Raw genomic sequence first — 57,671 nt, 5'->3', positions numbered from 1 at the left:
CGGCTCACGGCACCAACCCGGCCTCTGCGCAGATGGCCGGAATGGATGTGGTGGTCGTTGCCTGCGATCGTCAGGGGAATATCGATCTGCACGACCTGCGCCTTAAGGCGGAACAGGCGGGTGAAGCGCTCTCCTGCATTATGGTCACCTACCCGTCAACCCACGGCGTGTATGAAGAAACCATTCGTGAAGTCTGCCAGATCGTTCATCAGTTTGGCGGCCAGGTTTATCTGGACGGTGCCAATATGAACGCGCAGGTGGGCATCACCACGCCTGGCTACATCGGCGCTGATGTTTCCCACCTCAACCTGCATAAAACCTTCTGCATCCCACACGGCGGCGGCGGCCCGGGCATGGGTCCGATTGGCGTAAAAGCGCACCTGGCACCGTTTGTTCCTGGCCACAGCGTGGTGCAGATTGAAGGGATGCTGACCGAGCAGGGTGCGGTATCCGCGGCACCGTTCGGCAGCGCCTCTATCCTGCCGATCAGCTGGATGTATATCCGCATGATGGGCGCTGAGGGGCTGAAGCAGGCCAGTTCGGTAGCTATCCTCAATGCCAACTACATTGCCACCCGTCTGAAATCGGCCTATCCGATCCTGTATACCGGTCGCGATGGTCATGTTGCCCACGAATGTATTCTGGATATTCGCCCGCTCAAAGAGCAGACCGGCATCAGCGAACTGGATATCGCTAAGCGCCTGATCGATTACGGCTTCCACGCGCCGACCATGTCATTCCCGGTGGCGGGCACGCTGATGGTGGAGCCAACCGAATCAGAGAGCAAAGTTGAGCTCGACCGCTTTATCGATGCGATGCTCTCTATCCGCACCGAGATCGATCGCGTGGCGGCCGGTGAGTGGCCGGCTGAGGATAACCCACTGGTGAATGCGCCGCACACCCAGATGGAAATCGTTGGTGACTGGGCGCATCCTTACAGCCGCGAGCTGGCGGTATTCCCGGCGGGCAGCGCCAATAAGTACTGGCCAACGGTGAAACGTCTGGACGATGTTTACGGCGATCGCAACCTGTTCTGCTCCTGTGTGCCGATGAGCGAATACGAATAAGGCCGATGGTCTGATGTGATAGCCTTGGGGGACGACGTTAAGTCGTCCCTTTTGCTTTCTGGAGGTTCAATGAATATCGCTCTGGTTACCGGCGGCAGCCGTGGTATTGGTCGCTCGACCTCTTTGCTGCTGGCCACGCTGGGTTGGACAGTCGCGGTTAATTACGCCCGGCGGGCAGATGCCGCCGAAGAGGTGGTGGAACAGATTACTTGCCAGGGCGGCAGCGCGTTTGCTATTCAGGCGGATGTGTCCGATGAAGCGCAGGTGATGGCGATGTATGCGGAAATCGATCGTCATCCAGGGCAGCTCACCGCGCTTATCAACAATGCGGGGATCCTGTTTCAGCAGGCCACGCTGGAACAGCTGACGGCAGAGCGTATCAATCGGGTCTTCGCCACCAACGTGACCGGCAGCTTTATCTGCTGCCGCGAGGCCGTGAAGCGTATGGGCTTCCATCATGGTGGGCAGGGCGGTGGGATTGTTAATGTCTCTTCCGCCGCGGCACGCACGGGCTCGCCGGGCGAATATGTTGATTACGCGGCCTCAAAAGGGGCGATGGATACGCTGACCAAAGGGTTATCTCTTGAGGTGGCGGCGCAGGGAATTCGGGTAAACGGCGTGCGGCCGGGCTTTATCTACACCGAAATGCACGCCGACGGCGGCGAGCCGGGGCGCGTAGACCGCGTAGCGCCGGGCATTCCGATGCAGCGCGGCGGGCAGCCGGAAGAGATCGCCCGCATTATCGCCTGGCTGCTGAGCAACGATGCGTCCTATGTGACCGGGACGATTATCGATGCCGCAGGGGGCAGATAAACACGGGCAATCCTGGCAGAATGCTTACAGCAGCCAGCCTCGGGCGTGGGCGTTATCCAGGTGCTGCTGCAGATAGCCCCACAGTTCCGGCCACTGCTCGGCGAGCTTCACATTACGCGCTTTGACCTGCTCCAGACGGATGCCGTTCTCTTTCCAGCTCTGCCCTTCGTTGTGCAGATTGAGCATAATCGGCAGCGCGCGGTCGAGCATATTAGCAAAACGCGATTCGGCGGTGTCACCGTCTTCATACTCGTTCCACAGCGCGCGGAACTGCTGGCTCTGCGCGGCAGGCAGCAGGCCGAAAATACGCTCGGCGGCGGCCATTTCCTGTTCCTGAACGGCTTCACGCGCGGCCAGGTCATACACCAGCACGTCTCCGGCATCGATTTCTACCACATCATGCACCAGCGCCAACTGTACCGCGTGCGGCACGTTAATCGCTTCCGTGGCGAAAGGGGCCAGGCTCATGGCGGCCATCGCCAGATGCCAGCTGTGCTCGGCGGAGTTTTCCTGCCGAGCATTATCAAGCAACCGGGTGCGGCGCTCGACGCTTTTAAGCTTGTCCAATTCCATTAAAAACTGCACGACTTCGGTCATCGCACCGAAATCTAAGGCTGCTACCCTGTCAGACATAACGACTCGCTTATTCTCTGATAAAAGTTCTCGGATAGTTTAAGGGAAACGTTTGCCTGGTACACGGGAGAATATGTGTTACAAGGTTTCACAGATTTTTTCTAGCTTACATGTGTACTCTGAAATTGTTCTCAGTTAGGCTGGTGATGCTTTATCGACCACGGCATTTGCTGGCCGCATGATGACTAATAGAGAGAGAACGAACGTATATGGCTCATCAGAAAATACTGACGCGCGGCTACTCGCTGGCGGAAGAAATTGCCAACAGCATCAGCCACGGCGTGGGCTGTCTGTTCGGGATTATCGGTCTGGTTTTACTCCTGACTCAGGCGATTGAAAGCCGCGCCGGCGCGCTGGCGATCACCAGCTACAGCCTTTACGGTGGCAGCATGATCCTGCTGTTTCTGGCCTCTACCCTCTACCATGCAATTCCGCACCAGCGGGCAAAATACTGGCTGAAAAAACTCGACCACTCGGCGATTTACCTGCTGATTGCCGGTACCTATACGCCATTCCTGCTGGTGGGGCTGAAGTCGCCGCTGGCTCACGGCCTGATGGCGGTGATCTGGAGCCTGGCGCTGGTGGGCATCGTCTTTAAGCTGGCCTTTGCCCATCGTTTCGAGGCTTTGTCGCTCACGACCTATCTGCTGATGGGATGGCTGTCGCTGATCGTTATCTATCAGATGGTAACGAAGTTGCCTGCGGGCAGCGTATGGCTTTTAGCGGCGGGAGGGGTGATTTATTCGCTGGGCGTCATTTTCTACGTGGCGAAGCGCATACCCTACAATCATGCCATCTGGCACGGATTTGTGCTGGGCGGCAGCCTGTGCCACTTCTTCGCGATCTACCTCTACGTGATGTAATCACAGGCTGACCGGCGTGCCGGTCAGCCTGAAAATCAGCCGGCGGTAATTTCGTAAGGCAGCGGCTGAATGGTCAGTTTGCCGCCTTCATCACCCTGCACGCGCAGAATCGTATCGGCTTCGAGATCGTTGTTCAGTACCGCCTGTACCCAGACCTCACCCGTTTCCAACTGGCAGGCCGCCAGAATCGTACCGGTACGACGCCAGTTTTCGCCCATCTGCATTTCCAGCGCGCTGTCTGCGGCGGGAACGCTACCGGCCTGGCCCGCCAGCCAGTAAAGCGCGCGCTTATTGGCACCGCGGAACTTGGCGCGTGCCACCATTTCCTGGCCGGTATAGCAGCCTTTCTTAAAACTGATGCCGTTAAGCGCCTGAACGTTGGTCGCCTGCGGGATCAGCTGCGCGCTGATGGCCGCATCAATAATCGGGAAACCGGCCTCGATATCCAGCGCCAGCCACTGATTGCTGCCGTTCAGCACGGCTTTATCGGCCAGCGTTTGTTGGATCTCTGTGACCTTCGCTTCACTGGTAATCAGCAGAAAGCGTTCGGCGGGTAGATCAAACCACAGTATCGTACTTTCATCCTGCTGAACGACCGGCGCATCGGCATCCGGCAGCACCGGGAAAATACCCGCCAGCGCTTCGCGCGCTTGCGCACCCGCCACACCCAGCAGCACCGATTCATCGTCGGCGGCCAGGGTAACTTTGGCGAATACGGCATATTTCTTCAATTCAGTCAGCTGGTTATCACGCAGGCTGCGGCGTTCAATATAGGCCAGGCCTTCCCCGCGATGGAACAGGCGCAGCGTACTCCACATTTTACCTTTCGCATCGCAGTGCGCAGCAGTCAGATGGCGGTCGGCACCCAGCGCCGCCACATCCAGCGTCACCTGTCCCTGCAGATAGCTCACGCGGTCCTGGCCCGTGGCGGTCACCAGCGCCCACTCTTCCAGTGAAATCAGCGTCAGAGGAAGCTGCGCGGATGCCTGTGGCTGGCGAGGTGGAAAAGCAATAATTGGCATGATTCTGTCCTGAATTGAAAAAAATTAACAATACTTCTCATGTTAAGAGAGACGCATTGCTTTGCAACCAGTTTCCGGCAAAAGCGGCACAAAAGGCGTGATAACCCTGCAAGCTTTGCGTGATGTCTCGCAAGCTATAAATTGCTGCATCAACAGCGGGGAAAAAAAGGGTTACACTGGATCCCTGTTTGATTAACTGACGCTGAGTAACATGGATATTACCAATAAATCACGCATTCACTGGGCATGCCGTCGCGGCATGCGGGAACTCGACATCTCGATCATGCCGTTTTTTGAATACGAGTTTGATTCACTGAGCGACGGTGACAAAAAGGTGTTCGTTCGTCTGCTGGAGAGCGACGATCCTGACCTGTTTAACTGGCTGATGAACCATGGAGCGCCGGCCGATCCTGAGCTTCGGCGAATGGTGGCACTGATTCAGGAGAGAAATCAGCAACGTGGTCCTGTGGCGATGTGAACTGAGAGTTTCCTGGGCGGCACAGTGGCAGTCCCTGCTGATACACGGCGCGATTATTCTGCTGCTATTATTGATCCCCTGGCCTGGTAGCTATACCCTGGTTTGGATAGTGCTGTTGACGCTGGTGCTTATGGAAAGTATTCGCAGTCAGCGGCGGATACTGTCACGCATCGGACCCATTGAGCTGCTTTCCTCAAGACAGTTTCACTGGCGGCGGCAACGGTGGTCTCTCGTTGCAAAACCGTGGATAGGGCGCTGGGCGATTTTGCTATCGTTACGTTCTGCGGAAGGGAAGCGCGAGTGGCTGTGGCTCGGTATCGATAGCATGGAGAATGCTGAATGGCGCCTGCTAAGGCAGCAGTTGCTGATGCTGAAGGAACCGGGTAATGAGTAGTGCCACTGTATGGCTGGCTGAAGATGAAGCTGCAATTGCGGATACCTTGCTCTATGTACTTCAGCAGGAAGGTTTTACCCCGCGCTGGTTTTCCCGTGGATTGCCGCTGCTGGAGGCGCTGCAACAGCAGCCTCCTGACCTGGTGATCCTGGATGTTGGTCTGCCAGATATTAATGGCTTTGAGCTTTGCCGCCAGTTGCTGGCCAGGCAGCCTGATCTTCCGGTGTTGTTTCTGACCGCCAGGATCGAAGAGACCGACAGACTGCTGGGGTTAGAAATCGGTGCGGACGATTACGTGGCCAAGCCGTTTTCTCCGCGTGAAGTCTGCGCCAGGGTCCGCACGCTGCTTAAGCGCTTGCAAAAGCAGCAGCGTATTGCCCAGTCCGGGCAGCGCACCGTTGGGCATTTTATGCTTGATGAACCAGCGGCCCGCATTACCTGGCACCAGTGTCCGCTGGTGCTTACGCGCTATGAATTTCTGCTGTTGAAAACGCTGCTGACCGCACCCGGTCGGGTTTTTTCACGCCAGCAGTTGATGGATCGGGTGTGGCTGGGGGCAGAGGAGAGCATGGAACGCACCGTCGATACCCACATTAAAACGCTGCGAGCCAAACTGCGCGACATCAACCCAAATGAAGCGGTTTTAATGACCCATCGTGGCCTGGGCTACAGCCTGGTGGCTGGCTGATGAAAATCGGTATGCGCCTGCTGCTGGGTTACTTTCTGATTGTGGCAATTGCGGCCTGGTTTGTGCTGAATATTTTTCTGCAGGAAGTTAAACCCGGCGTTCGGCGGGCAACCGAAGGCATGCTGGTGGATACCGCCACGCTGCTGGCCCAGTTCGCCCGTACCGATATTTTGAGCGGGGATCCGCAGCATGGTCAACTGGCGCAGGCTTTTTCGCAGTTGGCGAACTATCGGGTGGCGGCCAACATCAGCGGAATCAGCAAAAACCGCAATGAGTATCGCGTTTATCTGACCGATGCGAAAGGAAGGGTGGTGTTTGATTCCGCCGGTGTGGCTCTCGGGCAGGACTACTCGCAATGGAATGATGTCTGGCTGACCCTTCGCGGGCGCTATGGTGCTCGCAGCAGCCAAAGCGACCCTGAAAATGAAAACAGTACGGTGATGTATGTCGCTGCGCCGGTAAGGGAAGGCGAGCGGTTGATTGGCGTGCTCAGCGTGGGCAAAGCCAACAGTACGATGGAACCGGTGATACACCGCAGCGAACACCGCATTCTGTGGGCGGGGGCCGCACTGTTAGGCATTGCCCTGTTGATTGGTCTGGCTTTTGTTCTGTGGATTAACCGCTCGGTGGGCAGGCTGGTACGCTATGCCGATTCCGTCACCGCTGGCGAACAGCCGCCGCTGCCCGCGATGAACAGCAGCGAGCTGCGTAAGCTGGCACAGGCACTGGAGAGTATGCGGCTGAAGCTGGAAGGCAAGCGCTATATTGAGCATTACGCCCATGCCTTAACCCACGAGTTGAAAAGCCCGCTGGCGGCCATTCGGGGGGCAGCGGAAATCATTCAGGAGCTGCCACCGCCTGAGGTTACCCGGCAATTTTCCGCCAATATTCTTCAGCAAAATGCGCGCATGCAGCGGCTGATTGATAATCTTCTGCGCCAGGCCCGGCTGGAAAACCGCCCTGAGATTTCACGCCAGCCCATCGATCTGCTGCCGTTAATGAACGCATTGCGTGACAGCCGAGTCGTGCAGTCACAGGGTAAAAATGTGCATCTTGAAACCGAAAGCCTGAATGGTATGCAGGTTTTCGCCGACCGGCTGCTGCTGGAGCAGGCGCTGGCAAATCTGCTGGATAATGCCCTGGATTTCACGCCGCCGGGGGGCACGGTGGTGCTGCGGGCGGAGAGCCGGGACAGTACGGTGACGATGCAGATTATTGACAGCGGCAGTGGCATCCCGGCGTACGCGGAGCCGTATATCTTCGATCGCTTTTATTCTCTGCCGCGCAGCAACGGTGAGAAAAGCAGCGGGCTGGGACTGGCGTTTGTTCTTGAGGTGGCCCGTCTGCACCAGGGCAGCGTAACGCTGCTGAATTTAGCCGGAGGCGGCGTTTGTGCCAGCCTGACGCTAAAAAAACAGCGCTGACTTCACCTTCCCTTCACACAACTTCATTCTCTCCCCATACGACAGGCCTATCTTCTGCGTCATTCACTCAGGAGAAAATACCATGTTGAAATCTGCTTTATTCTGGAAGGTCATCACGCTGATCGGCTGCCTGCTGCTGTTACTGGTGCCGCTCAGCATGCTTAACTCACTTATTTCTGAGCGCGCCAGCTGGCGGGACAGCGTGGCGCAAACGCTCAGCCAAAGCACCAGCGGCCCGCAGCGCGTGCTGGGTCCGCTGATAGTCGTACCGTGGACGGAAACGCATAAGGTGATGAATGGCGATAAGGAAGTGCTGGTTGAGGAGAAGCATCACCGCTTTTATTTGCCGGAGCAGCTAAAGATTGGTGCGCAGCAGGTGGTGGAGTCGCGCAGCGTTGGTATCTATCAGGGGCAGCTGTGGCGCTCAGGGATTGCCGTCAGTGCCAGTTTCGACGGCGAACGCATTCGCGATCTGCTGAACAAACCGGGGATTGTAGTGGGCCAGCCCTGGCTGACCGTTGTGCTCGGCGATTCACGCGGAATAGCCAGCGTAACGCCGCTGCAAATTGAAGGTCAGGAGCTCGACTTCCAGCCCGGCAGTCAGTTTGGCCAGGACAGAGAGGGGCTGCATGCCGTGCTGCCGCAGTCGCTGCTGCAGAAGAAAAGCCTGGCGCTGAGTTTTTCAATGAAGCTGATGGGGACGAGGGAGCTGGAAGTGGTGCCGATCGGCAAAAACAGTGCCTTTGAACTGCAAAGTAACTGGCCGCATCCGGGGTTCACCGGCAGCTTCCTGCCGGAGAAACGCCATATTACATCGCAGGGTTTCACTGCCAGTTGGCAGAGTTCCTGGTTCGCAAATAATCTCAATTCCCTTTTTTCTGATGATGCTGAAGTCCGCAGCGCTACGCTGCCAGCTTTTAGTTCGATGGTGATTAACCCGGTCGACCAGTATCAGCAAACCGAACGGGCAGTGAAATATGCCATCCTGCTGATTGGTCTGACTTTTATGGCATTCTTCCTTTTCGAGACACTGACCGCACTGCGCGTACACCCGATGCAGTATCTGTTGGTTGGCCTGTCGCTGGTGATGTTCTTTCTGGTGCTGCTGGCGCTCTCTGAGCATATCGGCTTCAACCTTGCCTGGCTCAGTGCCAGCCTGACCTGCGCGGCGATAAACGGTTTCTATTTACAGGCGGTACTGCAAGGCTGGCGGCGTAGTCTGAGTTTTGTTGCCGGGCTGCTGGCTCTGGACGCGGTGTTGTGGCAGCTGCTGCAATCTGAGGATAGCGCGTTGTTGCTGGGGACCGGGGTGCTGACGATCGCGCTGGCGGCGGTAATGGTTCTGACCCGACATATTGACTGGTACGGGCTGTCGATGCCGACCGCGAAGAAAGCGGCGAAGCCCGCAGAGAAAGATGATAAAAAACCGGAAGACCGTTTCGGTCTGTGGAAGTAGCACGATAGCGGGCTGACCGGCACGGTGATTGGCCCGCAGATAAGCGTTAAAGCAGTTCGGCCATCTCCGTCAGGATTTGCTCGCACCACTGCGCAATACGGTCGTCTGTTTGGTCAAACTGATTCACATCATCCAGCGCCAGGCCAACAAACTGTTGGCCGTCGGCGGTCAGCGGTTTGTTGCTGGTAAACTCATAGCCTTCAATCGGCCAGCGACCAACAAACTGGACGCCGATTGGGGCCAGCACTTCATGGAGCATGCCGAGCGCATCAAGGAACCATTCGCTGTACTCACCCTGATCGCCCATGCCATATAGTGCGACGATTTTGCCGCGTAAATTCAGGTTCGGAAGATCGGTCCAGATCGCTTCCCAGTCTTCCTGCAGTTCACCGAAATCCCAGGTCGGGATCCCCAGGATGAGCAAATCATACTGCTCCATCAGGAGCGGCGAATCATCTTTCAGGTTATGCAACGTCACCAAATCTTCGCCGATAAAATCGCGAATTTTCTCGGCCGCCATTTCGGTGTAACAGGTGCTGGAGCCGTAAAACAGACCAATGTTCATGGAAGTAAAACTCATTTTTCTTCAGGCATGGCAGCGATAATACCAGATATGGGTAACAATGAGGCATAATCGCCGTAAACCCTGACCTGGAGGAAATAGCGTGCAGGACAGCGATCTGATTGAACAGTTTCTTGATGCCTTATGGATCGAGCGCAATCTGGCGAAAAATACCGTCATCTCCTATCGACTCGATCTGCGATCGATGACCGACTGGCTTGCCCATCAACAGCTGACGCTGCTGGATGCGGATGCCGTTAACCTGCAAAGCTTCCTCGCCGAAAGGCTGGAAGGAGGCTACAAGGCCAGCAGCTCGGCACGTCTGCTGAGCGCCATGCGCAGGCTATTCCAGTATCTTTATCGTGAAAAACTGCGCGCGGACGACCCGAGCGCGCTGTTGTCATCCCCTAAGCTGCCGCAGCGATTGCCGAAAGATCTCTCAGAGGCGCAGGTTGAGCGACTGCTGCAGGCTCCCGGTGAAGAACAGCCGATCGAACTGCGTGATAAAGCCATGCTGGAGCTGCTGTATGCCACCGGGCTGCGTGTCAGTGAGCTGGTTGGCCTGACGCTAAGCGACGTCAGCCTGCGGCAGGGCGTGGTGCGGGTGATTGGTAAAGGTAACAAGGAGCGGCTGGTGCCGATGGGCGAAGAGGCGATATACTGGATAGAGCGGTTTATTGAATATGGGCGTCCGTGGCTGCTGAACGGCCAGGCGCTGGATGTGCTTTTCCCCAGCAACCGCGCGCAGCATATGACCCGACAAACTTTCTGGCATCGCATCAAACATTACGCCACACTGGCGGATATCGACAGTGAAAAGCTGTCGCCGCACGTGCTGCGTCATGCTTTTGCGACCCACCTTCTGAACCACGGCGCGGATTTACGTGTCGTACAGATGTTACTGGGACACAGCGATCTTTCGACGACCCAGATTTATACGCACGTGGCGACAGAACGCCTGCGCCAGCTGCATCAGCAGCATCACCCGCGTGCTTAAGTGATTGAAAATATGGCCCTGTCAGGAGCCTATAAGGATATTAAATGAAGACCCGCCTGTTACTTTCTTTTCTGTTCGCGTCGATCGCTGGGCTGGCCCACGCTGACGATGCGGCAATCCAGCAGTCGCTGAATCGTCTTGGCCTGCAGCAAACCGAAATCCAGCCTTCTCCACTGCCGGGCTTTAAAACCGTTCTGTCGGAAAGCGGCGTGCTGTACGTCACCGAAGACGGTAAGCATTTTATGCAGGGTCCTCTGTATGACGTCAGCGGCGCGCAGCCGGTCAACGTCACCAATCAGCTGCTGGAAAAGAAAGTTGAAGCGCTGAGCCAGGACATGATTGTCTACAAGGCTCCGAAAGAGCAGCACGTTGTGACCGTATTTACCGATATCACCTGCGGCTATTGCCGCAAGCTGCACGAGCAGATGGCCGACTACAACGCGCTGGGCATTACCGTGCGCTATCTGGCTTTCCCGCGTGAAGGGATGAACGGCCAGGTGGCGAAAGAGATGAAATCCATCTGGTGTACCGCCGATCGTCGTAAATCGTTTGATGCCGCGATGAAGGGGGAAGAAGTTCAGCCAGCGGATTGCAAAGTGGATATCGGCCAGCAGTACAAGCTCGGCATCCTGTTCGGCATTCAGGGCACACCGGCCATTCTGTTGCAGAATGGCGCGATGATCCCAGGCTATCAGGGCCCGCAGGACATGAAGAAATTCCTCGACAGCCAGAAAAACGGTGGCTGATTTTGCACAAAGCTAAAACCGAACTCCGTCGCCGTCAGGCGGCGGATGCTGCTGCACTTCCTGCCGATTTAAACCCGTTACTGCGCCGTCTTTATGCCCAGCGCGGCGTAACAGACGCTGCCGCGCTGGAGCGCGGTGCTAAAAATCTGCATTCATTCCATTCGCTTAGCGGCATCGAGCGTGCTGTTGATATTTTACAACAGGCGTTGGCCGACGATCTGTGCATTATGATCGTCGGTGATTTTGATGCCGATGGCGCCACCAGCACTGCGCTGACGGTGCTGGCGCTGCGTGCCATGGGCGGGCGCAATATCAAATATCTGGTGCCGAACCGTTTTGATGATGGTTACGGCCTCAGCCCGGAAGTGGTCGAGCAGGCCGCCGCACGCGGTGCGCAGCTGATCGTTACCGTGGATAACGGTATTTCCTCCCACGCGGGCGTGGAGCTGGCGCATCAGAAGGGCATTCCGGTGGTCGTCACCGATCACCACCTGCCGGGCGAATCGCTGCCTGCGGCAGATGCCATCGTTAACCCCAATCTTAGCGACTGCGAGTTCCCTTCGCGGGCGCTGGCGGGCGTGGGTGTGGCTTTCTACCTGATGCTGGCACTGCGTGCGCGGCTACGCGACAGCGGCGTGACAGCGCTGCCGAATCTGGCCGAGTGGCTGGACCTGGTGGCACTGGGCACGGTTGCCGACGTGGTGCCGCTGGATGCTAATAACCGTATCCTGGTCTGGCAGGGGCTGAGCCGCATTCGCGCCGGTAAATGCCGCCCCGGTATCCGTGCGCTGCTGGAGATCGCCAATCGCGATGCGAGCAAGCTGGCGGCCAGCGACTTAGGTTTTGCGCTGGGACCACGGCTGAATGCTGCCGGGCGCCTTGATGATATGTCGGTCGGCGTTGCGCTGCTGCTAAGCGAAGATCTCGGCCAGGCGCGGATGCTGGCCGGAGAACTGGACGCACTGAATCAGACGCGAAAAGAGATCGAGCAGGGCATGCAGGCCGAAGCGCTGACGCTGTGCAACAGTCTGGAGCAGAACAGTGAAGAGCTGCCGCTGGGCATTGCCATGTATCACCCCGAATGGCATCAGGGCGTGGTCGGGATCCTCGCCTCGCGTCTGAAAGAGCGCTTCCATCGCCCGGTGATTGCCTTTGCCCCGGCGGGTGACGGCACGTTAAAAGGCTCCGGGCGTTCGATTACCGGGCTGCATATGCGCGATGTGCTTGAGCGGTTAGATACGCTGAATCCCGGACTGATTATCAAATTTGGCGGCCATGCGATGGCCGCGGGCCTGTCGCTGGAAGAAGCGAAGTTTGACGAATTCCGCCAGCGTTTTGCCGAGCTGGTTGCCGATCTGCTTGATGCGGAGTCATTACAGGGCGTGGTGTGGAGCGACGGTGAGCTGATGGCGCAGGAGCTGACGCTGCCAACTGCCGAGCTGCTGCGCGACGCAGGACCGTGGGGCCAGGCGTTCCCGGAGCCCACGTTTGACGGCAAGTTTAAGCTGCTGCAGCAGAAGCTGGTGGGCGAGCGTCATTTGAAGATGATGCTGGAACCAATGGGCGGCGGTCCGCTGCTGGACGGTATCGCGTTTAATATTGATACCGCGCTGTGGCCGGATCCCAGCGTGCGGCACGTTGAGCTGGCCTATAAGCTGGATGTGAATGAGTTTCGCGGCAATCGTAATGTGCAGTTGATTGTCGATCATCTTTGGGCGTTATAGTGGGGCTGGGGTGGTTCGTCCGCGGCTGTGTTGGTTAAGTCGCCGCAGGGGGGGAAGTCGCGATAGTGCTCGCGTTTGGCTTATCGGTGTCGGTCAGGTTCGCGGCGATCCGGCGTTCTGCCCCCTGACGGTCGCCGGTACACCGAGCCTGAAGCAACAACGATGCTGCAATGGGCATGCCCCGCAGCGTTCTCCGGGCACCGGTCCCGAAGCAACAGGAACCAGCCCCCTGCAAAGCACCTTTATCCCGGACGATGACTCACCGCCAGCTTCGCGGCAAACAGTAAAAACACCGCTCCGGTGGTGCGATCCAGCCACTTCACCACCTTCTCGCGCTGCAAAATCCCAGAAAGCCTGCGCGTAGAACCAATCAACAGGGCGGACCACAGCGTCCCAATCACTACGTGGATCATCACCAGCCCGAAGGTCCACAGCACCAGAGACTGCCCGGTGGGTATAAACTGCGGCAGAAACGATACGTAGAAAATTCCCACTTTCGGATTCAGCAAATTGCCAAAGAAACCGCGCATAAACCAGTTCTGCGTACCGCGGGAAATATCCGCTTCGCCCATTTTCTGCCGTGGCCGCAGTAGCATCTGTGCGCCCAGCCAGGCCAGATAGGCGGCCCCGCACCACTTCAGCAGATTGTAAGCCAGTTCGGAAACGGCAAGCAGTGCCCCCAGACCAAACGCCAGCATCGTCGCCCAGGCCAGGCAGCCCGCGTTAATCCCCATCTGCGCCTGAATCGCTTTGCGCGTACCTTCCACGGTGGAAGTGCGCAGTATCAGCGCGGTATCCAGCCCGGGGGTCAGGGTTAACAGCGTGGCGGCGAAGGTAAATGCCATCAGGGCATCGGTAACGGTCATTGCTTTCTCCATTTCAATCCGGTGAGGGGGTAATGCTCTGTCAAAACGTGTTCAATGCTACAAACCGCGCGCTATTTCAGTTAAACTGCTTTGTTACATTCACGTCCTTTTCGATCACCTAAAAAGATTCTAAAACCATGTTTGAAATTAATCCGGTAAAGAACCGAATTCAGGATCTCACTGAGCGCAGCGGCGTTCTTCGGGGGTATCTTTGACTATGATGCCAAGAAAGAGCGTCTTGAAGAAGTAAATGCTGAACTTGAACAGCCTGATGTCTGGAATGAACCTGAACGCGCCCAGGCGCTGGGTAAAGAACGTTCCTCATTAGAAGCCATTGTTCAAACCCTCGACCAGATGTCGCAGGGGCTGGAAGACGTTTCCGGCCTGCTGGAACTGGCGGTAGAAGCCGAAGACGAAGATACCTTCAACGAAGCGGTTGCCGAGCTGGATGGCTTAGATAAGAAGCTGGCCGAGCTGGAATTCCGCCGCATGTTCTCCGGCGAGTACGACAGCGCCGACTGCTACATGGATATCCAGGCCGGTTCCGGCGGTACGGAAGCGCAGGACTGGGCCAGCATGCTGCTGCGTATGTATCTGCGCTGGGCAGAAGCCAAGGGCTTCAAAACCGAAATCATCGAAGAGTCCGATGGTGAAGTGGCCGGTACCAAATCCGCCACCATCAAAATTATCGGCGACTACGCTTACGGCTGGTTACGTACTGAAACCGGCGTTCATCGCCTGGTGCGTAAAAGCCCGTTTGACTCCGGCGGCCGTCGCCACACTTCGTTCAGCTCGGTCTTTATCTACCCGGAAGTTGAAGACGATATCGATATCGAAATCAACCCGGCCGACCTGCGCATTGACGTTTACCGCGCCTCCGGTGCCGGTGGTCAGCACGTCAACAAAACCGAGTCGGCGGTGCGTATTACCCACTTACCGACCAACATTGTCGTGCAGTGCCAGAACGACCGTTCTCAGCATAAGAACAAAGATCAGGCATTCAAACAGCTGCGAGCCAAGCTGTATGAATACGAGATGCAGAAGAAAAATGCTGACAAGCAGGCGGCGGAAGACAACAAGTCTGACATCGGCTGGGGCAGTCAAATCCGTTCTTACGTACTGGATGATTCACGCATTAAAGATCTGCGCACCAGCGTAGAAACGCGGAACACGCAGGCGGTTCTGGACGGCGATCTGGATCGTTTTATCGAAGCAAGTTTGAAAGCAGGGTTATAAGGAACTCACATGTCTGAACAACAACCGCAGGCCGCTGATGCCGCACTTGAGCTTAATAACGAACTGAAAGCGCGTCGCGAAAAGCTTAGCGCGCTGCGTGAAACCGGCGTGGCGTTCCCGAACGACTTCCGCCGCGATCGCACCTCGGACACGCTTCACGCCGAGTTTGACGACAAGGAAAACGAAGAGCTGGAAGCGCTGGGCATCGAGGTCAGCGTTGCTGGCCGTATGATGACCCGCCGCATCATGGGTAAAGCCTCTTTCCTGACGCTGCAGGACGTCGGTGGCCGCATTCAGCTGTACGTCTCTCGTGACGATCTGGCTGAAGGCATCTACAACGAACAGTTCAAAAAGTGGGATCTCGGCGATATCGTCGGTGCCCGCGGTAAGTTGTTCAAGACCAAGACCGGCGAACTGTCGATCCACTGTAGCGAACTGCGCCTGCTGACTAAAGCCCTGCGCCCGCTGCCGGACAAGTTCCATGGCCTGGCCGATCAGGAAACCCGCTATCGTCAGCGCTACCTCGATCTGATCAGCAACGATGACTCCCGTAACACCTTCATCGTGCGTTCTAAAATCATGGCGGGCATCCGCAGCTTCATGGTTAACCGCGACTTTATGGAAGTGGAAACTCCGATGATGCAGGTGATCCCAGGCGGCGCATCTGCCCGTCCGTTCATCACCCATCACAATGCGCTGGACATCGATATGTACCTGCGTATTGCGCCAGAGCTGTACCTGAAGCGTCTGGTAGTGGGCGGCTTCGATCGCGTCTTCGAGATCAACCGTAACTTCCGTAACGAAGGTATTTCGCCGCGCCATAACCCAGAGTTCACCATGATGGAACTCTATATGGCCTACGCGGACTACAAAGATCTGATCGAACTGACCGAAAGCCTGTTCCGCACCCTGGCACAGGATATTCTGGGCAACACCGTCGTACCTTACGGTGAGCAGGAGTTCGACTTCGGTAAGCCGTTTGAAAAACTGACGATGAGAGAAGCGATTCTGAAATATCGTCCGGAAACCAATCTGGCCGATCTCGACGACTTCGATAAGTCGGTGGCGATTGCGCAGTCCATCGGCATCAAAGTTGAGAAGAGCTGGGGTCTGGGCCGTCTGGTCACCGAGATCTTCGAAGAAACCGCCGAAGCGCACCTGATCCAGCCGACCTTCATCACCGAATATCCGGCTGAAGTGTCGCCGCTGGCGCGCCGCAACGACGAGAACCCGGAAATCACCGACCGCTTCGAATTCTTTATCGGCGGGCGTGAAATCGGTAACGGCTTCTCCGAGCTGAACGATGCGGAAGACCAGGCAGAGCGTTTCCTGCAGCAGGTTAACGCCAAAGACGCCGGTGATGACGAAGCGATGTTCTACGACGAAGACTACGTCACCGCGCTGGAGCACGGCCTGCCGCCGACGGCCGGTCTGGGTATCGGTATCGACCGTATGGTGATGCTGTTTACCAACAGCCACACCATCCGCGATGTGATCCTGTTCCCGGCTCTGCGTCCGGGCAGCAAGTAAGTATTATTGCCCTGTTCAACGGCCAGCATTTGCTGGCCGTTTTTATTTCCCCCGCCGCTTAAACTGTTAACTGCACGACACTTTCCCCGCTCGCATTTGCTCAACGCCCCGTTCGGTGGGCATCATGCACAAAATTTTCAGCAGGTTTATCCATCATGATTAACGTAGCCCTGATCGACGACCACATCGTGGTGCGCTCCGGCTTTGCTCAGCTTCTCTCCCTGGAAGGCGATATTCAGGTGACCGGCCAGTTTGCTTCCGCCGCCGAGGCCTGGCCGCATCTGCTGCGCGAGCCTTTCGACGTAGCGGTGCTGGATATTGCCATGCCGGATGAGAGCGGGCTGAGTCTGCTGACCCGGCTGCGCCAGCAGCGTCCGGGCTTCCGGGCGATTATCCTCAGCATTTATGACACCAGCGCCTTTGTGCAAAGCGCGGTGGATGCCGGGGCCAGCGGCTATCTGACCAAACGCTGTGGGCCGGAGGAGCTGGTGCAGGCCGTGCGATCCGTCAGCGTCGGCGGGCTTTACCTGTGTGCCGACGCGCTGCGTGCGCTGCGCCAGACCCGGCCCGTACCCAAAGAGCTGACCTCGCTGACGCCGAGAGAAAAGCAGGTATTCGATCTGCTGATCAACGGCATCAGCGTCAAGGCCATTGCCGACCAGTTGGCGCTCAGCCATAAAACCGTCCACGTCCATCGCGCCAACGTGCTGGGCAAACTGAACTGCCAGACCACCGTCGAGCTGGTGCATTTTGCCCTTCAGCATCAGCTGCTGAGCCATACCTGATGCCGCAGGCGCGCCATATTGTTTTATCGCTGATGCTGGCGCTGTTTTTCGCCCTCGGCTGGCTGGCACTGTGGACCATTGGTCTGTGGCTGAGCCAGAACGGCCAGCAGGCGGTGCTGCTGCTGCCTGCCGGATTGCATCTGGCGCTGATGATCCTGCTGCCGAAGCGCTACTGGGCGGCACTGCTGCTGGTGGAAGCGATTCTGATTAGCTGGCTACAGCTGGAGCAGCTAATCGTGCGCCCGGTGATGCTGCTTTCGCCGCTGCTGAGCGTGCTGCCCGCCTGGATCTGTCAGTTTCAGTGGCACCGCTACACGCTTTACTGGCAGCGGCTGATCCTGCTGCTGGCGGCGGTCACCCTGAACACACTTCTGCAGGGCGCGATTGTCGGTCCCTGGCTGCAGGAAGCGATCACCCAGACGCTGCTGGCCAGCTTTACCGGCGGCGTGCTGCTTACACCGTTTATCTACCTGATTTATGAATACCTTAAACAGCAGCATCTCAGCGACATGCTGGCGCAGCGCATGCCCGATCCGCCGCTGCGCACCTCGCTGCTGATCTGGTGTTCGGTGATTTTCGCCATCGGCGTCTGCGTGCAGGTGTCGATCGCGCCGGAAATGGAGCGCCTGCTGCTGATCTTTGTCTTCCTGCCCAACGTGGTGATGGCCTACCGCTTTGGCTGGCAGGGCGGGGTGCTGTCGGCGATCGTCGGCAGCGTGCTGATTACCCTCACCAGGCAGGCCAGCGGCGCGTTTCACGATCTGCGCGAGCTGGAACTGTTTCTCTCCACCCAGGCGCTGCTCGGCATCGGGCTGGGGATTGCCGTCAGCCGTCAGCAGCAGTTGGCCCAGCATCTACAGCGCTATCGCCAGCAGCTGGAGAAAGAGCTGCAGGCCCGGCACCGGCTGATGGCGCAGCTGGTGGACACCGAAGAGCAGGTGCGTAAAGTTATCGCCCGCGAACTGCACGATGAGATCGGCCAGAACATTACCGCCATTCAGATCCAGGCAATGCTGGTGGCCCGCGGCAGCGACGCGCCTGCGGCCAGGCAGGCGGCGGGGCAGATTAGCGACCTGTCACGGAGAATTCATCACACCACCCGCCAGCTGCTGCGGCAGATCCGCCCGCCGGTGCTGGACGAAATGGCGCTGGATAAAGCGCTACAGCATCTGGCCGCCGAATTCTCCTTCGCCGATCGCGGCATTGATTTCCAGCTCCATTACCGGCTCAGCGCCTCTCCCACGGATGAAACCCTGATCTTCACGCTCTATCGCGTGGTGCAGGAGCTGTTGAACAATATCAGCAAGCATGCGGGCGCGCGGCAGGTGGTGGTGACGCTGGACGAACAGCCTGGCCTGCTGACGCTGAGCGTCAGTGACGACGGCATTGGCATTACCGAGCCCATCGGCGGCGGTTTCGGCCTGCGCGGAATTGAGGAGCGGGTGCGGGCGCTCGGCGGTGACTGGCAGCTGTTGCCGCCGCCGGGAACCTGCATAACTGTTAACTTGCCCACAAAATCGCGCGAAACTGCGCCCTGACCAGGAATAATTCCTGGTTCATTCCAACTTTGTCTCATGCCCCGGCGTAATGCCTTCCCTATATTAGCCCGTGATGACCCGGAGGTTTACATGGCAGCCATCACCCTGACGCCAGAGCAGATTAGCCAGCGCTACCGTTACTGGCGACCGCGACTGCTGTTCACCATGGTGATCGGCTATGCCGCGTTTTATCTGACGCGGCGCAGCATCAGCCAGGTGATGCCGGTGATGCAGCTGGAACTGGGGCTGGATAAAGCCGACATCGGCCTGCTGGGCACGCTGTTTTATCTGGTCTACGGCGCGTCGAAATTTCTGTCCGGCACGATCAGTGACCGTACCCCCGCGCAGTGGTTTATGGGCGGCGGGCTGATCGCTACCGGCGTGCTGAATATCGTGTTCACCTTTTGCGGCTCGTGGAGTGCGCTGCTGGTGGTGTGGACGCTTAACGGTTTTTTCCAGGGCTGGGGCTGGCCGCCGTGTGCCAAATTGCTCACCCACTGGTACTCGCGCAACGAGCGCGGCTTCTGGTGGGGCTGTTGGAACACCTCGATCAACCTGGGTGGCGCGCTGGTGCCGCTGCTGTCGGGCTGGCTGGCGATGCGCTGGGGCTGGCAGGCGGCACTGCTGCTGCCGGGGATGATGGGCATTCTGATCGGCATCTGGCTTTGCTGGCGGCTGTGCGATACGCCCGCCGCGCAGGGGCTGCCGACGGTGGGGGAATGGCGGCGCGATCCGCTGGAGCTGTGGCAGCAGGAGCATAGCCCGGCAATGGCGATGCGCGATATTTTCCGCCAGCAGATTCTGGCTAATCGCACCATCTGGCTGCTGGGCGTGTCGTACGTGCTGGTGTACCTGATCCGCATCGCGCTGAACGACTGGGGCAATTTATGGCTGACCGAGGCCCACGGCATCAACCTGCTGAGCGCCAACACCACGCTGACGCTGTTTGAGCTGGGCGGGGTGATCGGGGCGCTGTTTGCCGGATGGGGATCGGATCTGCTGTTTCGCGGCCAGCGCGCCCCGATGATTTTGCTGTTTGCCTTTGGCCTGTTCCTCAGCATGGCGGCGCTGTGGCTGGCGCCGGTGCATCACCGGGCGCTGCTGTCGGTGTGCTTCTTCAGCCTGGGATTTTTTGTTTTTGGCCCGCAGATGCTGATTGGCCTGGCCGCGGTGGAATACAGCCACAAGGCCGCGCCGGGAACCGTCACCGGATTCCTCGGCCTGTTTGCCTATCTGGGTGCCGCGCTGGCGGGCTGGCCGCTGGCGCAGGTGATGCAGCATTACGGCTGGTCGGGTTTTTTCGCCCTGCTGACCGCTGCCGCAGGCTGTATTGGCATCCTGCTGATGCCGCTGCTGATTGCCGGCCTGAACCGGCAGAGATTTAAACAGGCTCCGTAACCGACGGGGTCTGCCGACCCTCGACGATAAGGATAACCTGATGAAACGTTTAGCCCTCTCTACCCTGATCGCTGCCGGGCTGGCAGTGAGCGCGATGTCCGGCGCGGCCCAGGCCAAAGGCCGCCTGGTGATCTACTGCAGCGCCACCAACGCCATGTGCGAAACCGAAGCAAAAGCCTTTGGTGAGAAATACGATGTGAAAACCAGCTTTATCCGCAACGGCTCCGGCAGCACGCTGGCGAAGGTCGATGCCGAGAAGAATAACCCGCAGGCGGATGTCTGGTACGGCGGCACGCTCGATCCTCAGTCTCAGGCCGGTGAAATGGGGCTGCTGGAGGCCTATAAATCTCCGGTGCTGGATCAGATCATGCCGCAGTTCCGCGATCCGGCCAAAGTGAAGGGCAACTACTCTTCGGCGATCTACATCGGTATTCTCGGTTTTGGCGTGAACACCGATCGCCTGAAGCAGAAAAACCTGCCGGAGCCGAAATGCTGGAAGGATCTGACCAACCCGATCTACAAGGGTGAAATCCAGATCGCCGATCCGCAAAGTTCCGGCACCGCCTATACCGCACTGGCTACCTTTACCCAGCTTTGGGGCGAAGATCAGGCCTTCGACTATCTGAAAAAGCTTAACGCGAACGTTTCCCAGTACACCAAATCCGGTATTGCCCCGGCACGTAACGCCGCCCGTGGTGAAACCGCGATCGGCATCGGCTTCCTGCACGACTACTCGCTGGAAAAAGACAAGGGCGCGCCGCTGACCCTGATTTCACCGTGTGAAGGCTCAGGCTATGAAGTCGGCGGCGTCAGCATCCTGAAGAAAGCGCGCAATATCGACAACGCCCGTCTGTTCGTGGACTGGGCGCTGTCGAAAGAAGCGCAGGAGCTGGCGTGGAAGCAGGGGCAGTCTTACCAGATCCTGACCAACACCACCGCAGAAACCTCACCAAACTCGCTCAAGCTGGATGACTTGAAGCTGATCGACTACGACATGGATAAATACGGCGCCACGGAGATGCGTAAGCATCTGATCAACAAGTGGGTTAACGACGTGAAGATGGGGCAGTAATTCTTAACTTTGGCGCGGCCTGCCGCCGCGCTATCGCTTTCGCTTCAACCTCCGGGGAACACTATGAGTGATGCCACTGCTCTGCACCTGCCGCAGGGACGGGATACTGTTTTTATCTGGCTGATGATACTGGTAGCGGGCTACCTGCTGCTGCCGGTCTTCAGCCTCGACTACGGCCTGCTGGAATCCACGTCTGACGAAATTTTCGCGGCCTACGGCTGGTCCGGTGCCAATATCAGCCAGGCGTGGCTGCTGCTGCCGCTGGTTTTGCTGCTGCGGCCGGTTCGCGGCACGGCTTCACGCGGGCGGCACCGTTTCGACGCCGCATGGGCACTGGGCTGTGCGGTCTTTATGGTGGTCAGCGCCGCCTGGCTGGAGCGCGGCCTGGGCTACGGTACCATCGTCATCTTCTGCGCGCTGGGCGGGGTGATGACCGTCGCGCTGTCGCGGCTGGAATGGCTGGGCGGTGACCGCTTTGTTTTAGGCTCGCTGATCGCCATCGTCGCGCTGATTAGCCTGTTTATCATCTGGCCGAGCCTGGCGATCTTCAAACCGATGATCACCGCCGATGACGGCACCTTTGCGCCGCTGCAGTTTATGGCCGTGCTGGGGCAAAAGCATATTCTGCAGGTGATCTGGAATTCCTTCCTGCTGAGTGCGGCGGTCGGCATTGGCTGTACCTTCTTTGGCATGGTGCTGGCGATCTACACCACGCGTATCGCCAAACGTTCGGCGCTGCTGGGGCGGGTGTTCTCGATCCTGCCGATTGTCACGCCGCCGTTCGTTGTAGGTCTGGGCGTTACCCTGATGATGGGCCGCTCCGGCTACGTCACGGAATTTATGGTCAACTATCTCGGCCTGACCAATACCAACTGGCTCTACGGCTTTACCGGCATCTGGCTGGCGCAGGTACTGGCCTTTACTCCGATGTCATTTATGATCCTCGACGGCGCGATCAAAACGCTGCACCCGTCGCTGGAAGAGGCCTCTTACACGCTGCGCGCCAGCAGACTGCAAACCTTCCGCCGCGTCTTCCTGCCTCTGCTGAAACCGGCGCTGGCCAACTCGTTCCTGATTGTTATCGTCCAGTCGCTGGCGGACTTCAGTAATCCGCTGGTGCTGGGCGGCAACTTTGACGTGCTGGCCACGCAGATCTACTTCTACATTACCGGCGCGCAGCTGGACTACACCTCGGCCAGTACGCTGGGCGTGATCCTGCTGCTGTTCTCGCTGCTGGTGTTCTGCGTGCAGTATCTGTGGATCGGTAAACGCTCCTACGTCACCATCTCGGGCAAATCCTCGCGCGGCGACGTGCAGCCGCTGCCGGTGTCGCTGGTGTGGTCGGTGACGGCAATGCTGTGGGTATGGATCGCCTTTAACGTGCTGCTGTACGGCAGCATCTTCTTCGGCAGCTTTACCGTGAACTGGGGCGTTGATTACACCCTGACGCTGGATAACTTCAGCAAGCTGTTCGGCCAGGGATTCAGTGACGGTGCATGGCCATCGCTGCTCGACACCCTGCTGTACGCCGGGATCGCCGCACCGATTACCGCAATTTTCGGCCTGCTGATTGCCTACGTCGTGGTTCGCCAGCAGTTCCGCGGTAAGAAGGTGATCGAGTTTTCCACCATGCTGTGCTTTGCCGTTCCGGGCACCGTGGCGGGCGTTTCCTACATCCTCGCCTTTAACGGCGCGCCGGTTTATCTGACCGGGACCGCGGCGATTGTGATTATCTCCATGGTGATGCGTAACGTGCCGGTGGGGATCCGTGCCGGGATCGCCGGGCTGGGCCAGCTGGACAAATCGCTGGATGAAGCCTCGCTCAGCCTGCGTGCCGGATCGCTGCGCACCGTGCTGTATATCATTCTGCCGCTGCTGCGCCCGGCGATCCTCTCGGCGCTGATCTACAGCTTCGTCCGTGCGATCACCACCGTCAGCGCCATTATCTTCCTCGTTACGCCAGATACCCGCGTGGCCACCTCCTACATCCTTAACCGCGTTGAGGACGGAGAGTACGGCATGGCGATCGCCTATGGTTCGGTGCTGATCGTGGTGATGCTGGCAATTATCTTTATTTTCGATGCGCTGGTGGGTGAAGCGCGCGTGGCCCGCTCGCGGGCGAAAACCCGTTAATTAAGGTGCATATGAATACTAACTTCGCACAACCCCAGGAAAAGAAAAGCTTTGTAGAACTGCGAAATGTGGCCAAACGCTTCGGCAGCAACTCGGTGATTGAGAACCTCAGCCTGGCGATCCCGAAAGGTGAGATGGTAACGCTGCTCGGGCCTTCGGGCTGCGGCAAAACCACCGTGCTGAGAATGGTCGCCGGGCTGGAAAAACCCAGCGATGGGCAGATTTTCATCGACGGGGAAGACGTAACCCATCGTTCGATCCAGCACCGCGATATCTGCATGGTGTTCCAGTCCTACGCCCTGTTCCCGCATATGTCGCTGGGGGAGAACATTGGCTACGGGCTGAAGATGCTGGGCAAACCGAAAGGTGAGATCCGCGACCGCGTCGAAGAGGCGCTGGAGCTGGTGGATCTGGCCGGATTCGCCGATCGCTACGTCGATCAGATCTCCGGCGGGCAGCAGCAGCGCGTGGCGCTAGCCCGTGCGCTGATCCTCAAGCCGAAGGTGCTGCTGTTCGATGAACCGCTGAGCAACCTGGATGCCAACCTGCGCCGCAGCATGCGCGAGAAGATCCGCGAGCTGCAGCAGCAGTTCAATATCACCTCGCTGTACGTAACCCACGATCAGAGCGAAGCCTTCGCTGTTTCCGACACCGTACTGGTGATGAACAAGGGGCAGATTATGCAGATCGGCGAACCGCAGCGGCTCTACCGCTTCCCGGCTTCGCGCTTTATGGCCAGCTTTATGGGTGATGCCAATATCTTCGAGGCGCAGATCGGCGACAGTCGCGTGGAGATCTTTGGCTACGCTATCCCGCGCCCGGAAGGGTTTGCGCCGGGCCTGCAGCACTGTACGGTCGGCGTGCGTCCGGAAGCGATCACCCTCGGATTAAAGGGCGATGCCAGCCAGCGCTGCACGATTAAAAAAGTCGCCTATATGGGGCCGCAGTACGAGGTGCTGCTGGAGTGGCAGGGGCAGCAACTGCTGTTGCAGGTTAACGCCACCGAACTTCAGCCTTCACCGGGCGACGAGTTCTATCTCCAGATCCATCCGTTTGGTATGTTTGTGTTACAGGATGAATAACGCGGACTGAGGAACGAAATGAAAACACTGGGACTGATCGGCGGCATGAGCTGGGAATCCACGCTGCCGTACTACCGGGCGATCAACGAAGGGATCAAGCGGGAGCTTGGCGGACTGCACTCGGCGAAGCTGGTGCTGTGGAGCGTGGACTTCCACGAGATAGAAGCCTGCCAGGCCAGCGGCGACTGGGAGAAAGCCGGGCAGATGCTGGCGGATGCCGCAGTAGCGCTGAAGCGGGCAGGGGCCGAAGGGATCGTGCTCTGTACCAACACCATGCATAAAGTGGCGCAGCCGATTATTGACCAGAGCGGCCTGCCGTTCCTGCATATCGCCGATGGCACCGCGGCGGCGATTAAGCGGGCGGGCATGTCGCAGGTCGCGCTGCTGGGAACGCGCTACACCATGGAGCAGGATTTTTATCGCGGACCGATGCTGGCGCAGCACGGCATTACCACGCTGGTTCCCGATGAAGCCGATCGTCAGCAGATTAACCGCATCATCTTCGATGAGCTGTGCCAGGGGCGGTTTACCGCCGAGTCTAAATCGCGCTATCTGGCGATTATCGACGGCCTGGTGGCGCGAGGCGCAGAGGGCGTGATTTTCGGCTGTACGGAAATCGGGCTGCTGCTGAACGCCAGCGACTGCCCGGTCCCGGTGTTTGACACCACCGCCATCCATGCGGAGGCGGCGGTAGAGTTTATGCTGCGGTGAGCTCCTGACTGACTGACGGATCAGGACTTCACTGCATCATTCAGCCAGTCTTTAAAGCGAGCGTAGGGAACATACAGCGAGACATCGCGGTAGCGCGGCTTGCCGGTTTTCAAATCGTTAACGCTGTCGGTATAGCCAACGATCACCCCACCAATCGAATCGTCGGAGGCGTTATACACCGCGCCGCCCGACATTCCCTGCACCACCCCGGCGTTGGTGGCGACCACCACGCAGGGTTTTTTATTCCATTCGTTGACCAGCCCGGTATTAATCAGATTGACCCCGCTGGAGGCCATCGGCATGGCGGAGATAAAGCTGTAGCCGTACATATTCACTTTGTCGCCGATCTTACCATTGCGGAAACGGGGTTCCTGTTTCAGCCCCTCATTCTTGTGATAAATCACCGCCAGATCGCACTCCGGGTGCCAGGATTTCACCTCGTAAAGCGAGAGCTTGGCGACGTGAGCCGCCGTCAGGCTGTAGTTCGCCGTCAGCGGAATGGTGGTTCCCAGAGCCCCGGCCCCCAGGATCGTAGGGATGCCGGTTACCGTCATATCGACCCGTTTTTCAGCTTCACTGCTGTACTGATACTTCCCTACTGAACACCCGCCCAGACAGGCGGCTAGCAGGCAAATAACCACTCTCATCGATATTCCCCAATGATTAGTTGAAAAGATAGCCGGTGAAGTAAGCGTTTCTGCATAACGCCTTCGGCTATCCACAGCAGTAATTTCATATTGTTAACGATCTCAATAAGCCTAACGACAACGGGGAAGATCGCAATGAAATGGTATGGAATTTCCAAAAACCAGGAGTTTTCCGCAGGAAAAAACATTAGCTGGTGTTATGTGTTTGTTTGCTGTGGGTGATTATTTCGCCATGTCATTCATATTCGGCGTTTTTTTCGCCCGTGGTGGAAATCGCTTTTTGACGTTAATTATTGCTAATTTGGCAACACACCCTTGCCTGCGACGTGCTGTAAGCGATTCCCCGCCTGTGTTTTAATGTCGTTCTGTGACCTTCGTCGCGTATCGCGTAAAAAATATTCACCTGACGATAATGGCTCTCCACGTAGAGGGCTGAGTTCTGACAATCCTGGGAGTGTGTGAAATGCCTGTTTCATTACTGGCACTGGCGCTGAGCGCCTTTGCTATCGGTACCACCGAGTTCGTGATTATGGGGCTGTTGCCGGAGGTCGCGCGCGATCTGCAGGTATCGATCCCGTCTGCGGGCTGGCTGATCAGCGGCTATGCGCTGGGCGTGGCGATTGGTGCACCGATTATGGCGCTGCTGACGGCGAAGCTGCCGCGTAAACGTACGCTGATTCTGCTGATGGTGATTTTCATTATCGGCAATATTCTCTGCGCGCTGGCCTACAGCTATAACCTGCTGATGCTGGCCCGCGTGGTGACTGCTCTGTGTCACGGTGCCTTCTTCGGTATCGGTGCCGTGGTGGCGGCAAGCCTGGTCGCACCGGGCAAACAGGCGTCCGCCGTGGCGCTGATGTTTACCGGTCTGACCCTGGCCAACGTGCTTGGCGTACCGCTGGGCACCTGGTTCGGTCAGCTGTTCGGCTGGCGTGCCACGTTCTGGGGCGTGTCGGTGATTGGCGTGCTGGCGTTTATCGGCCTGATTGTCAGCCTGCCGACCAACCGCGATGAAAAACCGGTGGATCTGGCCAGCGAATTCAGTGCGCTGAGCAGCGGCAAGCTGTGGTTGTCGCTGCTGATGACGGTGTTCTTCGCCGCCGCCATGTTTGCGCTGTTCAGCTATATCGCGCCGCTGCTGCTGGAAGTGACCGGGATTACCGATCGCGGCGTCAGCTGGACGCTGTTCCTGATCGGTGCCGGTCTGACCGTGGGTAACACTCTGGGCGGCAAACTGGCGGACTGGCGGGTGTCGTTCAGCCTGATCCTCAGCTTCTCGCTAATTGCGGTGTTCTCACTGCTGTTCAGCTGGACCTCTCACGCGCTGTGGCTGGCGGAAATCACTCTGTTCCTGTGGGCGATGGCGACCTTTGCCACCGTACCTGCGCTGCAGATTAACGTGGTTCGCCACGGTAAAGATGCACCGAACCTGGTGTCCACGCTGAATATTTCGGCGTTTAACGTCGGTAACGCGCTCGGTGCCTGGGTGGGCGGAGCTGTCATCGGCGGCGGCTACGGCCTGACGGCGGTTCCGGTTTCTGCGGCGGTGCTGGCGGCAATCGGCCTGATTATCTGCCTGATCACCTTCCGTGGTTCCCGTGCGCAGGGTCAGCCGGTCAGCGCTTAATTCAGCTGCCGTTCCAGGCGCTGGCTGAACAGGCCGATATGCTGCTGCAGATGCTGGCTGAAGGCATCAACCAGCGCCGATGCGGGCCGGTGGCGCGGCCTGATTAAACTGACGGTGAACGGCACGTCCACGCTGAAGCGCCGCATCACCACTCCGCTGTCGGCGTAGTCCAGCGCCGTCAGCGGATTCACAATCGATACGCCCACGCCCGCTCTGACCATCGCACACACCGACGCCGCGCTGTGCGTTTCCATCACCATCCTTCGCTGTACCCCCTGTTCGCTAAACAGATTATCCAGCAGCTGGCGATAGCTGTCGGTGCGCGACAGGCTGATGTAATTCTCACCGGAAAAATCCTGCGGCGTCAGGCAGTCGCGGCGGGCCAGCGGGTGATCCTGCGGCAGTACGCAGACTTCATTCTGCGTAAACAGCGCGCTGCGTTCGGTCCCGGCGGGCGCATGGCTGGTTTCGGTCAGACCCAAATCATAGCGCTGGGCCGATAGCCACTCCTCCAGCAGCGGAGACTCCTGCGGGATGATATTCAGGCTCACTTCCGGGTACTGCTGCATAAACGGCTGACACAGCAGCGGCAGCAGTGACTGGGAGAAAACCGGCAGGCAGGCGATGGAAAGCTCGCCCTGACGAAACTGCCGCAGCCCCTCGGCGGCGCTGATAATTCTGTCCAGTCCGTACCACGATCGCTGCACCTCCTCGAACAGCCGCAGGCCCTGAACCGTGGGCTGCAGGCGTCCGCGCACCCGTTCAAACAGCTGTAATCCAATCAGTTTTTCAAAGCGCGCCAGCTCACGGCTGACGGTCGGCTGTGAGGTGTGCAGCATTGCTGCCGCTTCGGTGAGATTACCGGAGGTGATCACGGCATGGAATATCTCAATGTGGCGCAGGGAGACTCCGGCCATCGCTCTCTCCACGGAAATTCAGTTCAGTAAATCCATATCATGAATGAATAGACTGCGATAAAACAGATATTTTTATCCCGAAAAGAGATGTGGCGTAATAGAACCCTAACTTTATGGAGAACCCTTATGCCACGCCTGCTGACCGACACCACTACCGCCCTGAATCAGGACAATCTTTTAGCCTTAGGCCGTCAGACGGGCGGCCCGGTCTGGGCCTACGACGCCAGCATTATTCAGCAGCGAATTGCCCAGCTGCAGCAGTTTGACGTGGTGCGTTTTGCCCAGAAGGCCTGCTCGAATATTCATATTCTGCGCCTGATGCGCGCCGCGGGCGTAAAGGTCGATTCCGTGTCGCTGGGTGAGATTGAGCGCGCGCTGGCGGCGGGTTATCAGGCGGGCGGCGACGAGATCGTCTTTACCGCCGATCTGCTGGACGAGCCAACCCTGGCCCGCGTGGCGGAGCTGAAGGTGCCGGTTAATGCCGGTTCCGTTGACATGCTTCATCAGCTGGGTGCCGTATCTGCCGGGCATCCTGTCTGGCTGCGCGTTAACCCGGGCTTCGGCCACGGCCACAGCCAGAAAACCAACACCGGCGGCGAGAACAGCAAGCACGGTATCTGGTTCGGCGATATGGCGCTGGCGCTGGAAGCGGTTCAACGCTACCAGCTGAAGCTGGTCGGGATTCATATGCATATCGGTTCGGGCGTGGACTACAGCCATCTGGAGCAGGTGTGCGACGCGATGGTAAATCAGGTGGTCAGCTTCGGTCAGGATCTGGAAGCAATTTCTGCCGGCGGCGGTCTGTCGATTCCGTATCGTTTTGGTGAAGAGGCGATCGATACCGATCACTATTTCGGCCTGTGGGATGCCGCCCGCCAGCGTGTAGCACAGCACCTGGGGCACCCGGTGAAGCTGGAGATCGAGCCGGGCCGTTTCCTGGTCGCCGAGTCGGGCGTGCTGGTCAGTCAGGTGCGGGTAGTGAAAGAGATGGGCAGCCGTCACTTTGTGCTGGTGGACGCGGGCTTTAACGATTTGATGCGCCCGTCCATGTACGGCAGCTATCACCATATTTCCGCGATTGCCGGCGATGGCCGTCAGCTGGACGAGCAGAATACCGTCGAGACGGTGGTGGCGGGTCCGCTGTGCGAGTCGGGCGATGTATTCACTCAGCAGGAAGGCGGCAAGGTGGAAACCCGCGCGCTGCCGGCGGTGAAGGTCGGGGATTATCTGGTGTTCCACGATACCGGTGCCTACGGGGCGTCGATGTCGTCGAACTACAACAGCCGTCCGCTGCTGCCGGAGGTGCTGTTTGAGAACGGTCAGGCACGCCAGATCCGTCGTGCGCAGACCGTGGCGGAGCTGCTGGCGCTGGAGCTGTAATGAGTCGTTAAAATCCGGCTGGTGCTGTCTGGCGCGATGGTGAATGCACAGACGGTGGCTACTCCATGTTGTCTGACGTAACGGTGTTTACGCAGGCGGGTAGCTACCCCGTTCGGGCGGTCCTCGCGCCGCCTGCGCGGTGCCCTCACTGCATTCGTCAGCCTGACGGACCGGCACAGACGGGCGTCCTGCCCGGCTGTGCCTTTCGGTCACGTCCGTGTGGCCGAATCCTGGCTTCCTCATTTCGTTCAGCGCTGCGGATGCTCCGATCGGGGCAGCCACCCGTCTGTGCCATTAGCTTCGTGTTGCCTGTGGCTAAACTCTTCGTTTCGCGTGCAGCTTTAGAAAACAGCGGTTTCAAGTATCCTGGGGGCAAAGACTTTTTGAATGCTTCGACCGGAGTAGCCGTTCTGTGCCGCCGGTTTAGCGGTGTCTTTAATTGGCAGGAAATTGCACACTCGCCTGTGGTTTTTAGCAGATAGCGGCTCTAAGTGTTAAAGGGGGACAGCCTCTGCGGATGACGGGCAATCCGCAGCGCTGAGGTGAAGGCATCAGGCCAGGAGACGCCAGCAGGGAAGCAGGCGTCAGGCTAAGCCGGGCAGGACGCCCGTCTTAGCCGGTCCGGCCGGCCGGATGCCGTAGCCGAAGGCACCGCGAAGCGGCGCGAGGACCGCCCGGCAGCCGCAGAGGCTGTCCCCCGATCCCCCAACCCCAGCAGCCGCAGGTGCTGTAATCCCGATCTCCTATCCCCATCAGCCAAAGAAGCCGAACCCCGTTCCCTGTGGTAATTTACTGAACTCAAAACCATCATCCCGGAACCTTCCCATGACCACCCTGCGCATCGTCCCGCTCACCGACGCCACCGAACATCGCGAAATCATCATCGACTGGCTGTGGCAGGCGTTTGGCAGCGAAGAGAGTCGGGATTTCTTTGCCAGCGTGATCGACAGCAGCCTGGCCGGTAGCGACCTGCCGATCACCTTCGTCGCGCTCGACGGCGAACGCCCGGTAGGAACGGTGGGGCTGTGGCGCTGCGATCTGGTCAGCCGCCAGGACCTGTTCCCCTGGCTGGCGGCGCTGTACGTCGATGAAAGCTGGCGTGGAAGGGGGCTCAGCGAACGGCTGCAGCAAATCATCATCGATTGCTGCAGGCAGCGCGGTGACGAGAATCTTTACCTCTACTCCGCCTGTAAGGGCTACTACGAAAAGTTCGGCTGGCGCTATATCGGTGACGCGCTGGACTATCCTGCGACCACCGTGCACCTTTACTCTAAACCTTTGTCGTCAGACGCTGAGCCGCTGAGCCGCTGAACCGAGGTATCAGGCCGGTGTACCGACCGAGTGGCGGCGCACCAGCGTCGGGCTAAACAGATGGGTCACCTCCGGCAGCGGCTGGCCGTGAGCCAGCGCCAGCGCCAGCGTGGCCGCCTGCTGTGCCATGGTGATAATCGGGTAGCGGACGGTGGTCAGACGCGGCCGGACGTAGCGGGATACCAGCACATCGTCGAAGCCTATCAGCGACATCTCTTCCGGCACCCGCACGCCGTTGTCGCTCAGCACCGCCAGCGCGCCCGCCGCCATGGAATCGTTATAGCAAGCTACCGCGCTAAAGGTTTTACCCTGACCGAGCAGCTCGGTCATCGCCGTTTCGCCGCCCACTTCATCCGGCTCACCGAAGGCCACCAGCCGATCGTTGCAGGGCAGGCCGTGCTCCTTCAGCGCGTCGTAATACCCCTGCAGGCGGTCGCTGGAGTCGGAAATAGAGTGGGTTGAGCAGATAAAGGCAATATTTTTATGCCCCTGCTGGATCAGATGACGAGTGGCCAGCCAGGAGCCGTAGCGGTCGTCCAGGGCGATGCAGCGCTGTTCATAGCCGGGCAGCACGCGGTTCAGCAACACCATCCCGGGGATCTGCTTCATCAGGCCAATCAGCTCTTCATCCGGGACTTTTTTCGCATGCACCACCAGCGCCGCGCAGCGATGCCGAATCAGCTGCTCAATCGCCTGGCGCTCTTTTTGCTCTTCATGGTAGCCGTTGCCGATCAGCAGGAAATTACCGGTATTCCACGCGACTTCATCCACCGATTTCACCATCGCGCCGAAGAAGGGGTCGGAAACGTCGCCAACCACTAAGCCAATGGTTTCCGTGGACTGCTGCGCCAGCGCGCGGGCGTTGGCATTCGGATGATATTTCAGCGACTCCATCGCCTGAGTCACCGCCAGACGCGAATTTTCACTGGCCTTAGGGGAATGATTGATGACGCGAGAAACGGTTGCTACCGACACCCCCGCGAGTCTGGCGACATCCTTTATGGTAGCCATAGGGTCCAACCTTTCTGGGTAAGCGTTTACATTGCAGTAGTGTTGCGGAAAGCCGCAGTGACTGCAAGCCTGGAGAATGCGCCGGGCGTCGCAAAGCTGAGGATTTTCCTCTTTAACTTCGCCCGATTGCAGGCCGTTCGTTCTGATAAAGTGAACACGGTTTCACTCCATTACTGAGCGATGCTATTCTGAGTTTCCAGAAAACCGACACGATGGCCGGATCCTTTAATGACGCAAAAAACATTACCTCACCTTGCCCACTGGGGTGCCTTCAGTGCAGTCGTCGAGAATGGCAAACTGCTGCGCTGTGACCCGTTCTTCGCTGACCAGGATCCGTCGCCGATGCTCAACACCATTCCGGAACTGGTCTATTCGGATAAACGTATCCGCCAGCCGATGGTGCGCCGTTCCTGGCTGAAGTCCCGCGAGAGAAGCGATCGTACCCTGCGCGGGCGTGAGGACTTTGTTGCAGTGGACTGGGAAACCGCGCTCGATCTGGTGGCGGAAGAAAATCGCCGGGTACGCGACCGCTACGGCGCCAGCGGGATCTTTGACGGCTCCTACGGCTGGTCGTCGGCGGGGCGCGTTAACCATGCCCGCACACTGGTGCGCCGCTTCTATAACCTCGGCGGCGGCGGCATTGACCAGCAGGGCAACTACAGCTGGGGCGCCGCGCAGTTCTTTCTACCCTATGTGATTGGTACCTATATGCCGCTCACCGGCCGCGTTACCGACTGGCCTGATGTGGTGAAGCACTGTGAGATTTTTATCGCCTTTGGCGGACTGGCGCTGAAAAATGCCCAGGTGGCCTCCGGCGGCGCGGGCGAGCACAGCCTGAAACCGGCGCTGCAGCAGCTGGCGGCGAAAGGGACGCCGGTCATCAACATCAGCCCGATGCGCGATGACTGCCCGGAGTTCATTAACGCCGAGTGGATCCCGATCCGCCCGAACACCGACGTGGCGCTGATGCTGGCGTTAGGGTTTGAAATTGAGCGGCTGGGTGCGGTGGATAATGCCTTCCTGCAGTCCCACTGCGTCGGCTATCCGCAGCTGAAAAGCTATCTGCTGGGCGAAAGCGACGGCCAGCCAAAAACGCCGCAGTGGGCCAGCGAGATCACCGGTATTCCGGCCGCGCGCATCGCGCTGCTGGCAAAGCAACTGTGCGGCAAGCGCAGCTTTATTACCTGCTCTTACTCCGTTCAGCGCGCCCATCGTGGCGAGCAGCCGTACTGGATGATGATTGCCCTGTCGTCGATGCTGGGCCAGCCTGGTCTGCCGGGTGCCGGTTTCTCCTTCGGTCACGGTTCAATGAACAGCGTCGGCAACCCGCGCATTGAAGGCCCGTCTCCGCTGATGTCTACCGGGGTTAACCCGATTGCGCACCGTGCGATCCCGGTGGCCCGCATCAGCGATATGCTGCTCAATCCCGGCGAGGAATACACCTTCCAGGGTGAAACGCATACCTACCCGGATATCCATCTGATCCACTGGGCGGGCGGGAATCCGTTCCACCACCATCAGCAGCTGAACCGGCTGGTTGAGGGCTGGCAGCGCCCGGATACGGTTATCGTGCAGGATATCGTCTGGACGCCTGCGGCGCAGATGGCGGATATCGTGCTACCGGTGACCACCACCCTGGAGCGCAATGATATCGGCGGATCGTCCAAGGACCGCTTCGTGCTGGCGATGCATCAGGCGATTGCGCCGCAGCACCAGGCGCGTAACGATTTCGATATCTTTGCCGATCTGGCCGAGCGACTGGGCTATCGCGATACCTTTACCGAAAACCGTAATGAGATGGAGTGGATCAAGCATCTCTATCAGCGCTGCGCCGTGGCCCACAACAATAAGGGCATCGACTTCCCGGAATTTGAAACGTTCTGGCACGAAGGGCACGTGGAGATCCCACTGCCGAAGGAAGACTGGGTCTTTATGGCCGATTTCCGCGCTAACCCGGTGGCCAGCCCGATTAAAACCGCCAGCGGTAAAATTGAGCTGTTTTCGCAAACCATTGAGGGCTATCAGCTGGCTGACTTTGGTCCGCATCCCGAATGGCGCGAACCTGCCGAGTGGCTGGGAGCGGAAATCAAGCAGCGCTTCCCACTGCATATGATTTCGATTCAGCCCGGGGACCGTTTGCACAGCCAGATGGATGCCACGCCAACGGTGCAGGCCAATAAAACTGCCGGGCGCGAAACGCTGTGGATGCATCCGCTGGATGCGGCTGAGCGGGGCATCAGCGACGGCAATGTGATTGAAGTCAGTAACGATCGTGGCTGCATTCAGGCCGGTGTCCGCCTGACCGAAGGCGTCAGCCAGAACGTGGTGCTGATTTCCACCGGTGCCTGGTTCGATCCCGGTTTTGGTAAAGCGTGGCGAGACTACGATCGCGCCGGGAATCCGAACGTGCTGACGCTGGATATCGGCACCTCGTCGCTGACTCAGGGGCCAAACGCCATGAGCTGCCTGGTGGAGATTCGAAAACTGGCTGAGGTGGCGTGACGAGGGGCGGCGTAGCCCGAATGTTGGCGATACATTGCTAAAACCCCTACAAATCACATAGCTGGTTACATTTTGCGGGTAACTGTTGCGATTCCTGAGTAGCGACCCGATACAGCGGATTGATACAGTTCAGATCCCAGAGGTATTGATGGGTGAACATCAAAAAGTATTTATCGCTTTGTTTCACCGACCTGCGCAGATGCGCAGGTTTTTTTTGCCTGTAATCTAAGGATTTTCTTACAGTTTACTGATTTTAAGTCCGTTTTTTTTAGGCAGATCTTCGCGCCTTTTCCTCTCGCTCAATCACGATCTGAAACACAGTTTGCCTGTTAACTCCGAATCATTTTTTGTATAAAAGCCAGAGAGTTATCATGCACCCTGTACTGGAAAAAACATGCCTCCCTTGAAAAGATCGCTGGCGAAATCCCAGCCCGCCCCGACGTTCAATCCCGTACGATTCCGTCTTGTTTGTGTCGGCGTGCTGACCTGCCTCGGCGTCCTGCTGGCGCGGGTGGCCGATTTACAGCTCATCAATCATCCCATGCTGGAAAAAGAGGCGGATGAACGCTCGCTGCGAACCGTGACTCTGCCGACGAACCGGGGAACCCTTCTGGACAGAAACGGTGAAGCGCTGGCGCTCAGCGTGCCGTCGCGCGACGTGATTGCCGATCCGCAGCGCGTGCTGGAAGCGCACCCTGATTTCACCAGCCCCAAATGGGCGTATCTGGCCAATGCGCTGGAACAACGCCCCGAAGAGATTGCCGCGCAAATCAATGCCAACCCGAACCGACGCTTCCTGTATCTGGGGCGTAAAATCGAGCTGGGTATTGCTAAAGATATCTCCAAACTTCATCTGTCCGGTATTACCACGGTCTATGACGACAGCCGTTTTTATCCGATGAGTGAGGCCACCGCGCCGCTTATCGGCATCGTCGGCGCGGACAGCAACGGGCTGACCGGGCTGGAGAAAGGCTTCGATAAGGTGTTACAGGGTACGCCCGGCGTGGAGAAGTACCGCCAGGACGCCAACGGCAATATCGTGGCGATGATTAACTACGAGCCGCCACAGCAGCCGCCGACGGTGCAGCTGAGTATTGATAAGTTCGATCAGTACACCCTGTACAGCAAGCTGCGCGACGGCGTGCTGCTGAACAAGGCCGATTCCGGCGCGGCGGTGCTGATTAAAATTGATACCGGTGAAATTCTCGGGATGGCGTCTTACCCCTCATTTAACCCGAACAACTTTGCGAAGGTATCACCGGCGCAGATGCGTAACACGGCCATCAACGACAGCTACGAACCGGGGTCAACGGTAAAACCGCTGGTGGTGATGGAAGGGCTGATCCGTAAACTGGTTCGCCCAGACTCGGTGCTGGATACCACGCCTTATCGCGTTAACGGCCACCTGATCCGCGACGTTGGCCACTGGTCGCGCCTGACGATGACCGGCATTCTGCAGAAATCCAGTGATATCGGGGTGTCGCATATCGCACTGGCGATGCCCGCCGAGGTGCTGGTGAATACCTATCAGTCCTTCGGACTGGGCAAACCCACCGGGCTGGGGCTGACCGGCGAAAGCGTCGGCTATTTCCCCCTGCACCGTCAGCGCTGGGCGGATATCGAACGCGCCACCTTCTCCTTCGGCTACGGGCTGCGCGTGACGCCGCTGCAGATTGCCCGTGAATACGCTACGCTCGGCTCCTTTGGGGTTTATCGCCCGCTGTCGATCACCCGGGTCACCCCACCGGTGTTGGGCACTCGCGTTGCCGATGAAGATACGGTCAGAACCGTGGTGCATATGATGGAGAGCGATGCGCTACCGGGCGGTAGCGGGGTGCGTGCGGCGGTGCCGGGCTACCGGCTGGCGATTAAAACCGGTACGGCGGAAAAAATGGGCGACAGCGGGAAATACGACGGGGGTTATATCAACTATACCGCCGGAGTGGCACCCGCCAGTAACCCGCAGGTGGCGCTGGTGATTATGATTAACCACCCGACCGCCGGCGATCACTTTGGCGGCTCGGTGGCGGCACCGGTGTTTGGCAATATTATCGGTCCGGTGTTGAAGCATATGAACATCGCACCGGATGCGCTTAACAGCCCGGGTTAGGAAAAATCCTGCCAGTTCAATATGTAAAGATATGAGCGAACGGTCATGACTGGTTGCATTTAGCGCCATTCATTTGCTTTTGTTTGCTGGTTTCAGGATCGGCTTCTGGTGACAATAGCAGTCCCAGAGGTATTGATTGGTGTGAATACAGTCTGCTCCCGGCGGACTGCACCCTGTTCAGTTGCACCAACCCACGCGGATGCGTGGGTTTTTTTTTGCCTGTCTCTTCATCGTCTTACGCTTTGTTTCAATCCTTAGAAACGTTCACAACTTTCAATACTCTGTTTACATCTTCCCCCTGAATCCACCAAAGAAAGAGTGACATTAACGTTAAGCTGCCCGCAGCACCGTCGGCATTGCATTCTGCCAGCGGTGTCAGCCCCTTGATGGTGTTGGTAGCGCGGCAAGGGGCGCTCTCATACCCAGGAGCTGATAACTATGCCGAAGCTTAAAGACAGGACGCCTAAAGTCGGTGGACGATCAGCAGCCTTTCAGCTGCGGATCCACCCCGAGCTTCATGCTCAGATTAAATCGCTGACGGATGATGACAACATCACCCTTGCCTGCTGGCTGAAGGAGCTGGCCCGACGTGAGCTGCGTCGGCGGGGCATTGAGCCAAGAGGATAATCCGATCTGCTCTCGTTATAAATTTAAACGTTACCGTAAGAGATTAAATTATGAGAAAAAGGATCCTTCCCATATGTCTGGTTTTTATGCTCGCCGCCTGCGATCAAGGGACTAAAGATTCCACGGTGAAACCGGCTAATGTCGGTGTTACCACACTTAAAAGTCAGCCTGTTACGCTATTCACGCAGTTACCGGGTCGCACCACCGCGGTCAGAACGGCCGAGGTCCGTCCTCAGGTTAGCGGCATTATTCTAAAACGCCTGTTTATTGAGGGGAGTGATGTTAAGGCCGGGCAGTCTTTATACCTGATCGATCCCGCCAGCTATCAGGCAACCTATGATAAGGCGCTGGCCACGTTTGAGAACGCGCATCGGCTGGCCACGCGCTACAAACCCCTGGTAGCGGCGCAGGCTATCAGTAAACAAACCTACGACGATGCCGTTGCCGCAGAAAAACAGGCTAAGGCCGAGCTGGAAATTGCCCAGGTCAATCTTAACTATACCCACGTCCGTTCACCTGTTACCGGCCGCATTGGCCGTTCGCTTTATACCGAAGGCGCGTTGGTGACCAATGGTCAGAGCAATTATCTCACCACCATCCAGCAGCTGGACCCAATCTACGTTGACGTCAGCGAGTCATCGCTGCAGTTACTTCGTCAGCGTCGGGCGCTGGCGGACGGCAAACTGCAGGCGCTGGGGCAAAATGCTGCCGAGGTCAAACTGATACTGGAAGACGGGTCGCAATACGCCCAGCCCGGCAAGCTGGAATTCTCGGAAGTGACGGTTGATGAAACCACTGGCAGCATTACACTGCGCGCCTCTTTCCCTAACCCCGACCGCGATCTGTTACCCGGCATGTTCGTCCATGCTGTTCTTCCTCAGGGGGTGGCCCAGAAAGGGATACTGGCCCCTCAGGAAGCCATTTTGCACGACACCAAAGGCCGACCTTATGTCTACAAGGTTGGCGCAAATAATAAAGTGGTTGAGCAGACGATAAAAACCGGCGAGATGCTGAACAGCCAGTGGCTGGTCACCGAAGGGTTACAGACGGGCGACCGGGTAGTCGTTGACGGATTACAGCTGGTGCGTGACGGCAGTCAGGTCGTCGCCAGTGAGCATAAACCCAGTGTGGTGAAACGTACCAACTTAACCACTGCCGATCCCTCTGCGCAGTAAGGACAACGGATGTCTAAATTCTTTATTGATCGCCCGATCTTTGCCTGGGTGATCGCGATTCTGGTGATGCTGATTGGGGGGCTGTCCGTATTTTCCCTGCCGATTAATCAGTACCCAAACATTTCCCCCCCGGCGATTTCCGTCCAGATTGTATACCCCGGTGCGAGTGCTGAAACGGTGCAAAACACCTCTGTACAGGTGATTGAGCAGCAGCTGAACGGGATCGATAACCTGCGCTATATCGAATCGCAAAGTAACAGCGACGGCAGCGCAATGATTATCGTGACCTTCAATCAGGGCACCAATCCCGATATCGCTCAGGTACAGGTGCAGAACAAAGTGTCGCTCGCCGAGTCTCAGCTGCCGAATGAGGTGGTACAGCAGGGAATCAACGTCCGTAAATACCAGGCTAACTTTATGCTGGTGGTCAGCCTGATTGCCAACAGTGGCAAGATGAGTAACGGTGATCTGGCGGATCTGCTGGTGTCCAAACTCCAGGACTCCATTGCACGTTCCACGGGCGTCGGTGACTTTGTGGTGATGGGGTCAGAATACGGTATGCGTATCTGGCTGGATCCGGAAAAACTCTATCAGTACCAGCTTATTCCGAGCGATGTGACTAAAGCCATCAGCAAACAAAACGTTCAGGTATCGAGCGGTAAGCTGGCGGGGCTGCCCTCGGTTGAAGGGGCAAAATTCAGCGCGACTATCATAGGGAAAACGCGCTTTCAGAACGTCGCTCAGTTTGAAAATATCCTGCTGAAGGTAAACCCCGATGGCTCTCAGGTCCGCGTGCGTGATGTGGGCGGTGTCGATTTAGGGCCGCAGGATTACAGTATTTCCGCCACCTACAATGGCAAACCTTCCGCCGGTATTGCGCTGCGTCTGGCGAGCGGCGCAAACGTGCTGGATGCTATCGATGGCGTGCGTAAAACAGTGGAAAATGTGCAATCGTCGTTGCCGCCAGGGGTGGCCGTCAAGTACCCCTACGATACGTCTCCGGTGGTCAGCGCCTCGATTAAAGAGGTGGTGAAAACGCTGTTTGAGGCCATCGTGCTGGTGTTCTTCGTTATGCTGATCTTCCTGCAAAACCTCCGCGCCACGCTGATTACTACCATGGTGGTGCCCGTCGTGCTGCTGGGGACGTTCGGCGTGCTGGCGGCCTGCGGCTATACGATTAATACGCTGACGATGTTCGGGATGGTTCTGGCCATCGGGCTGCTGGTGGATGATGCGATCGTGGTGGTGGAGAACGTCGAGCGTGTGATGCATGAGGAGGGGCTCGACCCTAAAGCCGCCACCATTAAGTCCATGACGCAGATTCAGGGCGCGCTGTTCGGTATCGCCATGGTGCTCTCTGCGGTGCTGTTGCCGATGGCATTCTTTGCCGGTTCCACCGGCGTTATCTACCGCCAGTTTTCGATAACCATTGTTTCAGCAATGGCGCTGTCGGTACTGATGGCGATGATTTTCACTCCGGCACTTTGCGCGACCCTGTTAAAACCGGCCTCCGAGGAGCATAAAGACAAAGGCATGGCAGGCTGGTTTAACCGCAAGTTCGACGCCGGTACGGTGAAGTATACCCGTAGCGTCGTGGGGATCCTTTCCCGGCGTAATCTGTTTCTGCTGATCTATCTGGCATTGGTGGTTGCCACCGGCGTGCTGTTTATGCGTGTGCCCACATCGTTTCTGCCTGATGAAGATCAGGGCGTGATGATGATGCAGATCACGCTACCCGGTAATGCCGCTACTGAGCGAACGCAGGCCGTGATTGATGATATGGAAACCTGGCTGCTGAAAAATCCTGAGGTCCTGTCGGTGTTCTCACCCAACGGCTTTAGCTTCTCGGGGCGTGGTGAGAACACCGCAACGGCGTTCGTCTTGCTGAAGCCCTGGAGCGAGCGCAACAGTGAGCAGTCGGTGCAAAAACTGGCTGCCCGTGCGATGGCGCATTTCTCAACCTCTAAAGACGCCAAAGTCTACGCACTGGTTCCCCCCGCCGTTATCGAACTGGGGAATGCCACCGGTTTTGACTTCTTCCTGCAGGATACCCAGAACAAAGGGCATGCGGCGCTGATGGCCGCCCGTAATCAGTTTTTGGCCATGGCGGCGCAGGATAAACGTCTGTTTGCTACCCGCCCGAACGGTATGGAAGATGAGCCGCAGTATCATCTGATTATTGACGATGAACGCGCCCGTGCGTTGGGCCTGAGCCTGGGGGATATCAACGATACGCTGTCCATTGCCTGGGGCTCCAGCTACGTCAATCAGTTCACCTACAGCGGCCGCGTCAAAAAAGTGTATGTGCAGGGCAATGCCGGATCGCGCGTCACGCCGGAAGATCTGAAGAAATGGTATTTCCGCAACGGTAGCGGAACCATGGTGCCCTATACGGCATTCGGTAGCGGCGAGTGGCAGTACGGCTCACCCCGTTATGAACGCTTTAACGGTATTTCAGCCGTCGAAATTATGGGATCCCCCGCTGCGGGCTACAGTTCGGGTGAAGCGGTTAAAGCGGTGAAGGAAATCGCCGCAAAACTGCCGCCGGGTTTCAAAGTTCAGTGGCACGCACTGTCATATGAAGAACAGATGTCAGGATCGCAAACCCCGGCGCTGTACACCATTTCGCTGATTGTAGTGTTTCTCTGCCTCGCCGCACTGTATGAAAGCTGGTCGATACCGTTTTCGGTCATCCTCGTGGTGCCGCTGGGCGTGCTGGGCACGGTTCTGGCGGTGCTGCTGCGCGGGCTGGAAAACGATGTGTTCTTCCAGGTGGGTCTGTTAACGACGGTGGGACTGGCGGCGAAAAACGCCATCCTGATCGTCGAATTCGCCAAAGATCTTCATGAGAAAGAGGGAATGGGATTAGTGGAAGCGGCAACGGAGGCGGCAAAGCTGCGCATTCGGCCCATCATCATGACCTCAATGGCCTTTGTCCTTGGCGTGATGCCGCTAACGATTTCGCACGGTGCAGGGGCGGGCAGCCAGCACTCCATTGGTACTGCGGTGGTCGGCGGTATGCTGACCGCAACCTTCCTGGCCATTTTCTTTGTGCCGATGTTTTACGTGTTTGTTTCGCAGCTATTCTCCGGCAGGAAAAAAACACAGAAAGAGGTGCAGAACCATGATGCTTAAGACTTTATCAATGGGGCTGCTACCGATACTGATACTGGCGGGCTGTACGATGGAACCTGACTATCAGCGGCCGTCGCTGCCGGTTTCTGGGCAGTACGCAGAACAGGGGCCGCATCTGGCCGGTAACGGCGCAGACATCCGCTGGCAGCACTTTTTCACCGATCCGGTGATGCATCAGCTCATCGTTCAGGCGCTGGATAATAACCGTGATTTGCGGATTGCAGCACTGAATGTCGACGTCGCGCGCTCGCAGGTGACGGTGGCCCGTTCGGCGCTGATGCCTTCTGTCGACCTCAACGCCGGTGAAACGGCGGCTCATCTACCGGGGAATCTTTATAACACCGGGCCGGGCGGTGGCGGACCTACCATCAGTTTGATGCAAACTTCGGCGTCACCGCGTGGGAGCTGGACTTTTTTGGCCGCCTGCGCAGCCTCAGCCACAGCGCGCTGGAGCGCTATCTGGCAATGGATGCCACTCAGCGCGCAACGCGCATCAGCCTGATTTCACAGGTGGCGGCAGGCTATCTGGCGCTCTGTTCAGATAATGAACTGCTGAAGCTGGCGCAAAGTACCGCACAGAGCCAGCAGGATTCTTACGATCTGACAAAACGCAGCTATGAAGGCGGCGTCAGCAGCGAGCAGGATCTGGTACAGGCCGAAACGCTGGTGCGCATAGCACAGGCGGATGTCGCAACCTACAGTCGTCAGGTTCGCCAGGATGTGAATGCGTTAACGCTGCTGGTGGGCAGCGGTCTGCCGGCGGATCTACTGGCCGGCGCCAGCCTGAAAAAAGAGTGGAACTTCCCGGCCACACCGGCCGGGCTGCCTTCCGACCTGCTAACTCATCGCCCGGATATTATTGCGGCCGAGCACCAGCTGCTGTCAGCCAACGCCAATATTGGCGCTGCGCGGGCGGCATTCTTCCCCAGTATCAGCCTGACGGCGATGGGAGGATCGTCATCCGGCAGGCTGAGCGACCTGCTTTCCGGCGGCACCGCCGCCTGGGCCGTCAGCCCGGCAATCGATCTGCCGATTTTCCGTGGGGGTCAGAACGTGGCAAATCTGAATATTGCCAAATTGCAAAAACGCATTGAAATTGCCGACTACGAGAAGACTATTCAGACGGCCTTTAAAGAGGTCGGTGATGCGCTGGCCGCTCAGGAAACCTATAAAAATGAGCTGCACGCCCGCCAGTTGGATGAACAGGCCAGTCAGCGAAACTACGATCTGGCCACTGTGCGCTATCGTGAAGGCGTGGATAATTTTCTTAATGTCCTGGTGGCACAGCGATCGCTGTACAGCGCACAGCAACTGCTCATCACCACCCGCCTGGGCCAGCTGACTCAGCAAATCATGCTGTATAAAGCGCTGGGTGGAGGATGGAATACCTGATCGTCAGCTTACTGACAGAAAGCAGGTAAAGTTGAGTTACGCTGCCAGATCTTGCATTGTTACACACAACTTGCAATCTGCTACGGAGCTGGCAACGTGATCACTTTCCTTAAACTACTGTTCCGGTTGATTTTTCGGACGCAATTAACGGGCGACCTTTCGGGTTTATACAAACAGAAGGTGTTAATCACGCCCAACCATATGTCGTTCCTTGACGGTATGCTGCTGGCCGTCTTCCTGCCGGTGAAACCGGTGTTTGCCGTCTACTCTTCAATCAGCGAACAGTGGTATATGCGCTGGCTCAGCCGTTTTATCGATTTTGTGCCGCTTGACCCTACGAAGCCAATGTCGATTAAACATCTGGTCAAGCTGATCGCGCAGGGACGACCGGTGGTGATCTTCCCGGAGGGGCGCATTACCGTGACCGGTTCACTGATGAAAATTTATGACGGTGCGGGTTTTGTGGCGGCTAAATCACAGGCAACGGTGGTGCCGATACGTATTGAAGGTGCCGAATATACGCCATTCGGACGCCTGGCGGGCGTATTCAAACGCCGCCTGTTTCCCAAAATCTCACTGACCGTTTTACCCGCAACAATCATTCCGATGCCGGAAGCGCCTCGCGCCCGCGATCGCCGCCGACTGGCGGGGGAACATCTGCACCATATCATGATGGAAGCGCGGATGGCGGTGCGCCCGCGCCAGACGATTTATCAGGCGTTTCTTTCGGCGCGCGTGCGCTATGGCTACTTCAAGCCCTGCATTGAGGACGTGAATTTTAAACCCGACAGCTACACCAGCCTGCTGAAGAAGTCGTTGGGAGTGGGGCGCATCCTGCAACGCTACACGCGTCAGGGCGAATATGTCGGCCTGCTGTTGCCTAACGCCACGGTGACCGCTGCTGCGATTCTGGGCGCCACACTGCGCGGGCGCATTCCCGCGATGCTGAACTACACCTCGGGCGTTAAGGGGTTAACCAGCGCACTGACGGCGGCGCAGGTAAAGACCGTATTTACCTCACGCCAGTTCCTCGATAAAGGCAAACTGTGGCATCTTCCTGAAGGGATCCCCGACGTTAAGTGGATTTACCTTGAAGATTTGAAGGATACGGTCACCTTACAGGACAAGCTGTGGATCCTCAGCCGGTTGCTGATGCCGTCACTGGCAGAAGTGAAGCAGCAGCCTGAAGATGCCGCGATGGTGCTGTTTACCTCCGGTTCTGAGGGGCATCCAAAAGGGGTTGTGCATTCCCATAAAAGCCTGCTGGCTAACGTTGAGCAGATCCGCACTATCGCCGACTTCACCCCGCGCGATCGCTTTATGTCGGCACTGCCGCTGTTCCACGCTTTCGGCCTGACCGTCGGGTTGTTTACCCCGCTGATGACCGGTGCCGAAGTGTTCCTTTATCCTAGCCCGCTGCACTATCGCATCGTGCCGGAGCTGGTCTACGATCGTAACTGCACCGTGCTGTTCGGCACCTCAACGTTCCTCGGTAACTATGCCCGCTTTGCGCAGCCGTATGATTTTGCCCGCCTGCGCTATGTCGTGGCCGGTGCGGAAAAACTGCAGCAGAGCACGCGTGACGCCTGGTTTGAGAAGTTCGGCATCCGCATTCTGGAAGGCTATGGCGTGACCGAGTGTGCGCCGGTGGTGGCCATCAACGTGCCGATGGCGGCGCGATCGCATACCGTTGGCCGCATTCTGCCGGGTATGGATTCACGACTGATTTCCGTCCCCGGTATTGAAGAGGGCGGCCTGCTACAGCTCAGCGGCCCGAACATTATGAAAGGCTATCTGCGCGTTGAGCGTCCCGGCGTTCTCGAAGCGCCCCAGGCGGATAACGGAGAAGGTCGGATGGAGAGCGGCTGGTACGATACGGGTGATATCGTCAGTTTTGACGATGCCGGTTTCTGCCAGATTCAGGGAAGGGTGAAGCGCTTTGCGAAAATCGCCGGTGAGATGGTTTCGCTGGAAAGCGTCGAACTGATTGCGCTGAAGGCGTCCGATGAAAAACAGCATGCGGCAACCATCAAGCCGGATGGCAATCGCGGTGAAGCCCTGGTGCTGTTTACCACGGACAGCGAGCTGACGCGCGAACGATTACAGCGCGCGGCGCGCGAGCTGGGCAGCCCGGAGCTAACGATCCCACGCGATATTCGCGTGCTGAAGCAGCTGCCGATGCTCGGCAGCGGCAAGCCGGATTTTGTGACCCTGCGCGAAATGGCCGAGCGGCCAGAGGAAGCACATGAATAGCCCAACTGCCGGATCAAAACCCCTGATGTCGAAAGGCATGATGGCGGTCATTACCGCCCAGTTCCTCTCTGCTTTTGGCGATAATGCCCTGCTGTTTGCCACCCTGGCGGTGCTGAAGCAGATGGTGTATCCCGACTGGAGCCAGCCCGTCCTGCAGATGGTGTTTGTTGCCACCTACATCATTCTGGCCCCGTTTGTGGGCCAGGTGGCCGACAGCTTTGCCAAAGGCCAGGTGATGATGTTTGCCAACGGCCTCAAGCTGTTGGGGGCGCTGACAATCTGCGTCGGGTTAGATCCGTTCCTTGGCTACGGCCTGGTCGGCATCGGCGCAGCGGCCTATTCCCCGGCGAAGTACGGCATCCTGGGTGAACTGACCGACGGTGAAACGCTGGTCAAAGCCAACGGCCTGATGGAGTCTTCGACGATTGCTGCCATCCTGCTGGGGTCCCTGGCCGGGGGATACCTTGCCGACCTCAACCTGACCAGCGCACTGCTGGCCTGCGTGGTTGCCTATGCGCTGGCCGTTGCCGCCAACCTGATGATCCCGAAACTGGCGGCGGCCCGCAGCGGCCAGTCATGGCATCCGAAACGGATGTCGGCCAGCTTCTTCAACGCCTGCCGCGTGCTGTGGCGCGACGGTGAAACCCGCTTCTCGCTGGTGGGTACCAGTCTGTTCTGGGGCGCGGGCGTGACGCTGCGATTCCTGCTGGTGCTGTGGGTGCCGGTGGCATTGGGCATTACCGACAATAAAACGCCCACGATGCTGAACGCGATGGTTGCCGTCGGCATTGTGTTTGGCGCAGTGGCGGCAGCGAAGCTGGTGACGTTGAAAACCGTCGGCCGCTGCATGCCTGCCGGCGTGTTAATCGGTGTGGCGGTCGTTGCTTTCTCACTGCAGCATATGGCGCTGAACGCCTACATACTGCTGGCGATTATCGGCATGCTGGGCGGTTTCTTTGTGGTGCCGCTGAATGCGCTGCTGCAAATGCGCGGTAAGCAGACCGTGGGTGCCGGTAATGCGATTGCGGTGCAGAACCTCGGTGAAAATACGGCGATGCTGGTGATGCTGGGGCTCTATTCCCTGGCGATTAAGCTGGGTGCCCCACCGGTCGCCACCGGCGTTGGGTTCGGCGCGTTGTTCGCACTGGCTATCGCCGTTCTCTGGGGCTGGCAGCTGGCGCAAAAACGCAAGGCCTGATCGCACTCTGCCGTCCGGGCCGCCGTTGGCCCGGACATTTCTTAACATCAGTTAAATCGCTCCCCCCTTTCCTCTGATTATCACGCTCGGTAATGTTACCCTGCGTGACTAGTTGTACGTGTAATCACAGAGTCATTTTGGAGGAAAGACATGGAAAGAAGGGATTTTATCGCGAAATCGGCACTGGCGCTGATTGCCACCGGCGTTGGGGCAGGGGCCAGCTCCTCACTCTTTGCCAGCAGCGCGACTGGAAGTGCTCCACTGCCGACGCATCCTGTAGGGGATAAACCGACGTTGGCCTTCGTCATCTACCCCGGCATGACGCCGCTGGATATCATCGGACCGGCAACGGCGCTGGCGGGTGGGGTGTTTAATGTGGAGTTTGTCTGGCGCGATCTGCAGCCGGTGAAGGGCGAGGTACCGCACGTGCAGTTTGTGCCTACCACCACTTTTAAGCAGCTCAAAAAGGTCGATATTCTTTGCGTTACCGGCACCGGAAATCCTTACGCGCTGCTACAGGAAACGGAAATGCTCGACTGGATGCACAAGGTTGGCAGCGAGGCGCAGTGGGTGACCAGCGTCTGTACCGGATCGATCCTGCTGGGCGCAGCCGGGTTGATGCAGGGCTATAAAGCCACCACCCACTGGTCGATGATTGACGACCTGGCCCGATTTGGCGCGCTGCCGCAGAATGACCGCGTAGTGATTGACCGCAACCGAATTTCGGGCGGTGGTGTAACGGCAGGGATCGATTTCGGTCTGACGCTGCGCGCCAGGCTGTTAGGCGATGAAAGCGCTAAAGCGGCACAGCTACTGATGCAGTACGATCCGCACCCGCCATTTAATAGCGGTACGCCGCAGCTGGCCGGTGATGAGATGACGGAAGCGCTGCGCGAGAAGGTCTTTGCCCTGGTGCAACAGCGTACCCCTGACTGGCAGCAGCGCCTGCAACAGAGCGTGGAACGGATGTCACGCTATGAGTAAAACGGGCGGGGAGATCCCCGCCCGCTGGCGATTCACGGTGCCGGATAGGTATAGCGGCGGTGGATCGCTTCCAGCTCGTCAATAATGTCGGCATTCAGCGTCAGGTCGTAGCTGTCGATATTAATCTTCAGCTGCTCCAGTGTGGTTGCCCCCAGCAGCGTGCTGGCAACAAACGGCTGCTGGCGCACAAACGCCAGCGCCATTTGTGACGGATCTAACCCGTGCCGCTGCGCCAGCGCAACGTACTCGCTGATTGCCAGTTCGGCCTGCTCGCCGCTGTAGCGCGTAAAGCGGCTGAACAGCGTATTACGCGCACCCGCAGGCTTCGCTCCGTTCAGATATTTTCCACTTAGCGTACCAAACGCCAGGCTTGAATAGGCCAGTAGCTCCACGCCTTCATGCTGGCTGATCTCCGCCAGGCCCAACTCAAAGCTGCGGTTTAACAGGCTGTAGGGGTTCTGAATGCTGACGATACGCGGCAGCTCGTGTTTTTCCGCCAGCTGCAGATAGCGCATCACGCCCCATGGCGTTTCGTTCGACACGCCAATATAGCGGATCTTTCCGGCACGCACCTGTTCGGTCAGCGCTTCCAGCGTTTCCAGCAACGTCACCGGCGCGGTGTTATCCGTGTACTGATAGTTCAGCTTGCCGAAATAGTTGGTTTGGCGCTGTGGCCAGTGCAGCTGGTATAAATCAATGTAATCCGTGTTCAGTCTTTTCAGGCTGGCATCCAGCGCTTCACGAATATTCTTGCGATCCAATGCCTGGTTGGGGCGAATAGAGGCATCGGCACCACGTACCGGACCGGCCACTTTAGAAGCCAGTACGATCTTGTCGCGGCAGCCGCGCGCTTTCAGCCAGCTGCCAATATATTTTTCAGTTAACCCCTGGGTTTCCGGGCGCGGTGGCACCGGATACATCTCTGCTGTGTCAATCAGGTTAATGCCGCGGCTCAGCGCCAAATCAAGCTGGGCGTGCGCGTCGGCTTCGCTGTTTTGTTCCCCAAACGTCATGGTACCCAGGCCAAGGGAGCTGACCTCAAGTGTGCTGTGGGGGATGCGGTGATAATGCATAGCAGGCTTCCTTTTTTCATTATTAAAAGGTCAGGGACATCAGCTGCGTCCGCAACAGGGGATCCTGGCAATAGATTGCGACGTCTGTGCTTACAGAATCAGAACCCGGTTTTCGACTATAACCGTCAGACGCGGGAGGGGAAAGGGGGATTACCGGTCAGAGAGAGGAAAGCATATCGTTTGCCACCTGAAATATCAGCGTCAGATGGCAAATCAGCATTTAGCGCTCAACGATGGAAGAGATTTCATCACCGTTAATCTGTATTTCATGGCCGGATTCATCGACGTATTTCACCAGTCCGGTTTCTTTATCGATATTTGGCTTGCCGTCGGTCATGATCATTTTGCCGTCTTTGGTGGCCATCACGTAATCGCTACTGCAGCCGCTCACCAGCATTGATACGCTCAGCGCCGCAATACTTAACATCCACTTCATACTTGTCTCCCTTAACTTTTATTACTGTGTTGAGTGTAGTAATAAACTATTTTCCCTGTAGTGATAATTTCATCAGTCTGAAAATGGACGACTTCCGGCGCGTATTATTGACTTTTGTGTCGTTTTTCGCAATTCGCCAGGATACTTACAGTAAAAAGTGGCGTGCAAGCAGCGCTGCCGTAAAGTTTTTCTTCAGATAAAAGCCGCGCGGCAGGGTCATAACGGGCTGCCCCTGGCGTCCGATGCCCTCAGTTAAAGCTTTGCTGTTTGCCGCCTTTGGGCGGATTTGCAGAACCTCGCCGTGGCGTGCGGTAATCCTTTCTACCTGGCCCAGGACAATCATATCCATCAGCTCTTCCCAGTCACGCCGCAGCTGATGCTCCTCTTCCTCATTCGGGCTCCAGAGCAGCGGTGAGCCAACGTGGCGCTCTGCCAGCGGGATCGTACGCTCGCCCTCTACCGGTATCCACAGTACGCGCTCGAGCTTATGTCGCACGTGGCTGTTCTGCCAGGTGACGCCGCTGTTCCCGGTTAACGGTGCGACACAAACAAAGGTGGTTTCCAGCGGTCGTCCGGCGGCATCAACGGGAATGGTCTTCAGCTCTACGCCAATCTCGGCAAAGTCCTGCTCCGGTTTACTGCCTGCGCTGGCGCCAAGATAACGTTCCAGCAGCATCCCCACCCAGCCCTTATCCCGCTTAAGATCGCGTGGGATCGCCAGATCGATACGCAGGGCAAGTTCACCGAGTGTATAACCGGCCAGCCCGGTGGCTCGGGCCATGAGTTCGGCTTCATCACGGGGTGGGGGAATGAGGAAGGGATCGCCTGTCATTGTGGTATCCAGATTCGTTTAAAAAACAACCATCCAAATTCAGGAGTAAGTTATGCTGCGCTGATTCTGGGGGTAAGGCTAATAATAGCATGATAAATCATGTTTTTTATTGCCTCAGCGGCAGGGGTTATCTGGCCCTGTCGCAAGTTTTACCCGCCTTATCACCGACAATGAACAGGATCTTATACGTAGTTATCCACAGAAAAGTGGGATAACTCACGTTTTAAAATAATACTGTTTCAATTTACAGCCTTGACGCAGGGGATTTTGGCAACTTTAGCCCCATGTGCGGCCAACTAATCAACATATTCTGTGGATAAACTATTAAGTGTTCGATCTTTCACCAGTTGCTGAGCCCCGGTCTGTGACAGCAGCATGACAGCGCTAAATTCCGCATAAAAACGGCATTAAAGGTGATGATTAATCTAGGGTTATTTATTTTTTTTGCGGGAAGGCTCCAGACGTGGAAGAAAGTTTTCCCCACCTGTTAACAGAGTTCTGCACAAAGCTATCCACAGAAAACGTGAATAAGATCGCCTTTTTGACCCGCTTTCTGTTTATAACTCTGTCCGACGGTATGAGTTATCCAAGTTAGATGCCGACTCACCCACCAAAACCAGTGGTTTACCGCCTGTAAGGAGTGTGAAACAATCAGAACATCCAGTTTTAGTTTGAGGTAGTCCGGTGATCGATGATGATGGCTACCGCCCGAATGTTGGTATCGTAATTTGTAACAGGCAGGGACAGGTGGTGTGGGCAAGGCGTTATGGCCAACACTCCTGGCAGTTTCCTCAGGGAGGGATTAATCCTGGCGAGACGGCGGAACAGGCGATGTACCGCGAACTTTTCGAGGAAGTCGGTTTGAGCCGTAAGGATGTTCGCATCCTGGCCTCTACCCGTAACTGGTTACGATATAAATTGCCAAAACGTTTGGTGCGTTGGGACACAAAGCCGGTTTGTATCGGCCAAAAACAGAAGTGGTTTCTTCTGCAGCTGTTGTGCAATGACGCGGATATCAATATGCAAACCAGCAGCACGCCGGAGTTTGACGGCTGGCGCTGGGTGAGTTTCTGGTATCCGGTACGCCAGGTGGTCTCCTTTAAACGCGATGTTTATCGCCGCGTGATGAAAGAGTTTGCCAGCGTGGTTATGCCCCTGCAGGAGAATACCGCACAGAGAAATACGCAAGGCTTTCGAAGGAAGAGAGGTTAAGCCACGTAGATTATGCTCACACAACTACGCGAAATAGTTGAGAAAGTGGCGGCAGCGCCCCGGCTTACCGAGGCGCTGGATATCCTGGTTAACGAGATTTGTCTGGCCATGGATATCGAGGTCTGCTCGGTTTACCTGGCAGATCATGAACGTCGCTGCTACTACCTGATGGCAACGCGTGGGCTAAAAAAGCCGCGTGGGCGCACTGTCGCCCTGGCATTTGACGAGGGCATCGTTGGCTTGGTTGGCCGTCTGGCTGAACCCATTAACCTTGCCGATGCGCAAAAGCACCCCAGCTTTAAATTTATCCCTTCCGTTAAAGAAGAGCGCTTCCGCTCGTTCCTGGGCGTACCGATTATCAGCCGACGTCAGCTGCAGGGCGTGCTGGTGGTTCAGCAGCGTGAACATCGTCAGTTTGATGAAAGCGAAGAGTCGTTCCTGGTCACGCTGGCCACGCAGATGGCGGCGATCCTTTCTCAGTCGCAGCTGAATGTGCTGTTCGGGCAGTACCGGCAGACGCGCATCAAGGCGCTGGCGGCATCACCCGGCGTCGCGGTGGCGACAGGCTGGGTGGATTCCTCGCAGCCTTCACTGGAGAATGTCTCTGCGGCTTCCACGCTGGATTCGGTGCGTGAGCGCGAACGTCTGGCGCTGGCGATGGCCGAGGCCTCGAACGAATTTCGCCGCTACAGCAAGCGATTCACCGCCAGCATGCACAAAGAAAGCGCGGCCATTTTCGATCTTTATTCACACCTGCTCAGCGATGCGCGGCTGAAAAAAGATCTGCTGGCCGAAATTGATGCCGGTTCGGTCGCGGAGTGGGCGGTCAAAAAGGTGATTGAGAAGTTTGCCGCGCAGTTTGCCAGCCTGCAGGACAGCTACCTGCGGGAGCGGGCCGGTGATTTACGTGTGCTCGGCCAGCGCCTGCTGTTTCACCTCGACGATACCATTCAGGGCACCCATACCTGGCCGGAACGCTTTGTGCTGGTGGCCGATGAACTGACCGCAACCACCCTTGCTGAGCTGCCGCATGAACGGCTGGCGGGCGTCGTCGTGCGAGACGGCGCGGCGAATTCCCATGCGGCGATTATGGTTCGCGCCATGGGTATTCCGACGGTGATGGGTGCCGATATTCAGCCGGACCTGATGAAGGGACGTCTGCTTATCGTGGATGGCTATCGCGGCGAGCTGCTGGTCGACCCTGAACCGGTGCTGGTGCAGGAATATCAGCGGCTGATCAGCGAGGAAAACGAGCTGAGCCAGCTGGCTGAGCATCTGGTTGAGCAGCCCGGAGCGTTAAAAAGCGGCGAACCGGTCAAAGTCATGCTTAACGCAGGTCTCAGCGCGGAACACGAACATACGCTCGGTAGCCGGGTCGACGGTGTTGGGCTCTACCGCACCGAAATTCCGTTTATGCTCCAGAATGGCTTCCCCTCGGAAGAAGAGCAGGTGGCGCAGTATCAGGGCATGCTGCAGCTGTTTCTGGATAAGCCGGTTACGCTGCGCACGCTGGATATCGGTGCCGACAAGCAGCTGCCCTATATGCCGATTAGCGAAGAAAACCCGTCGCTGGGTTGGCGGGGCATCCGCCTGACGCTCGATCAGCCCGAGATCTTCCTCGTTCAGCTGCGAGCGATGCTGCGGGCGAATGTCGCCAGCAGCAACCTCAGTATTTTACTGCCGATGATCACCAGCCTGGATGAGATCGATGAGGCGCGACGCCTGCTTGACAGAGCGGGGCGCGAGGTGGAGGAAATGCTGGGTTACGCGATCCCTCGCCCGCGTCTTGGCGTGATGATCGAAGTCCCGTCGATGATCTTTATGCTCAGCCACCTGCGCAACCGCGTGGATTTTGTCTCCGTGGGCACTAACGATCTGACCCAGTATCTACTGGCGGTGGACCGTAACAACACCCGCGTGGCCAATCTTTACGACAGCCTGCATCCGGCCGTGCTGCGTGCGCTGCACAGTATCGGAAAGGAAGCTGAACGTGCAGGAGTGGAGCTGTGCCTGTGCGGTGAAATGGCGGGCGATCCGATGTGCGTGGTGATGCTGATTGGCATGGGCTATTACCACCTCAGCATGAACGGTCGCAACGTGGCTCGTGTGAAGTATTTACTGCGCCATATTGGCAAAGAAGAAGCGCAGGAACTGGCGCAGCGTGGCCTGGAAGCCGCCCACACCAGCGACGTACGCCATCTGATCGCGGGCTTTATGGAGCGCAGAGGGCTGGGCGGCCTGATCCGGGGCGGAAAATAGTCATCCGATCCGGTGCTTAACAAAGTTTACAGTTACGCCGGGTCGTAATAATTCGCATTATGCTATGATGCGCAGCCTTAAGCAGCCGCGCCATTTGCGCGTGCGTCTACCTGTTCCGTTGCCTGCTCGTCAGGACAGAATTCTAAAATGGTGAAAGATGAATAACGGCTATCTGGCTTTCCCCCAATTTGACCCGGTGATCTTCTCTATCGGACCAGTGTCTCTCCACTGGTATGGGCTGATGTATCTGGTTGGTTTTATTTTCGCTATGTGGCTGGCCGTGCGCCGTGCCAATAAGCCTGGCAGCGGCTGGAAGAAAGAAGAAGTTGAAAATCTTCTCTACGCGGGTTTCCTCGGTGTATTCCTCGGTGGTCGTATCGGCTATGTGCTGTTTTACAACATGCCGCTGTTCCTGGAAAATCCGCTGTATCTGTTTAAGGTCTGGGATGGCGGTATGTCCTTCCACGGTGGCCTGATCGGGGTGATCGTGGTGATGCTGATCTTCGCCCGTCGAACCAAACGCACGTTCTTCCAGGTTTCAGACTTTATGGCTCCGCTGATCCCGTTTGGGCTGGGTGCTGGCCGCCTTGGCAACTTTATCAACGGCGAGCTCTGGGGCCGCGTCGATCCGAACCTGCCGTGGGCCATGCTGTTCCCGGGTTCACGCAGTGAAGATATCGCGTTGGTTTCCACCCATCCGGAATGGCAGTCCCTGCTGGCGACCTACGGCGTACTGCCGCGCCACCCTTCACAGCTTTATGAGCTGATTCTGGAAGGGATCGTGCTGTTTATTATTCTGAATGTGTTTATCCGCAAATCGCGCCCAATGGGAGCCGTCTCCGGCCTGTTCCTGATTGGCTATGGCGCTTTCCGTATTATTATTGAATTCTTCCGTCAGCCCGACCAGCAGCTTGGTCTGTTCAGCGGCATCAGCATGGGACAAATCCTCTCTGTGCCAATGATTCTGGCCGGCGTGATTATGATGATCTGGGCGTATCGTCGTCGTCCGCAGCAGCAACTTCGTGGGGAAAAATGAAACAGTATCTGGAATTAATGCAGCATGTCCTTGAACAGGGCACACCGAAAAACGATCGTACCGGTACGGGTACGCTGTCGGTCTTCGGCCACCAGATGCGTTTCAATCTGCAGGATGGTTTTCCGCTGGTCACTACCAAGAAGTGCCACCTACGCTCCATCATTCACGAACTGCTGTGGTTCCTCAACGGCGATACCAATATCGCGTATTTGAAGGATAACAACGTTTCAATCTGGGACGAGTGGGCGGACGAAAATGGCGATCTTGGCCCGGTCTATGGCAAGCAGTGGCGCAGCTGGGGAGCACCGGATGGTCGTCAGATCGATCAGCTGAGCAAGGTCGTTGAGCAGCTTAAAAACGACCCAGACTCTCGCCGTATCATCGTTTCCGCGTGGAACGTGGGCGAACTGGATGAGATGGCGCTGGCACCGTGCCACGCTTTCTTCCAGTTTTACGTGGCTGACGGCAAGCTGTCGTGCCAGCTGTATCAGCGCTCGTGCGATATCTTCCTCGGTCTGCCGTTTAATATCGCCAGCTATGCGCTGTTGGTGCATATGATGGCGCAGCAGTGCGATCTGGAAGTGGGTGATTTTGTCTGGACCGGTGGTGATACTCACCTGTACAGCAACCACCTTGAACAGACCCGCCTGCAGCTAAGCCGTGAGCCTCGCGCGCTGCCGCAGCTGGTGATTAAACGTAAACCTGCCTCCATTTTCGACTACCGTTTCGATGACTTCGAGATCGTCGGCTACGACCCACATCCGGCGATCAAAGCGCCGGTTGCCGTGTAAAAAGGCTATCCCCGGTATGCATCATGCCGGGGATTGTTTTACGCCGCAGACGGCGGCGGATAGCAGTCAAAAATATCCGTCAGTAGCGGATAATCTGCCGCTCCCGGCAGCTCGAAGTGCCACCATTCTGTCGCAATTCCCTTAAACCCTCCCTCAAGCATAATCGCGCTCAGCATCAGCCGGTGGCGCAATGCCCGCGCCGAGACGGAAGGATGCCAGGGATGTGATCGTTCATGCATCTCGTCAAAGCCGCTGCCCATGTCCACAATGCTTCCCTGCTCATCAATCAGCGTGACGTCAACGGCGGTACCGCGGGAGTGATTCGACCCCTGAGAAACGGGAATAACGTAGTCGGGATCCGGGCAGGCCTGCCACAGATTCATCTGCGCTTTCTGCGGGCGGTAAGCGTCATAAATCAGCAGTGTAAAGCCTGCAATCGCGGCGATATGTGCACTGCGAACCAGCGCGGCAGCGGCGTCCGGATGCAAAAGGCAGCGGTGTTCACAGTAAATCGGCTGGCCGGTAATGTTGTCCGCCGTGGCATATTTCAAATCAATCTTCACCTGCGGCAGCGAGGTGGCAATGTCGGTCAGTTGAATATCATCCATTTTTTCTCTCTTAGTTCAGCTCGGATCTTCGAATCTGACGCGCCTAATCGGCTCCGGTATCTGTCGGTTCCCGGTTCACTTCATCCGTTCAGGCATCTTAGCCGTTCTCCCCGGCGGTGCTAAGCAAATCCGGCGATGGTATGGCCCCGGTTGATGAAAATGCGTAACGGCCCGCAGCGGTAATGAATAGCGATGAGAAAACGTATTTAGCCTGGAAGACAGCGCGCAAACCCACAAGGTACCGCTGGCAGCGTGAACCACAAAAGCAAACACTCAGCGGATGAAAATAACGCACTCCGCAGGATTTACACTGCTGGAACTGATGATCGCGATCGCGCTTATCGCCGTGCTGAGCCTGGGATCATGGCAGGGCCTGGAGAGGTGGCAGCAGCGGCGTCAGCTTAATGACAGCGCGCAGCAGATCCAGCGTCTGCTGCTGCGCCTGCGCAGCGATGCCTGGTGGCATAACGCCGACAGAGTCGTCTGGCTTAAGCCGGGGCGGCACTGGTGCCTGGGCGGGGGAATGCGGCCCGACGTCTGCTCCGCACAGGCGAGGCTTACGCTACTGGCACCCTGGCCGGAAGTCAGCATCCGTTCGGTGACGGCGGAAATGGGGTTCTATGGCGTCAAAAATACCGCCCGACCCGGGAATGTCACTATTACCAGCGATGCCGGCGAGCGGCGCATCATTATCTCGTCTCGCGGCAGGGTGCGTATTTGTTCAGTTTCAGAGGAGGGATGCCGATGAACCAGGCCGGGTTTACGCTGCTTGAAACGCTGCTGGCTATGGCGATAGGTAGCGTAATGATGCTGGGCGCAGCACGGACGCTGCCGCTTTTACAGCAGCAAAACCTGCGCCTGCAGATGCAGGTTCAGCTCAATGAAGAGGTGCAGCAGATAATGCAGACGCTGGAAAAAGCCGTGCGGCGGGCGGGCTATTGTCACGGTCGCTGCAGCGGTGCCGCAATGCAGATTCAGAACGGTGGCCGCTGCCTGCTGGTCCGCTGGGATGAGAACAGCAACGGGCAATGGGAAAATACCGGGCGAGAAGACAGTGATTACTACGGCTTTCGCCTAAGAGCGAAAAATCTGGAAATGCAGCGCGGCGTTGACCGCTGTGGCGGTGGTGGCTGGGAGAAGCTGAACGATCCCCGCATTATCGCCATTGAAGAATTCAGGGTAGTCCGCAACCGGCAGCAGGTCCGCGTGATGCTGAAGGCAAGCTCCAGTATGTTGCTTTCCCTGGTGCAGCACGTTGAGCACTGGCTGGTGGCGGAGAATTTATAATGCACTCACAACGGGGAAGCGGCGCACTGCTGATGGTGATTATCATTCTGCTCATGGGCACGGTGTTGCTGCACGCCACGCGGCGGCAGCTGAGCGATAATCTGAGCCTGGTCAGTGATGAACGGCACTATATTCTTGAGTTCACCGATGCGGCCTCCGCGCTGGCGTGGGGAGAAAGACTGACGTGGCGCGGCACTGAAGAAGGCTGGTCCTGCCAGCGCCAGCCAAAGTATGCCTGGCGCGCCTGCGTGCTTAGCCACGATCGCGGTAGGCTGCTGCGCGGTGACAGCGGCAGCGGAACCCTGTCTCTGTACCGCTGGGTGAGCAGCCTTACCGGTGGGAGAATCAGAGCCTTGCCCCACGGCTGGCTGGATTACTGCCCGCTGCCCGACAGGAGCCAGTGTGATGATCCTACATCGTAATCAACGGGGGTTTAGCCTGGTGGAAACGCTGTTCGCCCTGCTGCTGTTTAGCATAACCATTACGGCTCTGATGCGTTACCAGCTGGTTCTGGCCGACGGTTTCCAGCAGCAGTGGCAGCAGCGTAGCGCATGGCGTAATGCCCGCCAGCTGCTACAGGGCAACCCGCTGGAGGGAGGGCAGGCGCAGTTGCACCAGGAGAGTGGCCCTGAAGGATGTCAGCTGCTGAT

The 57,671-nt window shown here is 57.6% G+C and carries 52 protein-coding genes and 1 pseudogene (2 of these 53 only partly in view); 41 read left to right on the top strand and 12 right to left on the bottom strand.

The genetic code is table 11. The annotated features are described in order from the left end of the window. Window positions 1-1,067, top strand: the 3' end of a protein-coding gene (gene gcvP / locus EC836_RS05905; RefSeq protein ID WP_123331096.1) for an aminomethyl-transferring glycine dehydrogenase. The gene continues 1,807 nt to the left of window position 1, outside the view; 1,067 of the gene's 2,874 nt are visible here — the last part of the coding sequence; its start codon lies beyond the left edge, outside the window; it ends in the stop codon at window positions 1,065-1,067. Between the two features lie 69 nt (window positions 1,068-1,136). Then, window positions 1,137-1,880 (top strand): SDR family oxidoreductase, encoded by a 744-nt coding sequence (locus EC836_RS05900; RefSeq protein WP_123331094.1) that lies wholly within the window; start codon window positions 1,137-1,139, stop codon window positions 1,878-1,880. Between the two features lie 24 nt (window positions 1,881-1,904). Here EC836_RS05900 and EC836_RS05895 read toward each other — a convergent pair whose 3' ends face one another. Continuing rightward, complete coding sequence (locus EC836_RS05895; protein WP_123331092.1) at window positions 1,905-2,513, bottom strand: HD domain-containing protein; 609 nt, start codon at window positions 2,511-2,513, stop codon at window positions 1,905-1,907. A gap of 209 nt (window positions 2,514-2,722) precedes the next feature. On the opposite strand from EC836_RS05895, the gene EC836_RS05890 reads away from it, so the two are divergent. Further along, window positions 2,723-3,376, top strand: a complete 654-nt coding sequence (locus EC836_RS05890; RefSeq protein ID WP_123331090.1) for a hemolysin III family protein — start codon at window positions 2,723-2,725, stop codon at window positions 3,374-3,376. 35 nt (window positions 3,377-3,411) lie between these two features. On the opposite strand, the gene ygfZ is transcribed toward EC836_RS05890, so the two are convergent. Beyond that, a complete protein-coding gene (gene ygfZ, locus EC836_RS05885) occupies window positions 3,412-4,398 on the bottom strand; it encodes a tRNA-modifying protein YgfZ (protein WP_123331088.1) in 987 nt (328 codons plus the stop codon). A 211-nt stretch (window positions 4,399-4,609) separates the two neighbouring features. Here ygfZ and sdhE point away from each other — a divergent pair, with 211 nt between their 5' ends. The 5 genes from sdhE to creD all read left to right on the top strand — a co-directional run bounded on the left by sdhE (window position 4,610) and on the right by creD (window position 8,838). Then, on the top strand, window positions 4,610-4,876 hold the full coding sequence (sdhE, locus tag EC836_RS05880) for an FAD assembly factor SdhE (protein ID WP_105592339.1): 267 nt from the start codon (window positions 4,610-4,612) through the stop codon (window positions 4,874-4,876). Continuing rightward, a complete protein-coding gene (locus tag EC836_RS05875) occupies window positions 4,857-5,270 on the top strand; it encodes a protein YgfX (protein WP_123331086.1) in 414 nt (137 codons plus the stop codon). The genes sdhE and EC836_RS05875 overlap by 20 nt, the downstream gene beginning before the upstream one ends. Continuing rightward, window positions 5,263-5,958 carry a two-component system response regulator CreB gene (creB, locus tag EC836_RS05870; RefSeq protein WP_123331084.1) on the top strand — a complete coding sequence of 232 codons (696 nt, stop codon included), beginning with the start codon at window positions 5,263-5,265 and terminating at the stop codon, window positions 5,956-5,958. The genes EC836_RS05875 and creB overlap by 8 nt, the downstream gene beginning before the upstream one ends. After that, complete coding sequence (gene creC, locus EC836_RS05865; RefSeq protein WP_123331082.1) at window positions 5,958-7,382, top strand: two-component system sensor histidine kinase CreC; 1,425 nt, start codon at window positions 5,958-5,960, stop codon at window positions 7,380-7,382. Before creB ends, creC begins: the two co-directional genes overlap by 1 nt. A gap of 82 nt (window positions 7,383-7,464) precedes the next feature. Continuing rightward, a complete protein-coding gene (gene creD, locus EC836_RS05860; RefSeq protein ID WP_123331080.1) occupies window positions 7,465-8,838 on the top strand; it encodes a cell envelope integrity protein CreD in 1,374 nt (457 codons plus the stop codon). A 46-nt stretch (window positions 8,839-8,884) separates the two neighbouring features. On the opposite strand, the gene fldB is transcribed toward creD, so the two are convergent. Then, complete coding sequence (gene fldB / locus EC836_RS05855) at window positions 8,885-9,403, bottom strand: flavodoxin FldB (protein WP_123331078.1); 519 nt, start codon at window positions 9,401-9,403, stop codon at window positions 8,885-8,887. A gap of 100 nt (window positions 9,404-9,503) precedes the next feature. Here fldB and xerD point away from each other — a divergent pair, with 100 nt between their 5' ends. From xerD to recJ, 3 genes are read left to right on the top strand one after another with little or no spacing between them, the layout of a single operon-like run. After that, window positions 9,504-10,397 carry a site-specific tyrosine recombinase XerD gene (gene xerD / locus EC836_RS05850; RefSeq protein ID WP_123331076.1) on the top strand — a complete coding sequence of 298 codons (894 nt, stop codon included), beginning with the start codon at window positions 9,504-9,506 and terminating at the stop codon, window positions 10,395-10,397. A gap of 44 nt (window positions 10,398-10,441) precedes the next feature. Beyond that, the gene (gene dsbC / locus EC836_RS05845; protein WP_123331074.1) at window positions 10,442-11,143 is read left to right on the top strand and encodes a bifunctional protein-disulfide isomerase/oxidoreductase DsbC; all 702 of its coding nucleotides are present in this window, start codon (window positions 10,442-10,444) and stop codon (window positions 11,141-11,143) included. 2 nt (window positions 11,144-11,145) lie between these two features. Continuing rightward, complete coding sequence (gene recJ, locus EC836_RS05840) at window positions 11,146-12,867, top strand: single-stranded-DNA-specific exonuclease RecJ (protein WP_123331072.1); 1,722 nt, start codon at window positions 11,146-11,148, stop codon at window positions 12,865-12,867. A 242-nt stretch (window positions 12,868-13,109) separates the two neighbouring features. Here the strand turns inward: recJ and EC836_RS05835 are convergent, their stop codons facing one another. Next, on the bottom strand, window positions 13,110-13,733 hold the full coding sequence (locus EC836_RS05835) for a LysE family translocator (protein ID WP_123331070.1): 624 nt from the start codon (window positions 13,731-13,733) through the stop codon (window positions 13,110-13,112). Between the two features lie 137 nt (window positions 13,734-13,870). On the opposite strand from EC836_RS05835, the gene prfB reads away from it, so the two are divergent. The 9 genes from prfB (at window position 13,871) to EC836_RS05790 (ending at window position 25,218) form a co-directional block, all read left to right on the top strand. Continuing rightward, window positions 13,871-14,969 (top strand): peptide chain release factor 2 gene (gene prfB, locus EC836_RS05830; RefSeq protein ID WP_123331068.1). Its coding sequence is split into 2 segments (ribosomal slippage): window positions 13,871-13,945 and window positions 13,947-14,969, totalling 1,098 coding nucleotides; the frame shifts between segments, so codons are not numbered across the junction. Between the two features lie 9 nt (window positions 14,970-14,978). Next, window positions 14,979-16,499: a lysine--tRNA ligase gene (lysS, locus tag EC836_RS05825; protein WP_123331066.1), complete on the top strand. Its 1,521-nt coding sequence runs from the start codon at window positions 14,979-14,981 to the stop codon at window positions 16,497-16,499. Between the two features lie 155 nt (window positions 16,500-16,654). Next, a complete protein-coding gene (locus EC836_RS05820) occupies window positions 16,655-17,284 on the top strand; it encodes a response regulator transcription factor (protein ID WP_123331064.1) in 630 nt (209 codons plus the stop codon). Then, window positions 17,284-18,822: an MASE1 domain-containing protein gene (locus tag EC836_RS05815; RefSeq protein ID WP_123331062.1), complete on the top strand. Its 1,539-nt coding sequence runs from the start codon at window positions 17,284-17,286 to the stop codon at window positions 18,820-18,822. The genes EC836_RS05820 and EC836_RS05815 overlap by 1 nt, the downstream gene beginning before the upstream one ends. A gap of 90 nt (window positions 18,823-18,912) precedes the next feature. Beyond that, a complete protein-coding gene (gene uhpC / locus EC836_RS05810; protein WP_123331060.1) occupies window positions 18,913-20,220 on the top strand; it encodes an MFS transporter family glucose-6-phosphate receptor UhpC in 1,308 nt (435 codons plus the stop codon). 40 nt (window positions 20,221-20,260) lie between these two features. Next, window positions 20,261-21,292 (top strand): ABC transporter substrate-binding protein, encoded by a 1,032-nt coding sequence (locus tag EC836_RS05805; RefSeq protein ID WP_123331058.1) that lies wholly within the window; start codon window positions 20,261-20,263, stop codon window positions 21,290-21,292. 63 nt (window positions 21,293-21,355) lie between these two features. Next, window positions 21,356-23,425, top strand: a complete 2,070-nt coding sequence (locus EC836_RS05800; RefSeq protein ID WP_123331048.1) for an iron ABC transporter permease — start codon at window positions 21,356-21,358, stop codon at window positions 23,423-23,425. Window positions 23,426-23,436: 11 nt separating this feature from the next. Further along, entirely contained in the window at window positions 23,437-24,507 is a 1,071-nt protein-coding gene (gene fbpC, locus EC836_RS05795; RefSeq protein ID WP_123331046.1) for a ferric ABC transporter ATP-binding protein, read from the top strand. A gap of 18 nt (window positions 24,508-24,525) precedes the next feature. Next, window positions 24,526-25,218: an amino acid racemase gene (locus EC836_RS05790; protein WP_123331044.1), complete on the top strand. Its 693-nt coding sequence runs from the start codon at window positions 24,526-24,528 to the stop codon at window positions 25,216-25,218. A gap of 20 nt (window positions 25,219-25,238) precedes the next feature. Here EC836_RS05790 and EC836_RS05785 read toward each other — a convergent pair whose 3' ends face one another. Continuing rightward, a complete protein-coding gene (locus EC836_RS05785) occupies window positions 25,239-25,865 on the bottom strand; it encodes a serine protease (protein WP_123331043.1) in 627 nt (208 codons plus the stop codon). A 145-nt stretch (window positions 25,866-26,010) separates the two neighbouring features. Between EC836_RS05785 and EC836_RS24575 the strand changes: the two genes are divergently transcribed. Beyond that, entirely contained in the window at window positions 26,011-26,223 is a 213-nt protein-coding gene (locus EC836_RS24575) for a hypothetical protein (RefSeq protein ID WP_148050355.1), read from the top strand. 105 nt (window positions 26,224-26,328) lie between these two features. After that, window positions 26,329-27,492: an MFS transporter gene (locus EC836_RS05775; RefSeq protein ID WP_123331039.1), complete on the top strand. Its 1,164-nt coding sequence runs from the start codon at window positions 26,329-26,331 to the stop codon at window positions 27,490-27,492. Here EC836_RS05775 and EC836_RS05770 read toward each other — a convergent pair. After that, the gene (locus EC836_RS05770; protein ID WP_123331037.1) at window positions 27,489-28,409 is read right to left on the bottom strand and encodes a LysR family transcriptional regulator; all 921 of its coding nucleotides are present in this window, start codon (window positions 28,407-28,409) and stop codon (window positions 27,489-27,491) included. The two genes, EC836_RS05775 and EC836_RS05770, sit on opposite strands and share 4 nt — an antisense overlap. 126 nt (window positions 28,410-28,535) lie before the next feature. Between EC836_RS05770 and lysA the strand changes: the two genes are divergently transcribed. Together lysA and EC836_RS05760 are read left to right on the top strand one after the other, a co-directional pair. Then, on the top strand, window positions 28,536-29,789 hold the full coding sequence (lysA, locus tag EC836_RS05765; protein ID WP_123331035.1) for a diaminopimelate decarboxylase: 1,254 nt from the start codon (window positions 28,536-28,538) through the stop codon (window positions 29,787-29,789). A gap of 834 nt (window positions 29,790-30,623) precedes the next feature. Beyond that, a complete protein-coding gene (locus EC836_RS05760) occupies window positions 30,624-31,100 on the top strand; it encodes a GNAT family N-acetyltransferase (protein WP_123332122.1) in 477 nt (158 codons plus the stop codon). Window positions 31,101-31,109: 9 nt separating this feature from the next. Here EC836_RS05760 and galR read toward each other — a convergent pair whose 3' ends face one another. Then, on the bottom strand, window positions 31,110-32,111 hold the full coding sequence (galR, locus tag EC836_RS05755; RefSeq protein WP_123331033.1) for an HTH-type transcriptional regulator GalR: 1,002 nt from the start codon (window positions 32,109-32,111) through the stop codon (window positions 31,110-31,112). 228 nt (window positions 32,112-32,339) lie between these two features. Between galR and EC836_RS05750 the strand changes: the two genes are divergently transcribed. The 9 genes and pseudogenes from EC836_RS05750 (at window position 32,340) to EC836_RS05710 (ending at window position 47,487) form a co-directional block, all read left to right on the top strand. Beyond that, window positions 32,340-34,613 carry a molybdopterin guanine dinucleotide-containing S/N-oxide reductase gene (locus EC836_RS05750; protein WP_123331031.1) on the top strand — a complete coding sequence of 758 codons (2,274 nt, stop codon included), beginning with the start codon at window positions 32,340-32,342 and terminating at the stop codon, window positions 34,611-34,613. Between the two features lie 394 nt (window positions 34,614-35,007). Beyond that, window positions 35,008-36,723 (top strand): penicillin-binding transpeptidase domain-containing protein, encoded by a 1,716-nt coding sequence (locus EC836_RS05745; protein ID WP_123331029.1) that lies wholly within the window; start codon window positions 35,008-35,010, stop codon window positions 36,721-36,723. A 438-nt stretch (window positions 36,724-37,161) separates the two neighbouring features. After that, complete coding sequence (locus EC836_RS05740; RefSeq protein WP_123331027.1) at window positions 37,162-37,350, top strand: toxin-antitoxin system HicB family antitoxin; 189 nt, start codon at window positions 37,162-37,164, stop codon at window positions 37,348-37,350. 50 nt (window positions 37,351-37,400) lie between these two features. Then, window positions 37,401-38,525: an efflux RND transporter periplasmic adaptor subunit gene (locus EC836_RS05735; protein WP_123331025.1), complete on the top strand. Its 1,125-nt coding sequence runs from the start codon at window positions 37,401-37,403 to the stop codon at window positions 38,523-38,525. A gap of 9 nt (window positions 38,526-38,534) precedes the next feature. Next, complete coding sequence (locus EC836_RS05730) at window positions 38,535-41,660, top strand: efflux RND transporter permease subunit (RefSeq protein WP_123331022.1); 3,126 nt, start codon at window positions 38,535-38,537, stop codon at window positions 41,658-41,660. Further along, a pseudogene (locus EC836_RS05725) lies at window positions 41,650-43,052 on the top strand (efflux transporter outer membrane subunit). The gene EC836_RS05730 and the pseudogene EC836_RS05725 overlap by 11 nt, the downstream one beginning before the upstream one ends. Window positions 43,053-43,148: 96 nt before the next feature. After that, window positions 43,149-45,305, top strand: a complete 2,157-nt coding sequence (gene aas / locus EC836_RS05720) for a bifunctional acyl-ACP--phospholipid O-acyltransferase/long-chain-fatty-acid--ACP ligase (RefSeq protein WP_123331020.1) — start codon at window positions 43,149-43,151, stop codon at window positions 45,303-45,305. Next, complete coding sequence (gene lplT, locus EC836_RS05715; protein ID WP_123331018.1) at window positions 45,298-46,503, top strand: lysophospholipid transporter LplT; 1,206 nt, start codon at window positions 45,298-45,300, stop codon at window positions 46,501-46,503. The genes aas and lplT overlap by 8 nt, the downstream gene beginning before the upstream one ends. Before the next feature lie 150 nt (window positions 46,504-46,653). Next, window positions 46,654-47,487: a DJ-1/PfpI family protein gene (locus EC836_RS05710; RefSeq protein ID WP_123331016.1), complete on the top strand. Its 834-nt coding sequence runs from the start codon at window positions 46,654-46,656 to the stop codon at window positions 47,485-47,487. 32 nt (window positions 47,488-47,519) lie between these two features. Here the strand turns inward: EC836_RS05710 and EC836_RS05705 are convergent, their stop codons facing one another. The 4 genes from EC836_RS05705 to EC836_RS24930 all read right to left on the bottom strand — a co-directional run bounded on the left by EC836_RS05705 (window position 47,520) and on the right by EC836_RS24930 (window position 50,048). Further along, complete coding sequence (locus EC836_RS05705; protein WP_123331014.1) at window positions 47,520-48,560, bottom strand: NADP(H)-dependent aldo-keto reductase; 1,041 nt, start codon at window positions 48,558-48,560, stop codon at window positions 47,520-47,522. A 220-nt stretch (window positions 48,561-48,780) separates the two neighbouring features. Further along, entirely contained in the window at window positions 48,781-48,996 is a 216-nt protein-coding gene (locus EC836_RS05700) for a YgdI/YgdR family lipoprotein (protein WP_123331012.1), read from the bottom strand. 145 nt (window positions 48,997-49,141) lie between these two features. After that, the gene (mutH, locus tag EC836_RS05695; protein WP_123331010.1) at window positions 49,142-49,828 is read right to left on the bottom strand and encodes a DNA mismatch repair endonuclease MutH; all 687 of its coding nucleotides are present in this window, start codon (window positions 49,826-49,828) and stop codon (window positions 49,142-49,144) included. Window positions 49,829-49,955: 127 nt separating this feature from the next. Further along, the gene (locus tag EC836_RS24930) at window positions 49,956-50,048 is read right to left on the bottom strand and encodes a hypothetical protein (protein ID WP_370346794.1); all 93 of its coding nucleotides are present in this window, start codon (window positions 50,046-50,048) and stop codon (window positions 49,956-49,958) included. A 464-nt stretch (window positions 50,049-50,512) separates the two neighbouring features. On the opposite strand from EC836_RS24930, the gene rppH reads away from it, so the two are divergent. From rppH to thyA, 4 genes are all read left to right on the top strand, one after another. Next, window positions 50,513-51,040 carry an RNA pyrophosphohydrolase gene (gene rppH / locus EC836_RS05690; RefSeq protein WP_123331008.1) on the top strand — a complete coding sequence of 176 codons (528 nt, stop codon included), beginning with the start codon at window positions 50,513-50,515 and terminating at the stop codon, window positions 51,038-51,040. A gap of 12 nt (window positions 51,041-51,052) precedes the next feature. Further along, on the top strand, window positions 51,053-53,299 hold the full coding sequence (gene ptsP, locus EC836_RS05685; protein ID WP_123331006.1) for a phosphoenolpyruvate--protein phosphotransferase: 2,247 nt from the start codon (window positions 51,053-51,055) through the stop codon (window positions 53,297-53,299). 157 nt (window positions 53,300-53,456) lie between these two features. Continuing rightward, complete coding sequence (gene lgt / locus EC836_RS05680) at window positions 53,457-54,335, top strand: prolipoprotein diacylglyceryl transferase (RefSeq protein WP_123331004.1); 879 nt, start codon at window positions 53,457-53,459, stop codon at window positions 54,333-54,335. Continuing rightward, on the top strand, window positions 54,332-55,126 hold the full coding sequence (gene thyA, locus EC836_RS05675; RefSeq protein WP_123331002.1) for a thymidylate synthase: 795 nt from the start codon (window positions 54,332-54,334) through the stop codon (window positions 55,124-55,126). Before lgt ends, thyA begins: the two co-directional genes overlap by 4 nt. A 38-nt stretch (window positions 55,127-55,164) precedes the next feature. Here the strand turns inward: thyA and ddpX are convergent, their stop codons facing one another. Further along, complete coding sequence (ddpX, locus tag EC836_RS05670; protein ID WP_123331000.1) at window positions 55,165-55,734, bottom strand: D-alanyl-D-alanine dipeptidase; 570 nt, start codon at window positions 55,732-55,734, stop codon at window positions 55,165-55,167. 280 nt (window positions 55,735-56,014) lie between these two features. Between ddpX and EC836_RS05665 the strand changes: the two genes are divergently transcribed. The 4 genes in view from EC836_RS05665 to EC836_RS05650 are tightly spaced (each overlapping or abutting the next) and all read left to right on the top strand, a layout consistent with a single transcriptional unit that may run on beyond the window. Continuing rightward, the gene (locus EC836_RS05665; RefSeq protein ID WP_123330998.1) at window positions 56,015-56,482 is read left to right on the top strand and encodes a prepilin peptidase-dependent protein; all 468 of its coding nucleotides are present in this window, start codon (window positions 56,015-56,017) and stop codon (window positions 56,480-56,482) included. Further along, a complete protein-coding gene (locus EC836_RS05660; protein ID WP_123330996.1) occupies window positions 56,473-57,021 on the top strand; it encodes a prepilin peptidase-dependent protein in 549 nt (182 codons plus the stop codon). The genes EC836_RS05665 and EC836_RS05660 overlap by 10 nt, the downstream gene beginning before the upstream one ends. Further along, window positions 57,021-57,443 carry a DUF2509 family protein gene (locus EC836_RS05655; RefSeq protein ID WP_123330994.1) on the top strand — a complete coding sequence of 141 codons (423 nt, stop codon included), beginning with the start codon at window positions 57,021-57,023 and terminating at the stop codon, window positions 57,441-57,443. The genes EC836_RS05660 and EC836_RS05655 overlap by 1 nt, the downstream gene beginning before the upstream one ends. After that, window positions 57,427-57,671 carry the 5' portion of a prepilin-type N-terminal cleavage/methylation domain-containing protein gene (locus EC836_RS05650; RefSeq protein WP_123330992.1) on the top strand. 73 nt of this gene lie beyond the right edge of the window, so only the first 245 of its 318 coding nucleotides appear in the window; its start codon is at window positions 57,427-57,429; its stop codon lies off the right edge, out of view. The genes EC836_RS05655 and EC836_RS05650 overlap by 17 nt, the downstream gene beginning before the upstream one ends.

It is taken from the genome of Erwinia sp. JUb26, from assembly GCF_003751505.1.
Lineage (GTDB): Bacteria > Pseudomonadota > Gammaproteobacteria > Enterobacterales > Enterobacteriaceae > Erwinia.
Note: the sequence above shows the minus strand (reverse complement) of the source record. Positions and strands in the feature narration are given on the sequence as shown.

Excerpts from the sequence above, each read along its gene's own strand:
- EC836_RS05900 (WP_123331094.1), top strand. The coding sequence starts at position 1,137 with ATGAATATCGCTCTGGTTACCGGCGGCAGCCGTGGTATTGGTCGCTCG.
- EC836_RS05895 (WP_123331092.1), bottom strand. The coding sequence starts at position 2,513 with ATGTCTGACAGGGTAGCAGCCTTAGATTTCGGTGCGATGACCGAAGTC.
- EC836_RS05890 (WP_123331090.1), top strand. The coding sequence starts at position 2,723 with ATGGCTCATCAGAAAATACTGACGCGCGGCTACTCGCTGGCGGAAGAA.
- ygfZ (WP_123331088.1), bottom strand. The coding sequence starts at position 4,398 with ATGCCAATTATTGCTTTTCCACCTCGCCAGCCACAGGCATCCGCGCAG.
- sdhE (WP_105592339.1), top strand. The coding sequence starts at position 4,610 with ATGGATATTACCAATAAATCACGCATTCACTGGGCATGCCGTCGCGGC.
- creB (WP_123331084.1), top strand. The coding sequence starts at position 5,263 with ATGAGTAGTGCCACTGTATGGCTGGCTGAAGATGAAGCTGCAATTGCG.
- creC (WP_123331082.1), top strand. The coding sequence starts at position 5,958 with ATGAAAATCGGTATGCGCCTGCTGCTGGGTTACTTTCTGATTGTGGCA.
- creD (WP_123331080.1), top strand. The coding sequence starts at position 7,465 with ATGTTGAAATCTGCTTTATTCTGGAAGGTCATCACGCTGATCGGCTGC.
- fldB (WP_123331078.1), bottom strand. The coding sequence starts at position 9,403 with ATGAACATTGGTCTGTTTTACGGCTCCAGCACCTGTTACACCGAAATG.
- dsbC (WP_123331074.1), top strand. The coding sequence starts at position 10,442 with ATGAAGACCCGCCTGTTACTTTCTTTTCTGTTCGCGTCGATCGCTGGG.
- EC836_RS05835 (WP_123331070.1), bottom strand. The coding sequence starts at position 13,733 with ATGACCGTTACCGATGCCCTGATGGCATTTACCTTCGCCGCCACGCTG.
- lysS (WP_123331066.1), top strand. The coding sequence starts at position 14,979 with ATGTCTGAACAACAACCGCAGGCCGCTGATGCCGCACTTGAGCTTAAT.
- EC836_RS05820 (WP_123331064.1), top strand. The coding sequence starts at position 16,655 with ATGATTAACGTAGCCCTGATCGACGACCACATCGTGGTGCGCTCCGGC.
- EC836_RS05815 (WP_123331062.1), top strand. The coding sequence starts at position 17,284 with ATGCCGCAGGCGCGCCATATTGTTTTATCGCTGATGCTGGCGCTGTTT.
- uhpC (WP_123331060.1), top strand. The coding sequence starts at position 18,913 with ATGGCAGCCATCACCCTGACGCCAGAGCAGATTAGCCAGCGCTACCGT.
- EC836_RS05805 (WP_123331058.1), top strand. The coding sequence starts at position 20,261 with ATGAAACGTTTAGCCCTCTCTACCCTGATCGCTGCCGGGCTGGCAGTG.
- EC836_RS05800 (WP_123331048.1), top strand. The coding sequence starts at position 21,356 with ATGAGTGATGCCACTGCTCTGCACCTGCCGCAGGGACGGGATACTGTT.
- fbpC (WP_123331046.1), top strand. The coding sequence starts at position 23,437 with ATGAATACTAACTTCGCACAACCCCAGGAAAAGAAAAGCTTTGTAGAA.
- EC836_RS05790 (WP_123331044.1), top strand. The coding sequence starts at position 24,526 with ATGAAAACACTGGGACTGATCGGCGGCATGAGCTGGGAATCCACGCTG.
- EC836_RS05785 (WP_123331043.1), bottom strand. The coding sequence starts at position 25,865 with ATGAGAGTGGTTATTTGCCTGCTAGCCGCCTGTCTGGGCGGGTGTTCA.
- EC836_RS24575 (WP_148050355.1), top strand. The coding sequence starts at position 26,011 with ATGGAATTTCCAAAAACCAGGAGTTTTCCGCAGGAAAAAACATTAGCT.
- EC836_RS05775 (WP_123331039.1), top strand. The coding sequence starts at position 26,329 with ATGCCTGTTTCATTACTGGCACTGGCGCTGAGCGCCTTTGCTATCGGT.
- EC836_RS05770 (WP_123331037.1), bottom strand. The coding sequence starts at position 28,409 with ATGGCCGGAGTCTCCCTGCGCCACATTGAGATATTCCATGCCGTGATC.
- lysA (WP_123331035.1), top strand. The coding sequence starts at position 28,536 with ATGCCACGCCTGCTGACCGACACCACTACCGCCCTGAATCAGGACAAT.
- galR (WP_123331033.1), bottom strand. The coding sequence starts at position 32,111 with ATGGCTACCATAAAGGATGTCGCCAGACTCGCGGGGGTGTCGGTAGCA.
- EC836_RS05750 (WP_123331031.1), top strand. The coding sequence starts at position 32,340 with ATGACGCAAAAAACATTACCTCACCTTGCCCACTGGGGTGCCTTCAGT.
- EC836_RS05745 (WP_123331029.1), top strand. The coding sequence starts at position 35,008 with ATGCCTCCCTTGAAAAGATCGCTGGCGAAATCCCAGCCCGCCCCGACG.
- EC836_RS05740 (WP_123331027.1), top strand. The coding sequence starts at position 37,162 with ATGCCGAAGCTTAAAGACAGGACGCCTAAAGTCGGTGGACGATCAGCA.
- EC836_RS05735 (WP_123331025.1), top strand. The coding sequence starts at position 37,401 with ATGAGAAAAAGGATCCTTCCCATATGTCTGGTTTTTATGCTCGCCGCC.
- EC836_RS05730 (WP_123331022.1), top strand. The coding sequence starts at position 38,535 with ATGTCTAAATTCTTTATTGATCGCCCGATCTTTGCCTGGGTGATCGCG.
- lplT (WP_123331018.1), top strand. The coding sequence starts at position 45,298 with ATGAATAGCCCAACTGCCGGATCAAAACCCCTGATGTCGAAAGGCATG.
- EC836_RS05710 (WP_123331016.1), top strand. The coding sequence starts at position 46,654 with ATGGAAAGAAGGGATTTTATCGCGAAATCGGCACTGGCGCTGATTGCC.
- EC836_RS05705 (WP_123331014.1), bottom strand. The coding sequence starts at position 48,560 with ATGCATTATCACCGCATCCCCCACAGCACACTTGAGGTCAGCTCCCTT.
- EC836_RS05700 (WP_123331012.1), bottom strand. The coding sequence starts at position 48,996 with ATGAAGTGGATGTTAAGTATTGCGGCGCTGAGCGTATCAATGCTGGTG.
- mutH (WP_123331010.1), bottom strand. The coding sequence starts at position 49,828 with ATGACAGGCGATCCCTTCCTCATTCCCCCACCCCGTGATGAAGCCGAA.
- ptsP (WP_123331006.1), top strand. The coding sequence starts at position 51,053 with ATGCTCACACAACTACGCGAAATAGTTGAGAAAGTGGCGGCAGCGCCC.
- lgt (WP_123331004.1), top strand. The coding sequence starts at position 53,457 with ATGAATAACGGCTATCTGGCTTTCCCCCAATTTGACCCGGTGATCTTC.
- thyA (WP_123331002.1), top strand. The coding sequence starts at position 54,332 with ATGAAACAGTATCTGGAATTAATGCAGCATGTCCTTGAACAGGGCACA.
- ddpX (WP_123331000.1), bottom strand. The coding sequence starts at position 55,734 with ATGGATGATATTCAACTGACCGACATTGCCACCTCGCTGCCGCAGGTG.
- EC836_RS05665 (WP_123330998.1), top strand. The coding sequence starts at position 56,015 with ATGAAAATAACGCACTCCGCAGGATTTACACTGCTGGAACTGATGATC.
- EC836_RS05660 (WP_123330996.1), top strand. The coding sequence starts at position 56,473 with ATGCCGATGAACCAGGCCGGGTTTACGCTGCTTGAAACGCTGCTGGCT.
- EC836_RS05655 (WP_123330994.1), top strand. The coding sequence starts at position 57,021 with ATGCACTCACAACGGGGAAGCGGCGCACTGCTGATGGTGATTATCATT.